Origin of the sequence: Frankia sp. CcI49 (assembly GCF_001983215.1) — a bacterium.
In the GTDB taxonomy this organism is placed as follows: domain Bacteria; phylum Actinomycetota; class Actinomycetes; order Frankiales; family Frankiaceae; genus Parafrankia; species Parafrankia irregularis.
Map to the genome: position 1 here is coordinate 1 of NZ_MOWP01000032.1, position 57,671 is coordinate 57,671.

At 67.6% G+C, this 57,671-nt stretch carries 40 protein-coding genes and 8 pseudogenes (1 of these 48 running past the window's edge); 23 read left to right on the forward strand and 25 right to left on the reverse strand.

Annotation, left to right across the window (positions count from 1 at the left end):
• Positions 1 to 311, reverse strand: a pseudogene (locus CcI49_RS28435) (transposase); the annotation flags it as partial.
• Between the two features lie 268 nt (positions 312 to 579).
• On the opposite strand from CcI49_RS28435, the gene CcI49_RS28440 reads away from it, so the two are divergent.
• Genes CcI49_RS28440 through CcI49_RS28445 form a run of 3 tightly spaced genes read left to right on the forward strand, consistent with a single transcriptional unit; the run spans position 580 to position 2,164 of the window.
• Positions 580 to 1,356: a transposase gene (locus CcI49_RS28440; RefSeq protein WP_198955649.1), complete on the forward strand. Its 777-nt coding sequence runs from the start codon at positions 580 to 582 to the stop codon at positions 1,354 to 1,356.
• Positions 1,257 to 1,493 (forward strand): transposase, encoded by a 237-nt coding sequence (locus tag CcI49_RS42710; RefSeq protein WP_198955650.1) that lies wholly within the window; start codon positions 1,257 to 1,259, stop codon positions 1,491 to 1,493. The genes CcI49_RS28440 and CcI49_RS42710 overlap by 100 nt, the downstream gene beginning before the upstream one ends.
• Positions 1,451 to 2,164: an NYN domain-containing protein gene (locus CcI49_RS28445; RefSeq protein ID WP_076831206.1), complete on the forward strand. Its 714-nt coding sequence runs from the start codon at positions 1,451 to 1,453 to the stop codon at positions 2,162 to 2,164. The genes CcI49_RS42710 and CcI49_RS28445 overlap by 43 nt, the downstream gene beginning before the upstream one ends.
• A gap of 5 nt (positions 2,165 to 2,169) precedes the next feature.
• Here the strand turns inward: CcI49_RS28445 and CcI49_RS28450 are convergent.
• Positions 2,170 to 2,288: pseudogene (locus CcI49_RS28450) on the reverse strand (IS6 family transposase); the annotation flags it as partial.
• A gap of 1,301 nt (positions 2,289 to 3,589) precedes the next feature.
• Positions 3,590 to 4,831, reverse strand: coding sequence for an IS701 family transposase (locus CcI49_RS28460; RefSeq protein ID WP_076831786.1), 1,242 nt, complete (start codon positions 4,829 to 4,831; stop codon positions 3,590 to 3,592).
• Positions 4,832 to 4,839: 8 nt separating this feature from the next.
• Between CcI49_RS28460 and CcI49_RS41715 the strand changes: the two genes are divergently transcribed.
• Complete coding sequence (locus tag CcI49_RS41715) at positions 4,840 to 5,079, forward strand: hypothetical protein (protein ID WP_131831218.1); 240 nt, start codon at positions 4,840 to 4,842, stop codon at positions 5,077 to 5,079.
• A 180-nt stretch (positions 5,080 to 5,259) separates the two neighbouring features.
• On the opposite strand, the gene CcI49_RS44250 is transcribed toward CcI49_RS41715, so the two are convergent.
• Positions 5,260 to 11,397, reverse strand: coding sequence for a DNRLRE domain-containing protein (locus CcI49_RS44250; RefSeq protein ID WP_277872761.1), 6,138 nt, complete (start codon positions 11,395 to 11,397; stop codon positions 5,260 to 5,262).
• Positions 11,398 to 12,111: 714 nt separating this feature from the next.
• Between CcI49_RS44250 and CcI49_RS43640 the strand changes: the two are divergent.
• Both CcI49_RS43640 and CcI49_RS28470 read left to right on the forward strand, forming a co-directional pair.
• Positions 12,112 to 12,267 (forward strand): annotated as a pseudogene (locus tag CcI49_RS43640) (transposase); the annotation flags it as partial.
• Between the two features lie 673 nt (positions 12,268 to 12,940).
• Entirely contained in the window at positions 12,941 to 13,954 is a 1,014-nt protein-coding gene (locus CcI49_RS28470) for a lytic murein transglycosylase (RefSeq protein WP_083749799.1), read from the forward strand.
• Positions 13,955 to 14,618: 664 nt separating this feature from the next.
• Here the strand turns inward: CcI49_RS28470 and nhaA are convergent.
• The 5 genes from nhaA to CcI49_RS28495 all read right to left on the reverse strand — a co-directional run bounded on the left by nhaA (position 14,619) and on the right by CcI49_RS28495 (position 20,198).
• Positions 14,619 to 15,983: a Na+/H+ antiporter NhaA gene (nhaA, locus tag CcI49_RS28475; protein ID WP_076831218.1), complete on the reverse strand. Its 1,365-nt coding sequence runs from the start codon at positions 15,981 to 15,983 to the stop codon at positions 14,619 to 14,621.
• Positions 15,984 to 16,285: 302 nt separating this feature from the next.
• The gene (locus tag CcI49_RS28480) at positions 16,286 to 16,624 is read right to left on the reverse strand and encodes a TfoX/Sxy family protein (RefSeq protein ID WP_076831221.1); all 339 of its coding nucleotides are present in this window, start codon (positions 16,622 to 16,624) and stop codon (positions 16,286 to 16,288) included.
• Entirely contained in the window at positions 16,621 to 17,331 is a 711-nt protein-coding gene (locus tag CcI49_RS28485) for a type 1 glutamine amidotransferase domain-containing protein (RefSeq protein ID WP_198955651.1), read from the reverse strand. The genes CcI49_RS28480 and CcI49_RS28485 overlap by 4 nt, the downstream gene beginning before the upstream one ends.
• A 176-nt stretch (positions 17,332 to 17,507) precedes the next feature.
• Positions 17,508 to 18,098 (reverse strand): TetR/AcrR family transcriptional regulator, encoded by a 591-nt coding sequence (locus CcI49_RS28490; RefSeq protein WP_076831793.1) that lies wholly within the window; start codon positions 18,096 to 18,098, stop codon positions 17,508 to 17,510.
• 327 nt (positions 18,099 to 18,425) lie between these two features.
• Entirely contained in the window at positions 18,426 to 20,198 is a 1,773-nt protein-coding gene (locus tag CcI49_RS28495) for a chloride channel protein (protein WP_241840303.1), read from the reverse strand.
• Between the two features lie 197 nt (positions 20,199 to 20,395).
• On the opposite strand from CcI49_RS28495, the gene CcI49_RS28500 reads away from it, so the two are divergent.
• From CcI49_RS28500 to CcI49_RS28520, 4 genes are all read left to right on the forward strand, one after another.
• Entirely contained in the window at positions 20,396 to 20,899 is a 504-nt protein-coding gene (locus CcI49_RS28500; RefSeq protein ID WP_076831224.1) for a MarR family transcriptional regulator, read from the forward strand.
• Positions 20,900 to 21,124: 225 nt separating this feature from the next.
• On the forward strand, positions 21,125 to 22,099 hold the full coding sequence (locus CcI49_RS28505) for a class I SAM-dependent methyltransferase (protein WP_198955652.1): 975 nt from the start codon (positions 21,125 to 21,127) through the stop codon (positions 22,097 to 22,099).
• Positions 22,100 to 22,783: 684 nt separating this feature from the next.
• Positions 22,784 to 23,467, forward strand: a complete 684-nt coding sequence (locus CcI49_RS28515) for a response regulator transcription factor (RefSeq protein WP_076831232.1) — start codon at positions 22,784 to 22,786, stop codon at positions 23,465 to 23,467.
• A gap of 119 nt (positions 23,468 to 23,586) precedes the next feature.
• The gene (locus CcI49_RS28520; protein ID WP_076831236.1) at positions 23,587 to 24,912 is read left to right on the forward strand and encodes a HAMP domain-containing sensor histidine kinase; all 1,326 of its coding nucleotides are present in this window, start codon (positions 23,587 to 23,589) and stop codon (positions 24,910 to 24,912) included.
• Between the two features lie 97 nt (positions 24,913 to 25,009).
• Here the strand turns inward: CcI49_RS28520 and CcI49_RS28525 are convergent, their stop codons facing one another.
• The 4 genes from CcI49_RS28525 to CcI49_RS28540 form a co-directional block, all read right to left on the reverse strand.
• Positions 25,010 to 25,375, reverse strand: coding sequence for a hypothetical protein (locus tag CcI49_RS28525; RefSeq protein WP_131831219.1), 366 nt, complete (start codon positions 25,373 to 25,375; stop codon positions 25,010 to 25,012).
• A 332-nt stretch (positions 25,376 to 25,707) separates the two neighbouring features.
• Positions 25,708 to 26,151 (reverse strand): response regulator, encoded by a 444-nt coding sequence (locus CcI49_RS28530; RefSeq protein WP_083749766.1) that lies wholly within the window; start codon positions 26,149 to 26,151, stop codon positions 25,708 to 25,710.
• 615 nt (positions 26,152 to 26,766) lie between these two features.
• A complete protein-coding gene (locus tag CcI49_RS28535) occupies positions 26,767 to 27,600 on the reverse strand; it encodes an HAD-IA family hydrolase (RefSeq protein WP_083749767.1) in 834 nt (277 codons plus the stop codon).
• Positions 27,597 to 29,033, reverse strand: coding sequence for a mannitol dehydrogenase family protein (locus CcI49_RS28540; RefSeq protein ID WP_076831804.1), 1,437 nt, complete (start codon positions 29,031 to 29,033; stop codon positions 27,597 to 27,599). Before CcI49_RS28540 ends, CcI49_RS28535 begins: the two co-directional genes overlap by 4 nt.
• Before the next feature lie 916 nt (positions 29,034 to 29,949).
• Here CcI49_RS28540 and CcI49_RS28545 point away from each other — a divergent pair.
• Entirely contained in the window at positions 29,950 to 30,819 is an 870-nt protein-coding gene (locus CcI49_RS28545) for a trypsin-like peptidase domain-containing protein (protein ID WP_076831807.1), read from the forward strand.
• Positions 30,820 to 30,886: 67 nt separating this feature from the next.
• Here the strand turns inward: CcI49_RS28545 and CcI49_RS44535 are convergent.
• Positions 30,887 to 31,054 (reverse strand): annotated as a pseudogene (locus tag CcI49_RS44535) (sodium:proton antiporter); the annotation flags it as partial.
• A 1,136-nt stretch (positions 31,055 to 32,190) separates the two neighbouring features.
• Here CcI49_RS44535 and CcI49_RS28560 point away from each other — a divergent pair.
• Together CcI49_RS28560 and CcI49_RS43645 are read left to right on the forward strand one after the other, a co-directional pair.
• Positions 32,191 to 33,639, forward strand: a complete 1,449-nt coding sequence (locus tag CcI49_RS28560; RefSeq protein ID WP_076831254.1) for a TIGR00341 family protein — start codon at positions 32,191 to 32,193, stop codon at positions 33,637 to 33,639.
• A 399-nt stretch (positions 33,640 to 34,038) separates the two neighbouring features.
• A pseudogene (locus CcI49_RS43645) lies at positions 34,039 to 34,381 on the forward strand (ISL3 family transposase); the annotation flags it as partial.
• Positions 34,382 to 34,769: 388 nt separating this feature from the next.
• On the opposite strand, the gene CcI49_RS44255 reads toward CcI49_RS43645, so the two are convergent.
• Both CcI49_RS44255 and CcI49_RS44260 read right to left on the reverse strand, forming a co-directional pair.
• The gene (locus tag CcI49_RS44255; protein WP_277872762.1) at positions 34,770 to 35,189 is read right to left on the reverse strand and encodes a Na+/H+ antiporter NhaA; all 420 of its coding nucleotides are present in this window, start codon (positions 35,187 to 35,189) and stop codon (positions 34,770 to 34,772) included.
• Between the two features lie 94 nt (positions 35,190 to 35,283).
• A pseudogene (locus tag CcI49_RS44260) lies at positions 35,284 to 35,661 on the reverse strand (Na+/H+ antiporter NhaA); the annotation flags it as partial.
• A gap of 509 nt (positions 35,662 to 36,170) precedes the next feature.
• On the opposite strand from CcI49_RS44260, the gene CcI49_RS28570 reads away from it, so the two are divergent.
• The 3 genes from CcI49_RS28570 to CcI49_RS42250 all read left to right on the forward strand — a co-directional run bounded on the left by CcI49_RS28570 (position 36,171) and on the right by CcI49_RS42250 (position 38,980).
• Positions 36,171 to 37,643, forward strand: coding sequence for a hypothetical protein (locus CcI49_RS28570; protein ID WP_131831220.1), 1,473 nt, complete (start codon positions 36,171 to 36,173; stop codon positions 37,641 to 37,643).
• Between the two features lie 33 nt (positions 37,644 to 37,676).
• Positions 37,677 to 38,609: a class I SAM-dependent methyltransferase gene (locus CcI49_RS28575; protein WP_076831258.1), complete on the forward strand. Its 933-nt coding sequence runs from the start codon at positions 37,677 to 37,679 to the stop codon at positions 38,607 to 38,609.
• A 224-nt stretch (positions 38,610 to 38,833) separates the two neighbouring features.
• On the forward strand, positions 38,834 to 38,980 hold the full coding sequence (locus tag CcI49_RS42250) for a hypothetical protein (protein WP_158230824.1): 147 nt from the start codon (positions 38,834 to 38,836) through the stop codon (positions 38,978 to 38,980).
• A 214-nt stretch (positions 38,981 to 39,194) separates the two neighbouring features.
• On the opposite strand, the gene CcI49_RS28580 is transcribed toward CcI49_RS42250, so the two are convergent.
• A complete protein-coding gene (locus tag CcI49_RS28580; protein WP_076831261.1) occupies positions 39,195 to 39,857 on the reverse strand; it encodes a glycosyl hydrolase in 663 nt (220 codons plus the stop codon).
• Between the two features lie 714 nt (positions 39,858 to 40,571).
• On the opposite strand from CcI49_RS28580, the gene CcI49_RS28585 reads away from it, so the two are divergent.
• The 7 genes from CcI49_RS28585 (at position 40,572) to CcI49_RS28615 (ending at position 48,185) form a co-directional block, all read left to right on the forward strand.
• Entirely contained in the window at positions 40,572 to 40,952 is a 381-nt protein-coding gene (locus tag CcI49_RS28585) for a metalloregulator ArsR/SmtB family transcription factor (RefSeq protein ID WP_083749771.1), read from the forward strand.
• The gene (locus tag CcI49_RS28590; RefSeq protein ID WP_076831267.1) at positions 40,949 to 42,604 is read left to right on the forward strand and encodes an NRAMP family divalent metal transporter; all 1,656 of its coding nucleotides are present in this window, start codon (positions 40,949 to 40,951) and stop codon (positions 42,602 to 42,604) included. Before CcI49_RS28585 ends, CcI49_RS28590 begins: the two co-directional genes overlap by 4 nt.
• Before the next feature lie 1,124 nt (positions 42,605 to 43,728).
• Positions 43,729 to 44,184 (forward strand): TerB family tellurite resistance protein, encoded by a 456-nt coding sequence (locus tag CcI49_RS28595; RefSeq protein ID WP_076831270.1) that lies wholly within the window; start codon positions 43,729 to 43,731, stop codon positions 44,182 to 44,184.
• Positions 44,185 to 44,213: 29 nt separating this feature from the next.
• A complete protein-coding gene (locus CcI49_RS28600; RefSeq protein ID WP_076831276.1) occupies positions 44,214 to 45,830 on the forward strand; it encodes a wax ester/triacylglycerol synthase domain-containing protein in 1,617 nt (538 codons plus the stop codon).
• 181 nt (positions 45,831 to 46,011) lie between these two features.
• A complete protein-coding gene (locus tag CcI49_RS28605) occupies positions 46,012 to 46,278 on the forward strand; it encodes a GlsB/YeaQ/YmgE family stress response membrane protein (protein ID WP_076831279.1) in 267 nt (88 codons plus the stop codon).
• Positions 46,279 to 46,719: 441 nt separating this feature from the next.
• Positions 46,720 to 47,628 carry a TerB family tellurite resistance protein gene (locus tag CcI49_RS28610; RefSeq protein ID WP_083749772.1) on the forward strand — a complete coding sequence of 303 codons (909 nt, stop codon included), beginning with the start codon at positions 46,720 to 46,722 and terminating at the stop codon, positions 47,626 to 47,628.
• Positions 47,629 to 47,765: 137 nt separating this feature from the next.
• The gene (locus tag CcI49_RS28615; RefSeq protein WP_241840283.1) at positions 47,766 to 48,185 is read left to right on the forward strand and encodes an NUDIX domain-containing protein; all 420 of its coding nucleotides are present in this window, start codon (positions 47,766 to 47,768) and stop codon (positions 48,183 to 48,185) included.
• A 239-nt stretch (positions 48,186 to 48,424) separates the two neighbouring features.
• On the opposite strand, the pseudogene CcI49_RS28620 reads toward CcI49_RS28615, so the two are convergent.
• The 8 genes and pseudogenes from CcI49_RS28620 to CcI49_RS39995 form a co-directional block, all read right to left on the reverse strand.
• Positions 48,425 to 48,910: pseudogene (locus tag CcI49_RS28620) on the reverse strand (YibE/F family protein).
• 35 nt (positions 48,911 to 48,945) lie between these two features.
• A pseudogene (locus tag CcI49_RS28625) lies at positions 48,946 to 49,414 on the reverse strand (Na+/H+ antiporter NhaA); the annotation flags it as partial.
• Positions 49,415 to 49,772: 358 nt separating this feature from the next.
• A complete protein-coding gene (locus CcI49_RS28630) occupies positions 49,773 to 51,284 on the reverse strand; it encodes a SulP family inorganic anion transporter (protein ID WP_076831288.1) in 1,512 nt (503 codons plus the stop codon).
• A 551-nt stretch (positions 51,285 to 51,835) separates the two neighbouring features.
• Entirely contained in the window at positions 51,836 to 52,873 is a 1,038-nt protein-coding gene (locus CcI49_RS28635; protein ID WP_241840285.1) for a glycosyl hydrolase, read from the reverse strand.
• A 226-nt stretch (positions 52,874 to 53,099) separates the two neighbouring features.
• A complete protein-coding gene (locus CcI49_RS28640) occupies positions 53,100 to 54,398 on the reverse strand; it encodes an acyltransferase (protein ID WP_116437529.1) in 1,299 nt (432 codons plus the stop codon).
• A 299-nt stretch (positions 54,399 to 54,697) separates the two neighbouring features.
• A complete protein-coding gene (locus CcI49_RS28645) occupies positions 54,698 to 55,459 on the reverse strand; it encodes an SDR family NAD(P)-dependent oxidoreductase (RefSeq protein WP_076831294.1) in 762 nt (253 codons plus the stop codon).
• Between the two features lie 204 nt (positions 55,460 to 55,663).
• A complete protein-coding gene (locus tag CcI49_RS28650; protein WP_076831298.1) occupies positions 55,664 to 57,487 on the reverse strand; it encodes an HAD-IIIC family phosphatase in 1,824 nt (607 codons plus the stop codon).
• On the reverse strand, positions 57,484 to 57,671 hold the 3' end of the coding sequence (locus CcI49_RS39995; RefSeq protein ID WP_083749774.1) for a hypothetical protein. It continues 505 nt past the right edge of the window; the window shows 188 of its 693 coding nt (coding positions 506–693); its start codon lies beyond the right edge, outside the window — the gene reads right to left on this strand; it ends in the stop codon at positions 57,484 to 57,486. Before CcI49_RS39995 ends, CcI49_RS28650 begins: the two co-directional genes overlap by 4 nt.

Sequence of the window (57,671 nt, forward strand, 5' to 3'; positions counted from 1 at the left end):
TCGAGCTCGGCCGCGAAGAAAGCCGACGCCGCTTTGAGGATCTCGTTCGCCCGCCGCAGTTCGGCGTTCTCCCGCCGCAGCCGCTTCAGCTCCTCGGATTCCTCGCCGCCCGTCTCCGCCCGCTGCCCGCCGACGGCTTCGGCCTGGGCCTGGCGGACCCAGATCCGCAGCGTCTCCGCGGTCCCGATCCCCAACTTGCCCGCGACCGCGTTGATCGCCGCCCACTCCGACGGRTAGTCCGCCGTGACCTCGAAGACCATCCGCACCGCGCGTTCACGCAGCTCAGCCGGGTAGCTCGACCGCCGTGTCATGACTCCATCTCCTCAGAAGATCGAGTCTCCGGACACGCCGGGGGGCTTCACACTGTGATGCCTTCCCGAGCTTGGGAGTCAGGATGGCGCGGGGACCGCTGACAGGCGCCGTTGATTGTTGCCATGAGCACGCGGGTCAGCCTCTTCCGAGGCCTGTGGTCCCTCCGGACGGCCGCGTCTGGTGGCCGTCCGGGGATCGGAGACGTCTGGTGGAGTTGCTGCACGACCGGTGCGCCGCGCTGGATATCGGTAAGAAGGACCTCAAGGCGTGCGTGCGCATACCGAAGGCGGGCCGGGGACGTTTCCGCCGGCAGGAGGTCCGCAGTTCGCCACGACGACGAACGCCCGGCTGGAGCTGCGGGACTGGCTGGTCGCGGAGAAGGTCACCCTGGTGGTGATGGAGGCAACCGGGGACTACTGGCGCGGGGCGTTCTACCTGCTGGAGGACTGCCTGCCGGTCATCCTGGTCCACGCCGCCCACGCCAAGGGCCTGCCCGGACGCAAGACCGACGTCTCCGACGCGGCGTGGCTGTGCCAGCTGGGCGAGTGCGGCCTGCTCAAGGCGTCGTTCGTGCCACCGGAGCCGATCCGCCACCTGCGTGACCTCACCCGCTACCGAGCCACCCTGACCGCCGACCGGACCCGGGAGGCCCAGCGGTTGGAGAAGGAACTCGAGGACGCCGGGATCAAGCTGTCCGCGGTGGCCACCGACATCCTCGGCCGCTCCGGACGGGACATACTCGCCGCGCTGATCGACGGCGAACGCGACCCCGACCTCCTGGCCGGGATGGCCAAGGGCAGGATGCGCTCCAAGATCAGCCAACTGGTCGRGGCACTGACCGGCAACTTCGGCGAGCACCACGCGTTCCTCTGCCGGCTGCACCTGGAGCGCACCGACCAGCTCACCGCCGCGATCGAGGAGCTGTCGACGCGGATCGAGACGAGATGCGCCCTTTTGCCCGCCAGCTTGACCACCTGGTCACGATCCCCGGGGTCGGCCGGACGGTCGCCGAGGTCATCATCGCCGAGACCGGCGGCGACATGACCCGCTTCCCGCCGGCCGGGCACCTGGCGTCCTGGGTCGGGGTCTGTCCCGGCCGAGCCCAAACAACAACGGCGCCCCGCACTGGCCCATCATCATGCCGAACGGCGGCGGAATCGTCGAGATCGGTACGAACCTAGGCGGTGTTGCGACCGCAGCTGGAAACCACCGCCATGCGGACAACATCCCGCAGTGGGCAGTCGAGCCGCTGCTCCTCGAGAGCGCCCAGTACGGGAAGGTCCGGATCCGGCGTGCCTTTGGTGACTGGTCGGGCTCGCTGAGAAGCTGGAAGAAGGCGCTGCAGGAGCTGTCCATCCGACCGGTGCAGGTCTTCGCCGCCGTCAAGGGGAAGAACGCGGCCGACCTGGCGTTGACGATCGACGCAATGGATCTGCTGCACCCCGGCTCCGTCGACGCGATCTGCATCGCCTCGTCGGACAGCGACTTCACCCGGCGGGCCGAACGGATCCGCGAAAGCGGCCTGACCGTCCACGGGTTCGGCGAGGAGACGAAGACGAACCCGGGCCTGCCCGCGGCCTGCGACACCTCCGTCTTCGTCGAGACCCTCATGGCGGACACGCCACCGACACGCGCCGCGAAATCCGACCAGGCGACCCCGCCGCCACCCCCGCCGGGAGCGAGCGACGTCACAGCGCGCGCCCTGCCGAGCGCGGAAACCGCCCGACGCAGGTCATCGCAGCCCTGCAGGCAGAGAAGAAGGCGCGGGCCTTGGCCGGGCCTTCTTCTCGGACGACGACCACTGAGCTGCGTGCGGACCTCGCGCTCATCGGTCGGCTCCGCGATGCGGTAACGACGCTCGAGGCCGCGTTCGACGAGCAACTCCTCGACATCCCGGTACGACAGGGGTATCGCAGATACCAGCGCACCGCCAGGACAATTACCTCGGGCGGGAACCGAAACCCCGCGAACTCCAACGCCAGAACCGGTGGACACGACGTCGACACATCGCCCGATCATCACCGATCGACAGCCACGGGACAGCGGACTCTGCCGATGCAATAGCGCATCTACAGGCTTCGATTACGCCCGCGTTTCCCCCCTACGAAATGGACGGCCAACGCAGCTCCAATAAAGGAGATACTTAGAAATGTTAGTGTAATAGTTGCAGGCTTGTTATCTTCGAAAATGTGGGCGATAAAGTTAAATGCGAATCCGGCGTATACAAGTGCGGCGACATATCGAGACTTCCCTTGCCGCAAAGATCCCTCTTTTATGGCCTTGGCCAGAGAGTAGGCCGATGCACCCAGAGCTGCGACCGTCGGAATCAAGAGATAATGCATTTTCTGAGTCTCTCACGAAATCCCAAAATTCGTCAATATGTAACTGCATGTCATCGACCCAACTCGAATAGTCGTCGCGGCTCGACTGTCGCCTTTCGAGAAGCGAGGGGGCAGCGGGGTGCGCCCCCTTACAGGAAGAAGCGGCCGGCATCGTGATGATCTAATCGAGTCTCAAACGAAATACTCATGCGATCGCCTTGTTCGGGTGGGCCGTCATCCCAGCGGGGTGATCGCGTAATGGTTGAGCCGGCGTCGCAGCCACCAAGCGCCCGCCCGTCATTCCCTACTTCCGAAGCCAGATCCGAGCCGTCCTTAGGATCCTCGTAGAGAGCCTGGTGCATGCACTTCTGCGACTATATCGGCTTCGTCCTGAAAATAGAATATAGATCCAAACTGGTCGGGCACCGCGAAACGCTGTGGATCCGTCGGTTTTTACCAGCCTACCCGACCAAACGTAGCAGCCCTGAGATCGTCCGCGGTATTCCGTGCTATCTTGACAGGGATAATCTGCACCCTGTCCAGTCTGTACACCTGCTCGGCGGTCGGGTTATCGTACTAATCATCAATGCTTCCGACATCTCCGCGGACCGAACTTCCAGCGGCGGGCCACCTCAGGCTTCCGCCAAAATACCCCTCGCACTATTTTCCAGTGAAGGCGATGAGCTCCTGACATACCCCGTTCAAAAAAAGTCAACGCCAGATTCGGGATTAGGCGCTCCATTTCTTCCGGACAGGCCCCTACTGGAATAGGAACTGTCCGGAAGGATACCAGTTTCCTCAGAGGCGCAGAACCTTTTCGCTCGAGTTCTAGTAGGACTTTGTTAGGTGACTCCGATCGGTTTGACTTGTAACGGTTCGTAGGATTGCTGGGGTGCGGCAGGCGCCGCTCCAGACGTTGAGCAGGGTCTGGAGCGTGCGGAGGACTCCGTAAAGGGTCAGGCCGGCGCAGGGGCTTTTGGGGTGCGGCGCAGCTGGGTGTAGATGGCCTGGGCGAGACAAGCAAGGGTGACATGGCGGTGCCATCCGTCGAACGAGCGTCCTTCGTAGTGGTCGAGCCCGAGGCCGTCCTTGAGCTCGCGGTAGTCGTGCTCGATCCGCCAGCGTAGTTTCGCGAGCCGGACCAGGCGGCGTAGCGGGATGTCCGGGGGCAGGGTGGACAGCCAGTAGTCGGTGGGTTCGGGCTGGCCGGGAGGCCATTCGGCGAGCAGCCAGCATTCCGGCACGACACGGTCGGTGTCGCGGGTGACGCCCCGGGCCGCGGGGCGGACCCGCAGCGCGAGGAACCGTGAGCGCATGAGCGCGGCCGGGTTGTCCGGGTGGTGGTGGGTGCCGCGCCGCCAGGTGACCCACCGTGACTGGCTCCGGCCCGCGGCCAGGACCAGGGCTTTCAACGTCGCGGGCGGGTCCGGGTAGGTGGGCACCGGTGGCCGGCCGTTCCCGGAGTACGGCGCGCACACGGGTGCGGCGATGGCTGGGTGCGCGGTCGAGGTCGGGGTGACCCCGACGACGTAGACCAGGCCGCGGTCGGTCAGGCCCTGACGGAACAGGGCCGAGTCGCCGTAGCCGGCGTCGGCGAGCACGGGGCGGGCAGGAGCACCCCAGCCGATGACCTCGTCGAGCATGTCCAACGCCAGGCGCCACTTCTCCCGGTGCCGCGCGACGTCGGGGATCTGCGCCCGGGCACGGCGGGCCCGTACCGCGGCGGCCTCGTCCGGATCGTCGAGCCCGGTGTCGTCCCAGCCGGCGGGTAGGAACAGCCGCCAGTCCAACGCTGCGGACGCCCAGTCCGTGGCCGCGTGCAGCGACACCCCGACCTGGCAGTTCCCGACCTTCCCTAGCGTGCCGGAGTACATCCGCGCGACCCCGGGCGAGGCCGGGCCGGCCTTGGCGAAGCCGGCGTCGTCGAAGACCAGCGCCTCGGGCCGGACGAACTCGACCGCCCAGCCGGTCAGCCGGCGGCGGACCTCGCTGTACTCCCAGGTCGAGTTCCGTAGGAACTGCTGCAACCCCTGATGATCGACCCCGAGTCGCTCCGCCATGGGCTGCAGGCTTTTACGCTTCCCGTCGAGCATCAGCCCACGGACGTAGAGCTCGCCCTTCGCCCGCTGGTCCTTGCGCGGTAGATCGGCCAGCATCCGTGCCGCGAACTCCTCCACGACCGGCCCCACCGCCGCCATCTCCTCGGGTGTCACAGCAGGCAGCCAACCAGATCGAGATCCGCACCCCGAAACTAGTCGATCAACAACCTGCCAAAGTCCTACTAGGACAAACCATGAAAATTTTGATCGAGGCTTCCCGTCCGATCTTCGATGTCGCGCGCGAACTCGGCATCCTGGAAGGTTTCGCGGGATGCACATCCTGCCGCTTCGCGGCCCGCGAGATCGCATGCGATGCCTCCTTGGGGCTCCTCGCGACGTGCCTGTAGCGCGAGCTGGACAGAACGTTCACGGAGCTCGCCGGGGTACTTCCGGGGATCCGGCACGAATCGATCCTCTCAAACGGATCGGCCTATAGCGAACCCGGGAAGGTGCAATCTGCTGGCGCCGCAGGTTGTGCGGCGCCAGCAGATCTAAACCTGTTTCAGGTGATGACTATCGCGCAAAATCTAAAGCCACCAGGTCCAGACTGACTTCCGGTGCCACACGCTTCCTGGAACCTGAACCTTTTTTGAAAGCCATCCCCATCCGATGGTGAGGCGGACTTGCCCTTCATCGTAGTTCCAATCTACCCTCTGACTCCTACGGTTGAACGAGAAGTACCGCGTCTGGCGAACCTTCACATTCCGATTTCGATATTCCCTTTTGCTTACCCATGCCCGGGAAACATCGTTCCAGACAAAAGAGCCGAGTCTATCTTCTTTCCAATTACCCCATCCGCCGTATTCGACGACAAACCAAGTTAGCCTACATCCATATGGGCAGGTGTATACCTCGAATGGGATATCCCCGTTGAAGTCAAAAGAATTGTAAGGATCTTGATTGCTGTAGTCGTAAGGATTAGCGGACCCTCCAAAGACGGGATCTTCTGAAAGGAATCGACCTGTGTACGAATTATAAAGGCGGACGCCCATGAGGGTGAGTCCACCAAAACTGTCACGGGACCGCTGCTGAGTGCCGAGCCAGCCATAGCGGGTGTAGGCGGTGCTGGGGAAGTATGGAGTGCCGAATTCGCCAGATTCGGAGTAGCTCGTGATGGCGGTAGCGCTGGTGTTGTCGTCAGCGGTGGCAACGATGTCGCCATGGAGGTTGGCGATCTGCAGGGTGACGGTGCCGGTGCTGTCCTGGGTGGCCGCGAGGTCCCCGCCGATTCCGAGGATGTTGCGGGTCCATGCGCCGCCGGTGATGCCGATCCAGGCGGGGCTGTCGCCGCTGGCGGTGGTGTAGTGGTTGGTGGATGTGGTGGAGCCGTCTGTCCAGGAACGGAAGCGGCGCGCGGGGTCGAGCGCGTAGGTGCGGGTGGCGGAGCCGACGGTCTGGGACGCGACTAGATCGTTGACGTAGTAGCCGACGGTCTGTGCGGTTCCGCCTGCGTCAGCTGCGGGAATGGCGGTGGTGCGGCCGAGCAGGTCGTAGGTGTAGCCGGTGTCGGTGAGCCGGTCGGCCTGGTCGTAGGTGTGAGAGTAGGTCTGGGGCGTGGTGGTGGTGGAGCAGTTCCCGGTGTCGGGTTGGCCGCCGGCGTCGGGGTAGCTGTTCAGCGCCGTGCGGTTGTAGTCGGCGTCGTAGGTGTAGGTGCGGGTGGTGCAGATTCGGGGTCCGCCGTAGCTGACGGCGTCGGTGACGCTGGTGAGTCGGCCGGCGAGGTCGTAGCTGAGGGTTTTGGTGGCGGGGGGTGTGGCGTCGAGGCGGACTTGGCCTTGTGCGGAGCTGGCCTGAGAGAACATGAGCCAGGGGGTTCCGGATTTGGTGTAGATGAGGCTACTCGGCTCGCCGCCATTGTCGTAGCGGGTAGTGCTCGCGAGACCATTCGGATAGGTGTAAAGGACGAGGCGCCCTTCTCCGTCGTAGGTCGCGGTGAAGGTGGAGGGGGCGGTGCCGGCGCCGACGCCGAGGCTGGTGACGAGGCCGCGGTGTTCGGTGGCGGTGTCGTAGACATAGGTGTAGGTGCCCTTGCCGTCGTTGACTGTGGACACTTGGCCGTCGATGTCGTAGCTGCTGGTGGTGGTGTTGCTGTCGGCGTCAGTCTGGGAGGTGATCTGGCCCCAGGTGTCGTACCCGGTCGTCAGCGTGATCGATGCTGCGGTGGTCGTGGTGGGTAGTCCGGTGGTGGTGCTGTACCCGTAGGTGGTGGTGGGGACGGCGGTGCCACCGTTCGCGGCGGGGCTGGCGGCGATGGCTTGCGAGGTCGGGCGACCGGCAGTGTCGTAGGTGTAGGTGGTGGTACGGGTCGTCGTGGATCCTGAGGTGACGGTGTCGACCTTGGTCAAGGGCTGGTTGAGGTCGTTGTAGGTGTAGCTGCTGACAGGCAGCGGGTTCCCGCTGGTCGGCTGGGCGGCAGGGCCGGTGGTGCAGGCCAGGCCGGTCCGGGAGGCGTTGACGCAGCTACCGGAGCCGGTGGCGGTGTAGTACGAGGTGACGGTGGTGTAGGCGTCGGTGCCGGTGCTGTTCGCCTTCGGTTGCCAGACCTCGACGGGGTTGCCGGCGGTGTTGTAGTAGGTGGTGCGGACGATGTTCGGGGTCGATCCACCCCCCATCCAGGTCGCGACGGTCGTCGGCTTACGCAGCGTCCACCCGGACGTGCCGGCGGCCGCGCCGCTCTTCACCTCATACCCGTTGATCGTCTTGCGGGGTTCGGTGTCCGAGCCGTTCGCGAGGCGGATGGTGGTGGTGATGGTGGTCGGGAGGCGGTAGGGGTCGGTGGCGCCGGGGGCGCCTTCGTCGTAGTCGGTGTGGACGTGCTGGCGGGCGGAGTACTGGGCACCGGTGTCGTCAACGATGCGGCGGGTCGGGCCGAACGTGTCCGTGACCGAGACGCCGTCAGCCGAGTAGACGGTGTCGGTGTCCAGCAGTTGGGCGCGGGCCGCGGAGTCGGTGAGTGCGGTGACGGTGGGGTCGGTGTCGGCGGTGGGGGTGAGGGCCTGGTTGCGGTTCTCCGCGCCCAGTTCCCGGGTCACGTTGCCGTTGGTGTCGTGTTCGGCGGTGGTGATCTGCCAGGCGCCGTTGCCGTAGGAGGCGGAGTTCACCTGGCGGCCGTCGACGTTGAGGTAAGTGATGTCGGCGTACGGCCAGTCGGCGGCGACCGGCGGGTTCGACGGCACCCGGCTGGCCGGGAAGACGGCGGCGGCCCAGGACGGCAGGTCGCGCTGTCCCCAGTCGTCGACGACGCCCGCGGCCATGTCGATCGGCGCACCTGATCCGGTCAGGGCCAGGCCGTAGACGATGGTCTGGGTGGCGGTGCCGGCGCCGGCGGGCCGGGCACGGGAGACGGTGGTGATCCGGCTGTAGGTGTCGTAGCCGAAGGTCCAGGTCTCCTGCCCCGGTGGGGTGTAGGAGGAGAGCTGTCCGGCGGCGTTGTAGGCGTAGGTGATGGACAGGTGCACACCACCGCTGTCCAGACGCGGGTCGTAGGTCTCGCGCAGGTGGCCGGTGTTGTCGTACCGGTACTGCGCCACGGTCACCGCGGACGCCCCGTTGAGCGACATGGAGATCGAGGCGAGCTGACCGGTGTAGTCACCCCAGGTGGCGGAGGTGGTGCCGGTAGCCGTGGTGGAGGTGGCGTAGGTGAACGTCAGCGCCCGGCAGCCGGCGACGAGCGTGGTGCAGGTGACCCCGTCGGGGACCGGTCCGAGGATGCGGGTGACGCGCCCGGCGCTGTCGGTGGTGTAGGTGGAGGTCGTGGCGGAGCCGGGCTGCTCGACCCGGTCGACGACCCAGATCGTGGCCGAGCTGACCGTCTTCGCGGCGAACACGGTCTTCGTGCCGTCGACGGTGGTGTGGGTGAACTGGGTCGCGGAGTCCTTGACCAGCTTCGACCCATCGACAGCGGTGTCACCGACACCGACGTAGCCGTACGGGTAGGAACCCGACCCGGTGCGGGTGTAGTTGGACGGCGTGCCCTCACTGGAGGTCAGGGTCACGGTGTTGGTGGTGGATGTGGCGTCGGTGAGGGTGCTGCCGGCGGTGCCGGTCTCCGGGCCCTGCAGGTCCGACGTCCAACCCGGACCGAAGACCCCGGCCGGGCCGCTGGTCGCCGCGGGCGGCGTCAGCGTGGTCGTCGACCGCCCCACGGTGAGGGAGCCGGTGTAGGTGGGCATCGACGCGTCGGTCGCCGACAGCGAGTAGTCACCGGTCAGCAGCGCCAGCGTGCCGGGGCCGACCTTGGTGTCGGCGTTGGAGTCACCGAAGGCGTTGCGGGTAAACTGGACCGTTCGCGCCCCGGTGCAGGACACGACGTTGGCTGAGGTGCGGAAGCAGGCACGGATCTGCACCGGGCCGTCTGCGCCACCGCCGAGCGGGCTGAGGGTGCCGGGCAGGTTCCAGTTCTGCCGGTCGAACACCCCCGAGCCGTTACGGGACGCCGGCCAGGTCGGATGCGTAGAGGTGCCCTCGATCACCGTCTCGCCCACGGGGACATCGAGCCAGGTGGCGCCGCTGCTGGTGCCCAGGTGGTACTGGTAGGTCACCGACACCTGCGTGCTCGGGGCCTGCCCTTCCAGGATGACGAACCGCTGCACCCGGGCGTTCTCCGCCGGGCTCGCGAGCGCGCCCGTCCCGATCCCGAAACCGTAGGACACGACCGGGGAGAGGTTACCCGACTTGTCCTTGGTCCGGACGTAGAGAGTGTGCAGCCCCGCACCCGGAGTCAGGGTCGCGGTGGTGGTGGCGGTGGTCTCGGTGCTGGGCGAGGGCTCGTCGAGACCGTAGAGGAAGCCCGCGGTGTCACCACCGGGCGACGTCCACGAGATCGTGCCCGACGTCGTGGCCGACCAGCCACCCGACGTCCACGCCGCCGAGGTCAGCGCGGTGGGTGCCGACGGTGCGGTGGTGTCGACGGTGAACGGGATCCAGCCTGACCAGGCCTGGGAGTAGTCGACGCCGTCGTAGGCGCGGGAGCGCCACTGGTAGCTCGTGCCGTTCGTCAGCACACCCGCGGGAACCGTCCACGACGCGGTCGCGTTCGGCGAGACGTCGGACACCGAACCATCAGTGATCTTCGTGGTGCCAGCCGAGTCCCACACCTCGAAGTCCAGCCGCAGCGGCGCGCCGTCTGCGTCGGTCGCCGCACCCGACAGCACCGGTCGCAGGCTGTTCGTCAGCACGGTGGCCGGGGTGCCGCCACACTGCGCCGAACACGGCGAGGTGGAGCGGTTCGCGACCGTGCCCGGGTAGGAGTTGTAGGTGGTGGAGATCTGCGGCTTGAGCAGCGTGTCCCCGGAGTAGAAGTACTTGAACTGGTTCGCGTCGGTCTCGCTGGCGGCCCGCAGGGTCAGCGTTTCCGGGGAGGGCTGGCTGTTCGAGGACCAGGCCTGGACCAAGCTGGTGACGTCGATTCCGATCGGCCCGGAGCCGCAGCTGTTGACGGCGCCCACGTTGAAGCTGGCCGTCGCCCAGGTCACCCCGTCAGAGGCGGGCTGGGTGTTCCAGGTGGTGCCCGAGGGCAGACTCGCGGAGCCCTGCACGATCGTCGGCTGCGCCGTGCAGGTGGCGGAACCGGCCTGCCACAAGTCCAGGCTCGCCGCGGTGACGTGCCGGCCCTCGATCGCGGTGGTGTCGAACTTCAGGAACGACCGGGTCACGGTGACACCCAGATAGTTCCCCACCCGCAGGTAGGAGTTGGTGTCATAGTTCGTCGTCGGATTCGCCGAGTCGACATCGGAGTCGAAGTTGTCCGGCAGCACGGCGGCCGGGTCGATCGTCACCGGGTACTGCCGGGCCGGATCGGTCAGCCACTCCTCGTCCGGAGCCAATGCCAGGGTCGGGGTGTCGCTGTCGGCGTCCTGGAGCGTCGCGTCGACGGTGCGGGTCCGGTCCGGCAGCCCGGTCGCCTCGTTGACGTGCGCGTCCCACATCAGCGGGGTCGGGGAACGTGCGGCCAGCTTCCCATCGCCGGACAGCCGCAGCTCACCACCGGCTGTGCGTTGCGCGGTCACGCCGTCCAACCGCATCGGCAACTCGAGCGCGGCCTGGGCCGCGGCCAGGGTGTGCGCGACGATCCGAATGTCGAATCCGGTCGGGGTGACCTCGACCTGCAGGTCGGTGTCCTCGGCCACCGCCTTGTAGGTGGCGATGTTCTTGTCCAGCTCGGGCGCAGGCAAGGCGTCGGGCCAGGCGAACGCCACTTCCTTGTCTCCGTCGACGAGCCGGGCGATCTCACCGCCGGCGTCCCCGCCCGCGGACAGCACGATGTCGGCCTTCGCCGCCTTCGGCGTCACCTTGCCGTCGACTAGGACCAGCGTCGGGTCGACCAGGACCCAGTCGTCACCGCGGCGGATCCGGTGCACTCCGGCGAACGACTCGACGGTGATCGTGCCGTCCGTGTTCACGAACGTGGACGTCGTCTCCGTCCGCTCGTCGGTGACCTCGATTCGCCGCTTCTCCGCATGCGCAGCGAGCTGCGCCGAGATGAAGTCCGGCCGCTCAGCCGGCCCTGTCGGGGCGGGGTTCTCCTCCTCGGTGGGCGAGGCCGAGGCACTACTGCGCAGTGCGGGCAGGAACTCGGTGACAGTGGCCGCGAGCGCGGCGACCAGCAGTACACAGAGGAAACGGAGGATGGGTCTTTGATGACGGGATGGGGATGCCCTTAACACGTGTGCTCCGATCCACGAGCGTTGTTGGGGGCACGGCATCGCCGCGGCCTCCGAGGGGAACGGAGACCACGGCGATCACAGAAAATGACAGCCAAACAACGGTTGGCGCAAGCCGCACAGGAAGTCCCGCATGTCAGAAAAAGTTACCCACGGTAAAAGTGGTCGCGAGGGCGCCGTTGCGGAGCGTGACCAACGCGTCGTATAGAGGGATAAAACACCCCGAAGTGGTGCACGGTGGCAGCGCCGCTCCTATCACCGCCGGGTCGATCCTTACGCTTCGCAGCAAAAGTGACGCGCAGCACACACATTAACGTTACATAGAGGAAATGTTAGGGCTGCTTCAATAGGCGTCCGCGCGCAGACCGAGGGGCCTGTGCGCGGAAAGTAACCACGTCGACTCCTGAAGTGTTTCCAGGACAGGATGCCTGAGTTGTGTCATAGTCCACCCTCGAATGGTTGACCCGCACGCGTGTCCACCGACCCGCATGGGTGTCCACACGACGCGGTTTTGATTTTCAGGTCGCCCGCCGCTCACTCGCCGTCGCGCGAGCGGTAGGCGAGGTTTCGTGGCGATGCAGGGCGCATCAATGATGGGCTGCGCTGTGCGGTCGAGAACCCGACTCGGTGTCTCGATCGACCATTGCCAAAATCCCGGATTCTCTGTCGCTCGGGTTCTGTCATGCCCGGGCGGCTCTTCTCTGCTACAGGAGCACCGTGGGCCGTTTGACGAGATACCCRCCACCTCTGCGAGCCCGCGCCGTCGCCCAGGTCGCCAGCATTCGCCCTCAGCATTCCTCGATCTGGCAGGCCATCAAGATCGTGGCGGCGGAGCTGGGAGTGAGCGCCGAGACACTCCGGAGATGGGTCCAGGACGACCACCGCGACAAACGATCGATCCGGTGAGGGCAGCGTCCAGCGGCAGCAGGCAGAACCTCCCCGCCCACGGAAGAGATCCTTCGCCATCGGCAGACCTCACCGCCAGAAGGAACCGCGGTGGCGACGACCCCTGCGCGGGACACCGACCGCGAGCCGACACCCCATGGTCCCTACCACGGGATCGTGCGCCCGCGACGGTCAGGCGTTGCCCGCCTCGACGGAGTGCCCGGTGAGCCGACATCGGCAGCTACCCCGAGTCTCCGCCGGGACGGGACGCGACCGGACAGCCACCCAGGCATCTGACCCACGGCCTCGCACGCCACCCTCCACCCCGCCCTCAGCAGTCCGTGCGGGGGCCACACTCGCCTACGCACAGCCGCTTTTCCCGACCGAACCCGACCGCGAGCGCCGCTCCTCGGCGGCGGGAAGCCGGGGGCGTCACCGCCGGCCGGCCCGGCCTGCGGCCCAGCACCGCCGCAGGAGCCGTCACCAGGGAACCCACCGCAGACGACACCGCCAGCGCGGCCTGATCCGAACCTCGCTGCTGCCGGCCTTGCTGGCCTCGGCGCTGCTTGTCCTCTGCACCGCAGGGACTCCCACCACGAGAGACGGCCAGTCCAGTCTCGTCGAGCCCGAATCGACACAGCTACGCCCCGGCACCTGGACGATGCCCACCCTGCAACCGACCACCACCGGCGCCACCAGCCCGGTCGTTCCCTCCACAGCGACCCTTGCCCACGACGCCACCGGCGCCGAAGGCACCCCTGTCCTCCTCAGCTCCGGGGACACGGGGATCCCCGCACGTATCCTCGTCGCCTACCACGAGGCAGCCGATATCATCGCCACCGAGAAACCGGCCTGTCGCCTGCCCTGGGAACTGCTCGCTGCCATCGGCAAAGTCGAATCCGGCCACGCCGCCGGCCACCCGATCAGCCCGGACGGCACCATCACCCGCCCCATCCTCGGCCCACCCCTCAACGGCACCGCCGGTGTCGCGCTCATCCACGACACCGACCACGGCGCCCTCGACCACGACACCACCTACGACCGTGCCGTCGGACCCATGCAGTTCATCCCCACGACCTGGACAGGCTCCGGACGGGACGGMAACGGCGACGGCCGCCGCGACCCGCACAACATCTACGACGCGACCCTCGCCGCCGCCTTTTACCTCTGCGGTCACGGCCGTGATCTGACCGATCCGGACCAGCTGCGCGCCGCGATCCGCGCCTACAACCCGTCCGACGCCTACGTCCGCACCGTCCTGGCCTGGATGCGCGGCTGCCAGAGCAGCACGACCGCCGACGCGACGGGCCTTAGCTCTGAGGGCGCCTCCGCCGACGACCCGACCCCGGCAGACGAGCCACCCATGTCTGTCGCACCGGTGCCGTCCGCCTCACCGAGCCCGACAGCCGCGCCCAGTGGGCAACCTGAGCCGTCGCCGGCATCCACCAGCCCGCCGATCATCGAGCCTGGGGTGGACATCCCCATCATTACGCTCACTCCACGTAGCCCGGACGCGAGTACGACGCCGCCGGTTCCGCAGACAGCCAGCCCGTCCGCATCACCGCAGCCAGCAGACCCGCTCCCGAGCACGGCCACCCCGGAGCCCTCGTCAACCGGACAGCCCTCCACAACACCGAGCTCCTCGCCCGCCGACGTGTCCCGCGACACCCGGTGAGGCAGCATCGAGGACGCCGTCTACGTGGAGCGGACACCCCTAGGACGGCCGGGTGCTGACGAATCCGCTGGTCAACGCCATCCGTCACACCCCCAGGACGGCACGGTCGAGGTGCGGGTCGAACGGGGCGCAAGCGCGCCGCAGGGCGACGGGATGCTACCTCCGGGGACGCCCAGGCGATCGTCGCGGTCGCCGACCAGTGGCGGTAGCGGGGACCCCCTCCGAGGACCTGCCCCGGGTGTGCGACCTCGGCTTCCGCGGGGAGACCGCCTGCACCCCCCAGCGACGGTGGCGATCACTCTCATCAGCCGCGGGTGCGGTCTGGCACCGGGCGGGCGATCGTCCGGGGCATCGTGGGGGCGCGCGGCAGCGATGTCACCGTCCATTACCAGCACGGGGGCCGCCGTTTCGTCGTCGCGCTGCCGGCTGCATGAGCCCAACGGCCGGCGTCCTCCCTTCCGGTTCTTCGGCTCCTCGGCCCTTCGACCGGGTATGTCGGAGCGAGGCCTCTGGCTTCTCCGGTTCGTACGATTCGGTCGGCGCCCGCGGCACAAGCGTCGCAGGCTGCGGGTTCTCGTCACCGGAGGCGCCGGATTCATCGGTTCCCGTCCCCGCCGCCGAGAGCGCCCCGCTGGACCCCAGGGACGTCTACGCGCCTCCCAGATCACCCTTGGTGGGCGATGTCGGGCGCGTCCCCGGCGGTGGGTTCTTGAAACACGTCTGGGACGCCGTCCCCGTCCCGGTCGACCGCGTCTTCCTCCTCGATCTTGCGATACACCCGGTTACGCGTGCGCAGTACCACCGCGGCGAGCACGGCGGAGGTCAGGGAGCCCACGAGGATCGCCGCCTTGGCATGCTCATCACGCTCGGTGCCGTCACCGAACGCCAGCTCACCGATCAGCAGCGACACAGTGAAGCCCACCCCGGCAAGGAGCGCGACGCCGAGAACGTCCCACCAGGACAGGTTCTCGTCCAGCTCGGCACGCGTGAAGCGGGCCAGCAGAAACGTCGAGCCCAGCACCCCGACCAGCTTGCCCACCACCAGCCCCAGCGCCACACCCAGGCCCACCGGATCACGCAGGGCCGCGCCGATCCCCCCGCCCCCTAGCGACACACCGGCCGACATCAGCGCGAAGACCGGGACAGCGACGCCGGCGGACACCGGCCGCCAGAGATGCTCGAACCGCTCCGACATCCCGTGCTGCTCCCCCGAAGCGGGCCGGGTCGGAACCGCGAACCCGAGCAGCACCCCGGCGATGGTGGCGTGCACGCCGGACGCATGCATGAGCGCCCACGCAACGACCGCGAGCGGCACCAACAGATACCAGCGGGTGACACCCCGGTTGACGACCAGCATGAACATGGCGATCGTCGCGAGCGAGCCTGCCAGCGAGACCAGGCTGAGCGAGTCCGTGAAGAACACCACGATGATCACGATGGCGAGGAGGTCGTCGACGACGGCCAGCGTCAGGAGGAACGAGCGGAGCGCCACCGGCAGATGTGTGCTGATCACCGCCAGCACGGCGACCGCGAACGCGATGTCCGTCGCCGTCGGTACAGCCCATCCCTGCGGCGCCCCTCCCGCGGAGACCGTGTTGACCAGGGTGTAGATCAGTGCGGGCAGTGCCATCCCGCCGACGGCCGCGATGACGGGCAGGGCCGCTCGGCTCGGCGATCTCAGCTCACCGAGGACGAACTCGCGCTTGAGCTCGAGGCCCACCACGAAGAAGAAGATCGCGAGCAGGCCGTCCGAGGCCCAGTGTGCCAGGGACAGGTGCAGGTGCAGTGCTTCCGGACCGAGGTGGGTGTCGGTCAGGGTCTCGTAACCGGCTCGCCAGGGTGAGTTGGCCCAGAGGAGCGCCACCACCGCGCCTGCCAGGAGGAGAAGGCCTCCGACCGTCTCGCTACGCAGTACGTTCGTGACCTGCTGAGCGCGTGACCAGGTCGGCCGCGCCAGCAGCCTGCGCGGGGACGGTCCGGACCGCTGCGGGCGCTTGCGTCCCTGGATGCCGCGCGAAGCCGCAGCCATATAGCCCCTTCCGAGAAGACCAGTCGCATGTGACATCTCCGCGTCCGTCACGACCACGTAGACCAGGTCACGAGACGGGACGGACGCGTCCCTCATGCCGACCAGACTTCCCGGCGCACCGCTGTCCACAATAGTGCCCGACAGCCCCAGCCGCGACGCAATTCGCCCCACTACGGCCGGAAGCCGTACACCACCGGCCCCCGCGAGTCCCACGAAGATCAGCGTTCACTCACCAGCGGCCGCGCCACTCACCGACGGAAGCTCGTTGCGAGAACCGCCGGGCGAGGGCAAGCGCCGCCGTCTCACGTCCGAGCATCCTGAGCGGACGTGGAGATCGCATGGCGGACCAGGTCAGCCAGGGCTTCGCGGTCGTCGAGGACCTCGTCGGGAACGCTGTAGTACGCGCGGACCGTCACGGTCCTTCCAGCCGACTGGTAGGTGAAAGGCCGCCGGCCCGCCGCCTCCCATGACAGCCGTTCGTCCTCGGCGACTTTGACGAAGAGGGTGTCCATGACCATCCCGACCTGGCGGCCACGGTGGCACAACGCCCAGCCGCCGAAGAACCGTCTGAGCGTCATCCCGCCCAGCGCGTCCTCCACCTGGTCGAGGACGTGCTGGGCGAGCTCCCGGTTTCCGCTCACGGCCGGGTCGGCGTGGTGGGGGCCTGCCGCATCGACTCGATGACGAGGGCGGCGACCTGCGCCGAGGAAGCCGGGTTCTGCCCGGTGACGAGCTGACCGTCCCGAATGACGTGAGGGGCGAAGGGCTGGCCCGCGGAGTACCTGGTGCCGAGGGCGCGCAGCCGCTGTTCGAGGGAGAACGGGACGAGACTGGTCGCGGCGACCAGTTCCTCCTCGGCGTCGCTGAAAGCGGTCAGCTGCCGGCCGCGAACGGCCGGGTGTTCCGCGACCTGGGTGTTCAGGAGCCCGGCGGCTCCGTGACAGACGGCGCCGACGGTCCCGTTCCGAGCGAGTACGGCCGTCAACAGCTCGGCCAGCGGCGGGCTGTCAGGAAAGTCCCACATTGTTCCGTGGCCACCCACCAGGATGACGCCGTCGAAGGCGTTCGCGGCCAGGCCGGCCACGGGTTCGGTCGCGGCCAGGCGGGCAAGCGCGTCGGAATCGGTACGGAACAAGTTCACCGCGTCGGTGACCGCGGGCGGCGCGAGGCTGGCGGGATCGGCCGGAGGTTGCCCGCCGGCGATCGAGGCCATGGTGACCCCGACGCCAGCGTCGGTCAGCGCGTAGTACGGGGCGGCGAGTTCCTCATACCAGAAGCCGGTCGGACGATCGGACTCGCCGAAGCGAGCAGTCGAGGTGAGAACGACTGCCACTCTGGGACAGGCCACAGCGAACCTCCAGTTGAACGTGAGCATGCTGAAACAGAGGTCGACGGAATCAACGACCGGCGAGGATGTGCCGGTCGTTGCCATGGGTTGAGCGGATGCGGCTACCGCGCCGCTCCGGGTGCATCGATCGATTGCTCTGGGGGCGTCGATCGCTCCGGGTGTGTGGGGTGCGTCGGTCAGCCGGGCGCTTCCCGCAGCGAGGCCACGATGTCCTCGGTGACCTGCCGTAGCCGCGGCCGCTCGGCGCCGGACCGCACCAGGACCAGCACACCCTGGTAGTCGACCAGCAGTCGCAGGCCGAGACGGTCCGCAGGCAGGCCCGTGGGAACCTGGCCGGCCGCGCGGGCACGTGCCACCGCGCCCGCGAAGCCCCGTTCGATCTCCTCCAGCCCCCGCCGCACACCGCGGGTGGTCAGCTCGTCGAGCGCGTAGGACTCCACCGCGCTGTTCGTCACCAGGCAGCCCGGATCATGGTCCAGCCCGGTCTCGAACGTCGAGGTGAAGTAACTTCGGATGCCGGACAGCGGGTCGTCGACCCGCTGGAGGTGCTCGGCTACCCGTCGGCGGACCACCCGCTCGACGTAGGCGTCCAAAGCCGAACGGAAGATTTCGTCCTTGTTCCCGAACGAGCGGTGCAGACTGCCCGGATGCAGCCCGGTCGCAGCCTCCAGATCCCGTAGCGACGTGGCGTGAAATCCCTGACGGCGGAACAGCTGCATCATCGTCAGCAGAACCTCGTCCGAGTCGAACAGCTGCCGCCGCCCCACCGACACCCCCAGTAGTTGGTCGATCGACCACAAATGTAGCGGGCAGATCGGACCTGTCAACCCATTGCCGTGACGGCCTCCCTTGGAAGGCGCGGACGGCACAGATCCCCCGCGCCAGGCCGGCCGTACGCGGGCATCGCCTACGGCAAGGTCCGCGCCGCCACGTGTCGATCGCGCTCGTCACAGACCACAACACCGGCGTTGACGCCGGGCCGCCGGCGGCCTAGCGACGTCTTCGTACGTTCCGTCGATTTCGTGCGGACTGTTCTCACCGGCCCCGGCACCGCAGGCGGTCGTCGCGAGGGTTCGACTCGGTCGAGGCCGGCGTCAGTCCGCTCCCGCCTCGGGCACCACGACGGCCGCCTGTCGTGCGGGTGAGGGTTGATCGCCGACCTGCGGCCCATCTCCCGGGAGGGTTGCCGCCGCCTGCCGAGAGGCGGGCGGCGGGTGCATCGCGGCGAGGATCGACTGGTGAGTGATCCAGCCGACGATGTGGCCCTGCCGGGGGTCGAGGACGACGATGCCCCCACTGGACGCGCCTTCGAAGGCGTCGAGGGCATCGGCGAGGCTGGATGCAGTGGTGACACTCGGACGCTGAACGGCGAGGTGGCCCGCGCTCCGAGTGGCACGGCTGGGAACGTCGAGAGCGTCGGCGACTGCCTTCACGGTGATCACTCCCTGGTAGCGGCCGGCGTCGTCGACGAGCGGCAGGCAACCGTGTGGGGCACGGGCGAGCGCCACCGCCGCGCTCCTGAGCGGCACCGCGGCCGGCAGGGCCTCTGGTGGCGGACCCAGCGCGGCGGTGATCGGCTGGTTGCGCAACCGACGGGACTGGTGGGACGCGTCAAGGTCGACGCCTCGTCGAGTGAGCTTGAGCGTGTAGATCGTTTCGTGGGACAGCAGGGCGCTGGTCAGGGTCGCGATCACGACCGCGGCCATCAGCGGCAGGATGATCGTGTACTCACCGGTGAGTTCGAACAGGATCAGCACGGCGGTGATGGGCGCACGGGCCGCACCGGCGAAGACCGCGCCCATGCCGACCAGCGCGTAGGCCCCGACCGGCGCGACCAGCTGCCCTGCGGCGTCGTGCGCGACCAGACCGAACGCGGCGCCGGTGACCGCGCCGACGAACAGGGAGGGTGCGAAGACCCCACCGGACCCCCCGATGCCGATGGTCAGACTCGTGGCGACGATCTTGCCGACCAGGAGCAGCGCGAGCAGCCCCAGCCCGTACCGCCCACCGACCGCCCGTTCGAGGACGGGATAACCGACGCCGTACATCTGCGGGAGAGCGATCAGGACGGCTCCGAGCAGCAGGCCTCCCACCGCGGGCCGCAGCCACTCCGGGCCTCGCCAGACCCGGTCGCAGCCGTCCTCCACGGCGTAGAGCACACGGGTGAACGCCACTCCGGTGACCCCGCCGAACACGCCGAGCAGGGCGAAGAGCGGGTAGTCCGCCGCGCTGCGGACGGCGAACGGTGGCAGCGTCAGAAACGGGTTCGAGCCCAGCACCGCCCGCCCGACCACGCTGGCGGACACGGCGGCCAGGACCACAACGCCGAACGCCTCGGCGGTGAACGACGCGAGGATCACCTCACAGGCGAACATCACGCCGGCGAGCGGTGCGTTGAAGGTCGCCGCGATCCCGCCGCCGGCTCCGCAGGCGACGAGGACGGGCAGCCGTTCGGCGCCGACCCGGGCGACCTGACCGAGCGCGGAACCGAGCGCGGAACCGATCTGCACGATCGGCCCCTCCCGGCCCACCGAGCCACCCGCACCGATGCACAGCGCGGACGCGAACGACTTGACCGCCGACACCCGCGGCGCGATGCGGCCGTCATGTTCGGCGACGGCGTACATCACCTCCGGAACGCCGTGCCCGCGGGCTTCCCGGGCGAACCGGTTGATCAGCGGACCGTAGAGAACGCCACCCGCGACCGGAGCCAGCAGCAGAAACCAGAGGCCAAGAGCAGGCACATGCGGATTGGCCGTGTGGCCGGCGACCGAGCAGTCCTCCCGGCCACAGAACACCTCGGTGCACAGCACGATCAGCCAACGGAAACCGACCGCCGCCAGTCCCACTCCCGCGCCGACCATCATGGCCAATGCGATCAACCCCGCCCCGCTTCGCGCCGTGCCGGAACCAGCCCCGGCAGGCCACCGGGACCTCACCCACCGGACCGCCGTGTTCTGATCCGCCACCGCACGCATATTTGCATAGTACAAAAGTTGTACTGAGCACCGGAGGGGTGGGCGCTGTTTCACGTACCGGCTGCCCTGGGCGGTAGAACAGTGCCATGAGCAACACGCCGGACGCCTCCGCGCCACCTGGCGCGCCCGACGAAGGCGTGGACGAGCTCACCGACGCCGTCCTCACCGCATCCCGCCTACTGGTGGCCGTGTCCGCCCGCTCGCTGACCGCCGTCGGCGAGGACGTCACGCTCCCCCAGTTCCGCATGCTCGTCGTCCTCGCCAGCCGCGGCGCCCTCCGGGCCGGCGACCTCGCCGACCTCCTCGCCGTCCACCCCTCGACCGCCACCCGTATGGCCGACCGCCTTGTCGCCGCCGGCCTGATCGACCGTCTCGGCAACCCGGACAACCGCCGCGAGGTCAACGTCGCGCTCACCGTGAACGGCAGACAGCTCGTCGAGGACGTCACCCGCCGCCGCCGAATCGAGATCACGGCGATCGTCGCGAGGATGGACCCCCGCCTGCGCGGCAGCCTGGTCGCGGCGCTACGCGCCTTCGCGGCCGCCGGCGGGGAACCGGGCGTCGACGCCAACGCGCTGGGCTGGAGCTGAACGGCGCGCACCAGCCCTCACCCCACCGCGGCACCGGATCCCACCCTCCCGATCATTCGCATCCTTCGACGCGAACAGGTTGCTCCGCCGTCAGGAAGTGAACAGAAAGCAACAGCCACATGGCGAAATCGTAAGGTTCACTTCGCGTAAACCACTGCAAGGTCCACATACCGGGCCATACGGTGATGGTGTGCGCCGCACACCCAGAGCCGACGGAAAATCGTCATGCGTTGGCGGCGGGACGGAAAGGACTTCCAGCAGCCACGCGCCCGCAACCTGAACGGCCACCCACCGAAGCGGGACACCATCATGCCTTTGGACGCAACCGGAAAAATTTCCCTCGCTCACGTCTATACCGCACCGGATCCCCGCGAGTACTTCTCGACACTGGGGCAGCTCGACTATCAGATTCCCCAGCTCGCGAAACCCTACTTCGAAAACCTTCTTCTTCGATACCGGGAAGCCAGTGGCTCCCCGTCACCGACGGTTCTCGACGTCGGATGCTCATACGGGGTGAACGCCGCGCTGCTCAAGTTCGACTTGTCCCTGGCAGAACTCTACGATCACTACGGGGCGGCAGCCAGTGATCCGCGGGAGCGGAGCGATCTACTGGACCGCGATCGGGCTCTCGCTGCCACCCGGCGCGCTCCCGCCGGCCCCCACATCGTAGGCCTCGACAGCTCGGCGCCGGCCCTCGCCTACGCGACCGCGGCCGGCTTCCTCGACGGCGCCGTCCACGCCGACCTCGAGAAGGACGATCCCGATGCCACCCAGCGAACGGTTCTCTCAGCCGCCGAAATCGTGATCTCCACCGGATGCATCGGCTATGTCACCAATCGCACGATCACCCGACTGGTCCAGGCCACCGACGGGAGAATGCCGTGGATGGCACATTTTGTGCTGCGCATGTTCCCCTTCGAGGCGATCAGCGCCAGCCTGGCCGATCTCGGATACAAGACGGTCCGGCTTGACCGGCTGTTCCGACAACGCCGCTTCGCCTCTCAGGAGGAACAGCACGTCGTTCTCGACACCCTGTCGGACATCGGCATCGACCCGACCACGGCGGAGGGCCGTGGCTGGCTCTACGCGGAGTTGTTCGTCTCCCGGCCCCCGGCCGGCGCAGCCCGGTACCTCGCGGACCTCGGATCAGCGGCTGTACCGGTGCGGGCATGCAGCGCATCCGACGCCGGTTCCGTGTGAATCCGAACCGGTCGGGATCGATCCGGCGATGGCACGGGTGACGCATGACCCGCTCGCCCCATGCCTGCCTTACGAACACCTGACACCGCCGGCACGGCGCCCGCGGCAACGCCATGCGGCGGGTAGACAGGTGACAGCGATCCGGCTCGTGCGTCGACCTCGCGACGTCGGAGGGGCGTCGAGGGCACCCCCGCGTGCGGGCCGGATCGACTCCGAAGGCGTCGGCATCGGGAGGTGAGAAGAGCGCGATTCAGTGGCCGAACGACGACCAGTATCATGCGCCGGCAAGCCGATGGCGGTCGAAGGCATTACTCGCCGTTCCCGCACCACGGTCTCAGGCTGTGGCGGATGGTGGCCGTCCTCGGATGCGTCGTGCTCATGCTCGCCACGGTGGGCTGCGGTGTCCGGATCAGCGACGACGTCCGTCCGCTCGAGGAACCCAGCCCACTGCCGGCCACACCGCCCCCGGTCGTGATCAGTGGGACGATGACCGCGCCGGCCATATCGGAACCGGGCGGCACTCTCTGCCCGAGTGCCCCGAGCCCGACCAGTTCTGACCCACCGACGTCGCCGATGTCACCAACCCGGGGCTCCTTCGGGCCGGCCCACCCATGCTGACGGGCAGGGCGGCCCCGCCCGGGTGGTGAGGCCGACAGCTGGCGTGACTGAGGACGAGGTGATGTGGTGTCGGCAGAGGTGCTTCTTGTCGAGGACGACAGCCGTATACGCCAGGCGCTGCGCCTGGCGCTGGCTGACGAGGGCTACCGGGTCCGTGAGGCCACTGGCGGCAAACACGCCCTCAGGGAGATCACGGCCCGGCCGGTCGACGTCGTCCTGCTCGATCTGATGCTGCCCGACGTCGACGGCCTCGAGGTCTGTCGGCTGCTCCGCCACGGCAGCGATCTGCCGATCATCATTGTCAGTGCCCGGACCGGCTCGGACGAGATCATCGCCGGTCTCGAGGCCGGCGCCGACGACTATGTGACGAAACCGCTGGTGGCGGCCGAGCTGTCGGCACGGATCCGCGCCCTGCTGCGGCGCGCCCGCGCCCCGCACGGCGGTGCGCCGCGGGTGCTGGCTGTGGGCGACCTCGAGATCTTCGCCGAGGAGGGCCTGGCTCGACGCCATGGGTTGGAGATCGCCCTGACCAGGACCGAGTTCCGTCTGCTCGCCGAGCTCGCGATGGCCGAAGGTCGGGTGGTCACGCGCGAGCAGCTCCTGGAACGGGTCTGGGGTTACGGCTACTTCGGCGACACCCGCCTCCTCGACGTCCACATCCGGCGACTACGGCAGAAGATCGAACCCAATCCGGGGGCTCCCTGCCGTGTCCTGACCGTACGAGGAGTCGGCTACCGGGCCGGAGTATGAGCCTCCGGCCGCGCGCCAGAACACGGCAGCGTCTCACTACTCGGGCCCCAACAGGCCTCCGTCTGTCGCCCCGGTTCTCCGCGTGGCGACCGGCCCGGTACCGGCTGCGGACAAGACTGATGGTCACCTTCAGCCTCATCTCCCTGGCGGTCACGGCCGCGGGCGCCGCCGCAACCTGGTACTTCGCCACCGACTACATGCTCGGCCAACGCGAGCGCAGCGCGAGCAGACAGGCCACTGTCAACGCCCGCTACGTCGAAGGATCGCTGCGGGCCGGGTCGGACGGTCTGGCCCAGCTGGTCACCGGGCTGAGCGCCACCTCGGATTCAGCCGTACTGGTGCTGCGCGACGACGCCTGGTTGACCAGCGGCACGGGCGTCAGCCCCGGGCGCATCCCGGAGGGGATCCTGCGGGAGGTCGAAGCGGGACGAGCCGCCACGCAGCACGCCCACCTCAACGGTGCCCCCGTCCTGATCGCGACCCGGCCGCTGCCATCGGTCCAGGCAAGCTACATGGAGGTGTTCCCGCTACGCGAACTCGACCGCTCGGTCCGCTTCCTGTCACTGACCCTGATCGCCACGACGATCATCAGCTGCCTGTTCGGCGCCGTGCTCGGGCTGCGGGCCAGCAGACGCGCGCTCAGACCGCTCGCCGAGCTGAACGCCGCGGTTCACCGGGTGGCTCAGGGCGCGCCGGATGTTCGGTTCGCACCCACTCACGATCCCGATCTCGCGGCCCTGGCGACGGCGTTCACAGCTACCGCCGCGGAGCTGCGACGGCGGGAGGAACGCGACGCACGCTTCGCCGGCGATGTCAGCCATGAACTCCGCTCCCCTCTGACCACCATGGTCAACGCGATGGCCGTTCTCAGCCGCCGCAAGGCGGACATGCCCCCCGGTGCGGGCGAAGCGCTGGAACTTCTCGCCGGCGAGATCCACCGCTTCGAGCACCTCGTCGCCGACCTGCTGGAAATCTCCCGAAGTGACCACAAGGATGACCCCTGGGAACCGGTAGATCTCACCGAGCTGATCAAGCATGCGGTTCCCAGCGCGAGGCAAGCGATGGGGCCTGCCGACGACTCACCCGGGCTGGTGATTCACGGCGACCGGCGACGGCTCGAACGGGTCATCGTCAACGTCACCGACAATGCTCGGCGGCACGGCGGTGGGCTTGTCCGGCTCGCCGTCGCCGGTTCGGACGAGAAGACAGTACGAGTCGAGATCGACGACGCGGGGCCTGGAGTGCCTGCGAACGACCGCACACGCGTGTTCGAACGGTTCGCCCGGGGGGCGGCGGTCTGCCGGGACACCGACGACAGTGGCACCGGTCTCGGGCTCGCCCTCGCCGCGGAGCACATCCGCCGTCACAACGGGCGCATCTGGGTGGAGGACCGGCCCGGGGGCGGCGCACGTTTCGTTATCGAGCTGCCCAGAGCCAAAAGCTGAGCCGCGACCGTCATCGATGTCACGACCGTCCGGATCAGCGGAGTTCAGCACGTGAGGCCGACCTGGACTCCCGCCGCCCCAAGGCCCCCCAATGCCCCTACCAGCCATTCCCCGACGAAACGCCGGCGCGAAGGTGGATGCGGCCGCCCCCCTTCGCCCCCTTGCCGATTCCGCGGAACACGAGCGATCGACCACGACAGAGAACGGCGCTGCACATCTCCTCCAAGGAGACCAACCCATGAGAATCGAAGAGCCGGGCCCGCTCGAGATCCACTTCCACGGCGGGGACGTCGACCCCCATTGCCGTCTCGAAGACGCTACGGAGCAAGGGGTCGGTGCCCATCACCACGTCACCGACGATTCGCACCGTGACGATCGGGTGCACCTGCACGATCATCACCTCCAGCTCGCCCACGGCCGCTTCGCCATCATTCACGGCCGCCCCTGCCGCACTGTCAGACACGAAAACTCCTCTCCGAGGACGCCGATACGCTCGGTTCGAGCATCCCCCGCCCCTTCGGCGGCGACCAGAGAATCTCCTGACGATTCCCTTACCGTTCCGTCGATCACCTCGCGGCGACAAACGCCCACAAATGCTCCGGATCGCCGGATCCTTCAGTAACCACGTCGAAGTCACCGAAGGGGGTGGCAATCGAATTCGACCTTCCTGTGCGGGTTGCCTGCTGCTACACCGGACGGCTTACCTGACAGCAAGCCCTGCGGAATGCGACACGAGAGCCGAACAAATGCCACGAAGAACGACACAAATGTGACCGCATCGCCGAATGCGCCCACCTACCCGGGAGATGGGTCTCGGAGAGATTTTTCGATCTTCTGGACCAGTCCGATGAAGGCCTCGTAGTCGACGGGTTTGGCGACGTGCACGCCAGGTGCCCCGGCCAGGCCGGGAATGTTTCTCGTCGCCCCGTCGTCAGCGAGGACAATCAGAGGGACCCGCCGTAGATCGCGATCTATCCGCAGGAAGTGCAGCAGAGGAATAACGTCCATACGCGGCACGAAAGGATCAAGAAGAATGAGATCGGGTTTCGGCTCGGCAGCGTCGCACAGATACCGAGACACCTGGTCGCCATCTGCCGCCAAATGAACATCAATATCAAGGCCGCGCTCACGCAAAGCCTCACCGAGAAGCGTCGCGTCCGCAGCGTCATCGTCGACGAGAAGCAAGAGCCGACGACAGGGCGACACGCCGGGGCCGCCTCCGCCGGTCGAGTCGTTCACTAGCTACATCGGCAGATAGGCGTGCCACGGACCGGTCGCCGCGAGTGTGCCGGGAACGGCGCCGGACCCCGCCGAAAAGCGATGGTCGTGCGCCTCTTCCCAGGCGCGCACACTTCTCAATCCTGTCAACCTCGCATCTCTCGGATCCAGACCGGGAGCGCTGAGCGGGAGCGACCCGAACCTCCCCCCTCAGCGTTTCAGCCCCTCGTATGACGTTGAAGCTCCGCCTCGAGGAACGGAGGGGCCATACCGCACCCATTCGAGGCACTCCATGTCACAACCAGGGCCGACCGGGTCGGGTCGCCGAATCAAGTTTTACCAGACTTCCCGCGCGCGACAAATCGGAGGACCGATCCGTTAGATGAACGTAAGGCTGGACTGCCACCAGTGCACAGGCAGTCGCGGCGGCACGTCCTGACACCGCCAGTAGCCGCGGACGAAGTGGGTGCCACGCTCGGTCACGCGCGCAACACTAGATCGGAGACGACCCGGCGAGGCCCAGTCAAGATCTTCCTAGGCCTTCCGGCGCAGGTTATGTCGACTGGTCGCGGAACCTGACCGCGGGCACCCCCCGGATCGCGGCTTCCGCGGGCGCGGACTCATGCGCCAACCGCGTCACCCCAGCAGCAGCGACGCCAGCTGCTGCCAGTTCTCCACGACGGCCGTCACACCGGCCTCGTGGAAAGCCGCGATCCGGGCCTCACGCTCGCCCGGTAGGACGAAATGGAGATTGCCTACGGTGGGAATGCCCGCCCGGACAGCCGCCGTCGCCCCCGTCAAGGAATCTTCGACAGCGAGTGCCTCCGCCGGTGCCACACCCTCGCGTTCGCAGGCGATCCGGTAGATGGTCGGATCAGGCTTGCTGGTCGGAACCGGTGGTGTGTCTTCGGCGCTGTACCGCACGCGAGGTGGCAGCAGGCTGGTGAGGCCAGCCGCCGTGAAACACGCCTCCAGGCGACTCAGCGCACTCGAGCTCACCGCCGCCAAAGGATACTTCTCGCGCATGCTGGCAAGCGGACCCAGCACTTCGGGGTCCGGTCGCAGCACCGCGCACAGCCACTCGCTCACACGGCGCTTCTCCTCGGCGACCCACCATTCCATCTCAGCGGCCGACACACGCCCCGCGATTCCCGCGGACGGTTCCGTCGGCTCGACGGGATCCGTCGAGGTCTCCACCGGCACGCCGGCGTCGGCCGCCGCCTGCAGGGCCACGGAGCGGAAATTGCGTCCCATCGCGGCACGACGCAAATCCTCGGGTATCCAGCGGTAGTCGACTCCCATGCGTTCCAGGAAGTCATTGGTGACCTCGGTCGACGCGGTGAACGCGGGCGCCTCCGAGGGGAACAGGTTGTCGTCCGCGTCGCAGAGCACGATCCTGAGCCCAGATGGATCCAAGCCGCCCCGAACGGCGGTGCCTGAGGTCGTGATGTTCCTGGGAATTGTTGTCACCGGTCCTCCTCGTTGGAGTGGAGTACAGCCGCGAGCATGCCGCGGACCCCGTCGCGGGACACGCGGGTGAGCAGTTCGCCAAGTTCCTCGACCAGATCAACATCGTCCGCCAGGTCACCGAAAATGTCGCGGTGCTCCAGCAGCGCCCTCGGATCATCGCCGCCGGCCTGCGCCGCGCGTCGAAGCTCCTCGGCTCGCGAGTCCTCGATGGGCAGCGGACGACCGTCCAAGCCCTCACCCCGCAGGAACCACAACCACCCTGCCAGCGCTGCCAGCAGCATCCGGTGCGTCCTGCCCGACGCGCGTGCCTCTCCCAGCGAGGAGAGCACATGGTGGGGAACCTTCGTTGAGCCGCGGCGGCAAAGCCGCAGCAGACTGTCGCCGATGGCGGGGTTCGCGATGCGCTCGAGGGTCATCGTCACGTACTCGTCGGTGTCCTGGCCGGGCACCTCCGGCAGCAGTGGGGCGATGTCCTCGCGCAGCAGACGCGACAGATACTCCGACATCACAGGCTCGGCCATGGCCTGATCGGTGGTTTCGAACGCCGCGAGGGCACCCAGATACCCGAGCGCGCAGTGCCCGCCGTTGAGCAGCCGGCCCTTCACGACCTTCCATGGGGTGACGTCGTCGACCATCTGCACACCGACCCGCTCCAGCGGCGGTTTCTCGGCGCAGAAGTCATCTTCGACAACCCATTGCCGGAAGGTTTCCGTGACCACCGGCCAGCGGTCGGGCACTCCGAACTCGTCCTCGATCTGGTCACGCAGTTGGGGGTTGGTGGCCGGCGTGATGCGGTCCACCATGCCGCTGGGGAAGGTCACGTTCTCCCGGACCCAGGAGGCGAGGTCTCCACCGGTCTGGGTGTCGAGCAACCCGGCGAACTCGAGAACAGCAAGCCGAATCGCCGCACCCGAGTCGTCGAGGTTGTCACAGGACAGCACAGTGAACGGGCCTGTGCCCTCCGCTCGACGGCGACGCAGGGCGGCGACGAGGAGCCCCGTCACGGTCACCGGATCATCTGGAGTCGCCAGATCGTGACGGACGGCTGGAATGTCCGGACGCACCTGGTAGCCCTCGCTGGTCACGGTCATGGTGACCAGCTGGGTGCTCGGGGACGCAAGCAGGTCGGCGACCTGCTGGGGCTGCTCTGGGAGGTACAGGTACTCAACCAGGGCACCGACGAGTCTGGCATGGGCGCTGTCACGGCCGCGCTCGACGACTGTGTAGAGCCCATTCTGGCTGCGGAGTACCTCACCGATCTCCGGACTGCGCATTCCGACCCCGACTACGCCCCAGCCGGTCTCGCCTGCGGCAGCAAGGTCGTCAAAATACAGGATGGGGTGCGCACGCGCGAAGCTTCCAACGCCGAGGTGAACGACGGACGGGGTCAGCGCATGCCGGTCATAAGTAGGCTTCTCTACCCGGCCCCCCAGCTTTTCGACCGTGCCCTCTGAAAGTACAGATGGTACTTCTCGTCGAGACTTCCGAAAGCACCGATCCGTCGATGGGGTCGCGCCTGGATTCCGATCCCCTATTACGCCACCGGCACCACGATGATACTTTTTCGCCGTTTCCATATCGCGCAGAATCGAGACCTTCCGAAATCGCCGATGGCCGCCGTCCGGCCACTTCTCCGCCTAACGCGCATTGATATTCGCACCAATCCGCGATAGGGCACCATTTCTCGCTTGAACCTTTCAGTCACCTTTCGGGGACTGGAGAGCGCGTCAAGTACGGGGCCGCCCGTACCAGGTTTTCCCCGATCATCTCTAGCGAGGCCACCCAGATCGGGAGACTGTCCCAGGTTTACCAGTCCCCCCAGCGCGTGACGAACGTGCGGTCCGGTTCGTAAGACGAACGCAAGGCCAGACCACCACTCAGGCACCGGTGGCTTGCAACCCGGCATCGTCGCTGATCAGGGACCCGGAGTCGCGCTAGGTCCGCATGCTGCTCCCCCACCTCCTTGCTCGCTCTCCTCCATCCGAGGTATGCAGTTCGGGCACCATCGCGACATGTTCTGAATTCTCGGAGGCCCCGGGTTCGCCTTCCCTCGGGCAGGCTTCCGCGGGCAACAGCCGGGTATTCCGTCGGCGGCAGTCCACCGAACCAGCGGGATCGGAAGGTGACCCCATGAGCACCCTGACTCGGCGGGTTCGCAGGCGAGCACCGGCAGTCGTTCTCGCGACCGCCGCCACCCTCGGCACCTTCGCGATCTTCTTCGTCCCGGGAAAGGACACCGGCCCGCCGGACGAGAAACACAACGGGGCTGCAGCCGCGGCTGCGCCCACCAGCAGCCCGGCCGGCCTTCCCGCGGTTCCCGGAATCGTTCGCAGAGTGGAGCCGTCCGTCGTGACGATCCTGGTCGACGGTCACCTCGGCAGCGGAGTCATCTACAAACGGGATGGGATCATCATCACGAACGAGCATGTCGTACGCTCAGCCAAGGACAAGAAAGTGAAGGTCGCCTTCGCTGACGGCCAGCAGACGGCCGGGCAGGTACAGGCGGCCGATGCCGTCAGTGACATAGCCATCGTCAAGGTCGAACGCAGTGATCTACCAGCCGCCGACTTCCAGCACGAGCTTCCCGCCGTGGGGAGCATGGCTATCGCCATCGGCAGTCCGCTGGGATTCGAGAACAGCATCACTGTAGGGGTAATTTCCGGACTGAACCGGGTACTTCCAGCCCCCGGTGAGCAGAAGGAAAGCGAGAAGAAATACCCGGCGGTGGATGTGATCCAGACGGACGCCGCTATCAACCCGGGCAACTCCGGAGGCGCACTGCTCGACGGTCAGGGGCGGGTGGTGGGTATCAACGAGGCGTATGTACCACCGACCGAGGGCGCGGTCTCCATCGGCTTCGCGATACCGTCCGCGACAGCGACCGACGCCGCCGACCAACTTCTGCGGACCGGCAAGGTACAGCATGCGTACCTCGGCCTCCAGGTGACCACGCTCACCCCAGAGATCGCCGAGCAACTCAACGCACAGATCACAAGCGGTGTCCTGGTTCTGCAGGCAGCGCCGGACAGTCCGGCGGAGAAGGCCGGGATCTCGCCTGGTGACATCATCCGCACCTTCGACGGAACCCCGATCGCCTCAGACCAGACCTACCTGAGCCGACTGCGGAAGGTCTCGCCGGGCGACGAGGTGACACTGACTGTCAGACGTGGTCCGCGGGACATCACGGTGAAAGTCACAACGACTGACAGGCCAGGATGAACCCGCGCGTCAGGGGGCGCCGGATCACCCCCAGCGCCCCCCTGGCGCGTCGCCCGGTCGGCCAGTGGGCGATGGGTACGTCGGTCGACGAGTGCAGCAGGATCGACAGTGCCACCACGACCGTGACCAGATGAAAGATCTGGTCACCCGCCGGGATGCCACTGTGCAGCACGAGCAGCGCATAGACGACAGAGGCGGAGCCCTTCGGTCCGAACCAGGCGGCGACCGCCCGCTCCGGGGCCACGGGATCTGGCAGCCACGGCCGACCACGTGAACGCCCTGATGGTCGAACACTCCAACCCGGAGACGTGGTCGAAGGTTCCAGCCAGCCGGCGATCGTGGCCTGCGCGCTTTCACAGGTGAACGAGTCCGGCAGCATAGCCCCTTATTTGAACATCCAGGGACATGTCGCGCAATGCCGCGAAATCCCAGGTCAGAGCTTGCCAATACTGGGAAGTAAGCTCTGAAAGATRYCAGACTGGCACCCCAGCACCGACCTCGCCGATTTCCAGGATTGACACTAAGTCGGCGGAATCAGACCAGAAGGCGATTCCCTACCCCTTTTTCCATGGCCACCTACGCGCCCATACTCTTATCGCAATCCCCAACACTGCGGCAGACCCCGAGACGAAGGGCGCTGGGACGCCCAGAAGAGCCGCACAGACCAACCCGCCAGCCGCAACTATATAGAGCGCCACCACCGCTGGACGACACCATTCCGGCCCACCTTCAACTCTGAGAGAAAAGATCCGCGCACTCGTCATGGAAGTATCCTAGTCGAACCCTTTCGGCGGCTAGGGGGAGCCGCAGTACCAGGCGCAGATTATTGCATAGACGCCCATGAAGGTCGGGAATGAGAGACCCACAAAGACGCTGGCAATGATAACGTAATATTTAGCGCAAACCCAGCGTTCAGTTACTTGCGGAAGGGTTTTAGTGAACACCCATGCACGAAGCCCCCAATTCCAGAACCGCGGCTTCCTGAAGACCGACCAGAAGCCGTCAAGATCGAACGAGTTGTAGGGGTCTCGGTACGCGTAGTCGTAGGGGTTGGCGCTACCGCCCAAGCTGGGATCGGTGGAGAGGAATCGGCTGGTGTAGGGGTTGTAGAGGCGGACGCCCATGAGGGTGCGGCCTGCGATGCGTCGTGGGTGCGTTGTATTGCCGGCAGAGACAGTCTGTCAGAGTACTCTCATGGCCACGAATCCCAGCGCGGAAGCGGTGACCTCCCCGGAACCATCCGGAGGAACCGGGAGCCCACGCGGTGGGTCGGTCGGGCCCGGGTGGAACCGGTGGATCGGTCCTGCCAGTTTCCGGCTGCGGCGGCTGCATGTGCCGGCGGATGATCGTCGCGCGGCGATGGACGCATTGATGCTGCGACCCTCGCGGGCGGCGCTCTGGCGGTTCGCGGTCCTGATGTTCCTGTCCGTCGTGGTCGCCTCGGTCGGCCTACTGCAGGATTCGGCGGCTGTCGTGGTCGGCGCGATGGTCATCGCACCGCTGATGGCACCGATCATGGGCATGGCAGTCTCGTTGATCATGGGCTGGGAGCGCCGTCTGCTCCTGGGGGCCGCCACGGTGGCAGCGGGCGTGGTCGGCGCCGTCGGCCTCGCCGTCGCGATCGCCATGTTCCTGCCCGACGCCAGCGCGAGTCTTCCGTCCGAGGTGCTGGCCCGAACCGATCCCGACATCCGGGATCTGCTGGTCGCGTTGGCCGCCGGTGCCGCGGGCGCGTACGCGATCGTCCGCCGAGACGTCTCCGGTGCCCTGCCCGGTGTCGCGGTCGCCGTCGCCCTGGTACCTCCGCTGGCCTGCGTCGGAATCCTGCTCGGACGCGGCCAGATCGAGCTTGCCCGCGGTGCGGCTCTGCTGTTCGCCGCCAACCTTTTCGGGATCGTGCTGGCCGCTGCCGTGGTGTTTCTGCTCACCGGCTTCGTTCCGCCCCGTCGGCTGCGTACCGAGCGGCCCAGGGCGCTGGGAGTCGTCGCCGCCGTCCTCGTTCCGACGCTGGTCCTGGGAGCCACGCTTACCGGCCGGTTCGTCCACGCCGCAGATGACGCCCGTGAGCTTCGGCTGGCGACGGAGGCCGTGCAGAGCTGGCTGGACCCGCGCGACGATCTGGACCGCATCATGCTGACCGGCGGGGGCGTGCGGGTGGAGGTCCGCGGCGAGGGCGCAGCGCCGTCGGTCACTGCCCTGACCGGCTTGTTGCGCCAGCGCCTAGGCCACGATACGACCGTGGACCTGCGGTGGACTCCGACTAGCAACGGCGAGACTGCCTCGCGGGCGGACTCCGCGCCGCTTCCACTCGATCGCATTCGGCCGGTCATTGAGAAGTGGCTGGCAGACCAGTCACTGATCCTCGACGGACTGTCGTACGACGGGTCAACCCTCGTCGTTCAGACATCCGGATCCAGTGCTCCCGGCGACGCCGCCGAGTTGGACGCCCTGCTCGACGACCGGTTCTCCTCCCACCCTCCGATCAGCTTCGCCTGGACCGAGACCTCCACGAACGCATCACCCACCGCTGAGCCGGACACCACCGCGCAGGCCGCCCGAGCCGCCGCCGAGTCCTGGGCCGAGGACCATCCCGAGATCGGTGTCCTCGCCGTCGACCAGACTGGCCTCACCGTGACCGTGACCATCATCGGGGCCGCCCAGCCTCCGATCGGCGACCTACGGGCCGCGTTGAGCGCGGCGCTCCCGCAGGCCCAGATCACCGTTCAGTGGGTCGCCGGCGCAATCCTTGGTCATCTGGCACCGTCTCCCGTTCCCTCGCTTTCGCCCGACACCGAACTCCGCTCCTCCCCCGGGCGCTGAGAGACGTCGGTTCCACCGGTCGCCGGCTGGCGCGGCGCCGGCCAACGCTCCCGCGACGCCCTCGGGGGCCTCATCTTCATGGGCGGCCGCCTCCATAATCCAGCCGCGGGACGTTTCCTGCAGGCGGGCCCGGTCTTCGGTGGCAGCGGAAGTCCTTACGACTACGCGCACCAGGCCGCTGCAATGACCTGCACCTTAACGAGCAGTGGAGCGGGAGAATGATCCTCGCCGCCGCCCCGCCTTTCCGTCGGGCCCTCACTTTCTTCGCTCCGCTAGGAGCAAGCGGGACTGTGTCACCAACGGCTCTGGCTCACTTTCGGCGGCGACAGGATGCGGTCTTCACCCAGTCTTGATCTCGAAAGGCCGTGACCGGCGGGACGCTGATCGACACAATGTGTCATGGGCGAAGCGGTTCATCTGGTTGAGCTGGCTTTTTCGGGTTTGTCGCCGCTGGTCATCGAGGACGTAGCCGACGACGGCGAGCTGGTCCGGTTACGGGCGCGGACGCCCGAGACACCGGTGGCCTGCGCGGGTTTTGGGGTCGGGGTCGCGGGTGCACAGCTATCACGGGCGGACACTGGCGGATGTCGCGGTCGATGCCAGCCGGGTGCTGGTGATTGTGCGGGCCCACCGGCTGGTCGGCCCGACTCGTGGTTGCCGGCAGACCTTTCGTGAACAACTCCCGGGGGTGGTGGAGCGTTACCAGCGGCGCATGGGCAGACTTACCGCTCAGATCGCCAGCCAGCGTCCGCCGGCCGAGAGTCATCGCCCGGCACGCCCATCTCGCCGAGATGACCTATTAGACGCCCGTTCAAGGATCCATGCAATCGAAGCAAACAGCGCACCGACCCAGAAGTGTGGCGCCCCGTATCCACGGCCAAAGATTATCGACATCGGCACACCGATTATGGCATTCAAAGCTCCGAGCGAGAAAAATGTAAGAGATCCCGCATGCAGCCGCCGGTTCAACGAGTACATCGACACAAATCCATTCCACGACCTTTGCGAAGCTACTTGAGCGCCTTTAGAAATATGACCACGATCTCAAACAGGACACCGAATGCAGGACGTGATATGCCTTCAATCATGGCCCCCGAATCCGACCTTCAGGAGTTGAGGACCAGCCGCCATCAACGCGAAGATCGGCACGGCGACGCCGGCCGCCAGAGATGTTCGAGTCTCTCCGCCGTGCCCCTGCGTTCCCCTGGCCCCGGGCGGGCGGGCACCGCGAATCCCAGGAGCACCCCGGCGATGGTCGTGTGCACCCCCGAGGCGTGCATGGGTGCCCACGCCACGGCGGCGAGCGGCAGCAGCAGCCAGCGGCCGACATCCCGGTCCATCAGCACCGCGAACAAGACGATCGTGGCGACCGAGCCGGCCAGCGGCGCCGGGCTGAGCGAGTCGGTGAAGGACACCGCGATGATCGTGATGGCGAGGAGATCGTCGACAACAGCCAAGGTCAGCAGGAAGGAGCGGAGCGCCACCGGTAGATGGGTACTGAAAATGGCCAGCACGGCGACCGCGAACGCGATGTCGGTCGCCGTCGGCACCGCCCATCCCTGCGGCGCCCCCTTCCACACACAGGCCGTTGACCAGGGTGTAGATCAGGGCGGGCATCGCCATCCCGCCGACCGCCGCGACGATCGGCAGGGCCGCGCGGATGGGTGATCTCAGATCGCCGAGGACGAACTCGCGTTTCAGTTCGAGGCCCACCACGAAGAAGAAGATCGCGAGTGGACCGTCGGATGCCCAGTGCGGCAGGCTCAGGCGCAGATGCAACGCCTCCGGCCCGACATGGATGCCGGTCAGCGACGTGCAGGCCGCATGCCAGGGCGAGTTCGCCCAGACCAGTGCCACCGCTGCGCCCGCCAACAGCAGGAGACCTCCGACGGTCTCGCTGCGCAGCACACCGGTGAGCTGCTGGGGGCGGGACCAGCCAGGCCGTGCCAGGAGCCGGGCGCGGGGGGAAACGGACCGCTCCGGACCTTCCGGTCTCGGGGTGCCAGACGGCGCGGCGGACATGCACAACCCTTCGACAAGCCCAGTCGTATGCCGTGTCCCCTACACCCGCCCATGACCCCCTCGGGGCCACGCAACGCACGCAGAAGCACACCTTCATGCCGACCAGACTTCCCGGCGCACCATCGCCATCATATCGGGCCCCGCCGGTCTCAGAGGCCGTTCCCCCAGCGACAGGGACCCCGCCGCTCCCACCGGGGGCTCCGTGCGATCTGGACCCGGGCCGGCCTCAACGGCTCACAGCCGCGACCCTGTCTGTTCCGCTTGTGGCACCCGAACGACACGGGTATTCTGTTCCCTCTAGGTGTGCCGGGAAGTCTGGTCGGCGAACGTGCTACGCCGTTCTCAGCCATGCTGCTCTCGGTTGTTGCTGTCTGGTCCTTCGGGTCCTGGCTGTCGCCGCTGTATCAGCCGCGCTGAGCCGACCTGCCCGGAGGCTCCTTGTGCCCGATCGTCCGCCGCTATCCCCCGTTGTCGGTCCCGTCGGCGTGGGGGCGGACGACGGCGCTGGCATGGCTTCCGAACGCCGTAAACATCCGCGCCGCTGCTCCGCCGTGCACGACGGGCTGCTTGTCGCCGCCATGACGGGGCTCCTGGCTGCCGGCCCGGTCACCTGCAGTCTCGCCGTCCTCGGGGTGGGCGTCGCCCTGGACGACCTGACGCTGTCGATTGCGCTGGCGGCGGGAATCATGGTGTGGTCCGCGGCCCGGTTCTTCCTGCAGTCCCGGCTTCCTGGCAGGCCGCTGTCGTTGGACGACGAACCCGACCTTGCCGTCCTGATCGGCCAGGTCGCCGTGCAGGTGGACGTGCAGGTGCCCTTCGCCGTCCGCATCGTCCCCACGCCGGAGGCAGCTCTCTATCCGGCGGTGCGCCGTGGCCAGCCGAGCACCCTGGTCCTCGGCTGGCCGCTGTTGCGTACGTTGACCGCCGCGCAGCTCACCTCCGTTGTCGCACACGAGATCGCCCATCACCGGCCGTTCACCAACCGGCGGGATCTGGCCCTGATCGCGGTCCGCGGCGCGGTCGTCGGACTCCTCGACAGCCGATTCCCGCGGCGGGCGACTGCTCTGGCGCTGCTGCGCGCAACCCAACCGCGGCGATGGGAGCTGGAGACGGCCGCCGATGCCCACGCCGCCCACGTCGCCGGCACGGCCGCGACCCGCGCCGCGTTGACCCAGGTCGCGGTCACCGCGTCAGTCTTCTACCACTTCGGGGAACACTGGGCCAGAGCTCTCGCGGCCCGCGAGCAGTTCCCGGCCGATCTCTACGACGCCCTCCACACCGCGATGGCCGACCCGCACGTGGTGCGCCAGGCCCTCGCGGCTCTCGGGGAGCGCGGTGCTGCGGACCCCTGGCCGGCCGCGGACCATCCCCCGCTACGGAGCCGCATCGCAGCCCTCCCGGATGTGCCGACACCGCCCGGGCCGAGGACACGGATCGTCGCCGGCCGCCCGGTACCGATCCACCAGCACGGCTCGCTGAACCGCTGGGCCGCTCGGGAAGTGCTGACCACTCGAGCCGCCCGCCACGCCCCGCACCCGGCCCACGTTCTCGACTGCCCCCCGGAGCTGTTCGACACCCCGTTTCAGGCCGCCCAGGCGGAGCTGATGGCGCTCACGGGTCGGGCGACGCCAGCGGACGCGATCGCCGTTGCTTTGGACAGGCTGACCAGCGACAGGACCATCGCCATGGCGGGCGGCCGGCGATGGCCGGGCCGCACCCCCGATCCGGCGGGTTCTGTCACCGCGTCCATGCCGTGGACCGTGCCCAGCCGCAGCGCGCTGACCGACCCACTCAGCGCCGTGATCAGCAAAGCCCTCCTCGACGCGGGATGGAGCCGAGCCAGCCGGTGGACCTCCACCGTCGTCACATGCCCTCAGGGCAGGACCATCGATATCCGCGAGCTGATCGAACAGGCCGTCGCAACCGGCGACACCGCCGCCGTGCGCGCCCTGCACACCCGAGGCGCGGCAACAGCGTTGTGAACCGGCCACATCCATCAAAAGGAGATTCGACCGATGCGGTCTTCATTCAGAGAACCTGAACCCACCCCTCGCATACCATACAAGGAGCCAAACAGCATAGTTTCGGATCCGCGTGGAATTTACCCCACCCGCACCCGGAAGCCGCTTCAGACTGTCCTCGCAGGCCCGAGAAAACACTACGGGAACTGGAAACACGAGCTTCCCTTCGCCGCTGGCAAGAAAGACGTCGACGCCGCACTCAGGGTCCTCGCCCGGTTCGGCGGGACACCGAGAATGCATACGGTGGCGCTCGACTTCGGCTGCGGAACAGGGCAGTTCAGCCAGGCCCTCGCCACCTACTACGACGCGGTTGTCGGTGTCGACAGCTCCCTGCCCACRCTGCGCTTCGCTCGACGTCTCGACCGTACCTGTGGACGTTGCACCTTCCTACACAACGACGCACCGAACCTCTCCGTCATCCCGAACGAAAGAGTCGACCTGGTCTTCGCCGGCCTCGCACTGCAGCACGTCCCCCCCAGCCTCTCGGAGATATACCTCAACGAGTTCGGGCGGATAATCCGCCCCGGCGGCGCCCTCGTCGCCCTTCTACCCACCGGCACCCGACCCAGCATCCAGGGGGCCGTTCTCCGTCGGGTACCAGCGAAGCGCATCCCCGCCCTGCCGCGTACCAGTCCATCGCAATCAACAACCCTGCAAACGTACACCCAGCACGCACACCACGTGTGCCACACTCTGCTCTCCGCCGGACTCACCGTCATCGGCGCCACCAACGAACCCACCTTCAGCCGCCACCACTGGAAATACACCCGCTTCTACGCCATAAAGCCACCGCACGTCCGACAGCAGCCGGATGCGATAATCATGAGCGATGCAGAACGATACGCAGCCCCGACCGGCGCCCGATCCGCGGATACACGAACCCTTCGTCGCCCTTCAATTCTCACGTCCGAACAGCCATCGAGATGACCGGCGGCAGCGGTAGCCGAGGTGCGAGCCGAAGGAAACGGGATGGAGCACACGACCGTAAGCCTTCCCAGCGCGGCCCTGACGCCGACCATGCTGCCGACCGGTTACGCGCTGAACGGAGCAAGCCGCAGGCAGTTCTCCTGGCCACAGGTCTGTCCGAAGGACCCGGGCGACTCGCCCCGGCGGGCCGACTGCCCCTTCGTTCCGTCTGAATGGGAGCTGTCATGATGTCCCTCGTCTGGTTGCCTCATGCAGGCATCGTCGCCGTGGCCTGGGCCCTGGCTGCCGGGCACTTCCTGATTGAGGCCGTGCGTCAGCTGCCCTTCGTCGACGGTGCGCAACACGGTCGCCATGTGCCGTCCGGTTTCTGACCTCCTAGCTGGTTCGGCAGCGGCTCTCCGTCTCCCGCATATCAGGAGACGAGACCGCGCCGACATGGCGCCCACCCCACTGCGTCTCGCTGGCCCCTACTGCCGAGCAGTGTCCTTCACCGGCGCCGGACCCCCTCTATCGGAGGGCAGTAGGCGGCTGATCGATGCCACTGTGAGGCCAGGCGGCCAAGGTGTGAGGTGCCACCATGGCGCGCTATTGACCCCGCTGAAGTAGATCATTAGGTGACGGCGGGGGCTCGGGTGTTCCGAACAGTTCGAGGTAGCGTCGGGCGGCGTTGGGGTTGAGGTCGGCTACGAGGGCCGACTGCACGTTTTCCGCCTCTTGGGCGCCAGCGCTGTAGTAGGCCTCGTAGGCGAGGATGTCCCGGTTGACGACGAACAGGTCGTACATCTTCTCGATGTAGTACGGGTTGTCTCCACCGCCGCCTTTTCTGTGATCCATTCCCCATTCCGGCACCGCGAACTGCTTGCCGTGCTCCCGGGCGAACCTGGCGACGGTGCATGCGCCGGAGTCACTGGTGCAATTCCGATCGAAGGCCTCCTGGGTGGTGGACGCCGGATACGAGTCGTAGGCGTCGATGCTGACGATGTCGACGACGTCGTCGCCGGGGTAGGCCCCCCATACACCGTCGCCGTTGCGCAAGCGGTTCTGGTGTCCGGTCATGTTCCAGTCGATCCGCACGTCCGGTGCCGTGCTTCTGATCGCCGTGACGACCTGTCGGAAGCACTGCTTCCATACGGCGGTGTCGTGTGGCGTCCACCAGAACCAGGTGCCGTTGAACTCCCAGCCAGGCCGGACGATCGCGTCCGGTCTGGCGTTGCGCACCAGTGTCTGACCGACCAGGTAAGCCGACACCTGTCAATATTCGACCGGGCGCAGTCTACCGCACTCGAATGGTCGCCAGTAAGCAAACAGGAGCACGGGACCCAGGGCGTGAACGGAGCCGAAGATGCCGCGGCGGACCGCCTGACGGGGATGATCCGACGCCGCGACCAGCACCGCGCACAGCAGCCCTGTCAGCGAGGGCACCCCGTCGGCCCTGTCCGCCCAGCGTCATCTGCCCGCCGTACATCAGATCCACACCACGTGCGGCGAGATCATCCGCTCCAGAGCCACCGGCACCGGCATGGTGATAACGGGCGGGCGAAGTGGACATCGCGAAGGCCACATGCAGACAGAACTGCGCCGCCATCACAAGACGCTGCGCGGTCACGCGCACCCGGCCAGCTCCCATCCCGCCCGCCAGATCACAGGAACCCGACAGTGGTGACCAGGAATGATGGCAGAGGGCGGTCGACACGGGGTGCGGCAACCGCACCGGACCGCGCGGCGCGGCGGGGAGGCGACCCATACCGGAGGCCGCGTCGACGGCGCCAGTCAGGCATCACCTGGCGACCAAGGCACCGCGACGCCCACAGACAGCGGTGTCGAAGCAGGAAAGCCAGGCTCGCCAGGACCACCCGGTCAAGGGTGGACGTGCGGTCAAAGTCCCCGCACCGCAACGTCACACGGCATGGACCGCCCGGCAGGGCTGTCCAGACCTCTCATCCACTCGTTTAGGCTGGCGAGGTGTCTCACCCGGATTCGGGAGCCCACCCGGCCCGCTCCCGGCTCGTGTTGGACGACGCCGCGGCGGAGCAGGTCGCCGATGTCATGTTCGCGTTGTCGACCCCGAGCAGGGTGCAGATCCTGGCCTGTCTGACACAGGGCCGGCGTTCGGTGAGCGAGCTGGTGGACGAGCTCGGGTTGGAGCAGTCCGCTGTTTCGCATCAGCTTCGGGTCCTGCGTGAGCATGAGCTCGTCCGGGTGGAGCGGGTGGGGCGCCAGCGGGTGTACACGTTGGCGGACACCGAGGTGAACACACTGCTGGAATGTGCGGTCCGACGGGTCTCGGGGACGGGTGAGGCGGGGCACGGACGGGGCAGGTCGTCCGGGCACGCGGTGGGATGACCGCCGCTCCGGAGGGAGGACGGTCACCGCAGGGCGTCGTCGTCCGCGGATCCTTCGGTGCGCACGTCGAGCGGCGGTCGGTGCTGGACCGGGCGCACCGGGGAGACATCCAGGGCGCCTGGGGAACCCTCCGGGTGGTCGAGACCGGCCACCCGGTGCCGGCTCGACGGCGGTTGGCGGCACTCGCCGCGGTGATGGGCCCCGGACTGATCGTCATGGTGAACGACGCGGGTGGTCTGTCCCTGTTCGCCCAGGCCGGGCACGATCACGGTCTCCAACTGCTGTGGCTGGTGGCCCCGTTGGCGCTGGTGCTGTTCGTCAACCAGGAGATGGTCGCCCGGTTGGGTGCGGTCACCGGCGCGGGCCACGCTCGACTGATCTTCGAACGGTTCGGTCGCCGGTGGGGCTGGTTCGCCGTGGCGGACCTATTGGCACTGAACGCCCTCACCATCATCACCGAGTTCATCGGTATCGCCCTGGCCTGCGGTTACTTCGGCATCCCGCGCTATGTCTCGGTTCCCGTCGCGGCGGTGGGCCTGGTCGCCGTGACGGTGCGGGGAAGCTTCCGCGGCTGGGAACGCGCCATGTTCGCCGCTGTCGCGGGGAGCATGCTCGTGGTCCCGCTCGCGGTCGTCACGCTGCTCCGGACGCGCGTGGACTCCCCTGGTCCCGCGGCTGCCGCCGTCACGGCGCCGCTGTCCACGCAGGGTGTTCTCTTCGTCATCGCCCTGGTCGGGACGACGGTGACCCCCTGGCAGCTGTTCTTCCAACAGTCGAATGTGGTGGACAAGAGGATCACGAGCCGCTGGGTGCGCTACGAGCGCGTGGACACAGCCCTCGGCACGGGACTGTTCGCGCTGGGCGCGTGCGCGGTTCTCGTGACCTGCTCCCATGTTCTGCACCAGCGTGCCGGTGGCCCGTTCGTCGACGCGGGTCAGGTGGCGTTCGGCCTGGGCTCCGCGCTGGGGGCGTGGGCCGGCGCCCTGTTCGCGCTGGCCCTGCTCAGTGGCTCCGTGGCCGGGGCGGCGGCGGTCTGCCTCTCGACGTCGTACGCGGTCGGAGACGCGACTGGCCTACGGCAGTCCCTGCACCGGCCCTGGCGGCAGGCACGGACGTTTCACGGCACCTTTGCGGGCCTGATCGTCGTGGCGGCGCTGGTCGTCCTCCTGCCGGCCACACCGCTGGGGTTGGTGACCGTGCTGGCGAACGTGCTCGCCGGTGTCCTCCTGCCGAGCGCATCGGTCTTCCTGATCCTGCTGTGCAACGATCGGGAGGTACTCGGGCCCTGGGTCAACCCGCCGTGGCTGAACGTCCTGGCCACCGTCGTGGCCAGCGCTCTCGTCGTCCTATCCGCGCTCCTCGTTATGACCACCCTCTTTCCCGACGCACCGGTTGGCACGATGGCTCTCGTCCTGAGCGTCGTCGCCGCCGCCTGCGCCATGGCCACGCTCCCCAGCGCCCGGCGATCCTGGGCCCGGGCCGACACCTCCCTCGACGTTCACCGGTCGAGTTGGACGATGCCCCCCGTGGAGTCGCTCGACCCACCGCTCCCGTCACGGGCCCGCGCGCTCTGCCTGACCCTCATGCGCGCCTATCTCCTGCTTGTCGGCGCCGTGATCGTGGCGAAGGCCGCCCAACTCCTCGGCGCCTGAACGGGGAGTAGCACCCGACCCTCCCATCGTTACATGAACGATCCTTCATGCTACGATGACGGCACGAGCCCGGGGAGACCTGGCGTCCAGCGCGGCCAGGGAATGCACCCACGCCACCACTACCCGGCGCCTATGCCCGGGTCGCCATCGGGGCTTCCCGCCGAGCGCCCCGGCCGGCGCGACGGCCCGCAGAAGGAGTTCAGCTTGCCTGGTCAGCGTGAAYGACAGCCCGGCAGAGGCCCACGCCGTCGACCTGCCCGCACTGGGATCATGCGTTGGGGCGGCTCCGGCCAGCAGGACGGACGCAACAGCCTGCGCGGGAATGACACTGTGGATCGGGGCCTTTCGCACGAATGACGGGCGACGCCACCCCGGCACTCTTGCGTGTTCTCGCCACCGTCACCTCCTCACCGATCCACACCTGTTCCTTCCGGAGTAGCCGACGCTGTCGGCCATAGTCAGCGCCGGCCCACCTACCGCGGCGAGCGGGCGTACACGACCCGGGGCCGCCAGATGAACGCGGTTCCGCGTCGACCTCCCGAGGTCGCCCCATGGCCAGAAACGGCACCGATCAGGGATCGGTCAGGGCGTGGCAGCCGCAGCCTGCGGGACTCCACGGCAACGATGTCGGACAGTCGACACGACCAGGTGGCCGAGGGGATCACCGACGCGAACATATGAACAATCGTTCATGGTACGGTGACGGCGTTTCCACAGTGTGATGTTGCTGCGGGCACCGAGGGTGACCCTGGCCCACGAGCGCCAGTCAACCGCGGCACGTCGCTCCACCCGCCTGCGCGGTCCAGGCCGCCGAAAGGAGACCGACAGTGGCGCCGCCTCACGGGCTCCGCTTCCCTGAGGTGGGTCGACGTTGTCACTCCTGCGACCGGACCTCCGCCGTCCACGCGGCGACACGGGCCGAGCCGACCGCAGATCCGCCGCTCGACACTCAGCCCGCCAGCACCGCCGTCCTGACTGCTGGGGCGGGCGGACAGCGAGATGACCGCGGGTGTTCCCTCCCGACCGGCGTCTCAGGAGTTCCCATGGGACACGGCTGGTGACGGTCCGCGGCTCGCACACAAGTACTCCGCACCCGACGTCGAGAGAAAGGCCAGGGCAGCACGATGCCGATCTGGGACCGCCTGCGCACCTCCACGCAGACGATGCAGGGCCAGCTCACCGCGAAGAAGAACGAGCTCAAAAGCGGTGCCTTCCGGGACGCCAGCATGGCCATGTGCGCACTCGTAGCCGCCGCCGACGGGACCATCGACCCCGCCGAACGACAGCGCGTCGCCTCCCTGATCGCGACGAACGAGGTGCTGACCAACTTCCCGTCGGATGACCTGCACCGCCGGTTCGACGGCTACCTGGCCAAGCTCCAGCAGGACTTCGCTCTCGGGAAGGTCTCCGTCCTCCAGGAGGTCGGGAAGGTCAAGAAAAAGCCGACCGAGGCCCGCGCCGTCATCCAGATCGGCATTGTCATCGGCGGCGCCGACGGCAACTTCGACAAGACCGAGCAGGCCGTCGTCCGTGAGGCGTGCTTCGCGGTCGGCATCAGCCCCGACGAGTTCGACCTGTAACGACACGTCGCCGAGTCGGCGAGGCACTCATGGTGAACCACGCAGCCTGCACGGCGACGCCTGCCGCGTCCATCCCGCCTGCGGCGTGGCCCGCCGCGCGGGGCCAGCGACACAGGTCGGCAGTCGCCCGCGGCGGTCCGCTGCTCGGCGCGGTTCTGGTCGTACTCGTCGTGGTCGACCACGCGCTCGTCGACCTGGGCGAATGGGTCCTGTCCGGCGCGGTCTGGCCGGCCACAGACCGCGCCCGACCGCGCCGCCGAAACCAGCGCCGTCTCGCCCCCGCGGACGAGTTCTTCCTGCACGTCGAGACACCCGCCTATCCCCAGCACATCGGCGGGGTCGCGGTCCTCGACAGCACCAGCGGACCGTCACCGCTCGATCTCGCCCGACTTCGCGGGCACGTCGCGGGCCTCCTGCCCGGTCTGACCCGGCTGACCCGGGGCGTCGAACCAGCCGGCCCGTGGCGGCACCACCGCTGGTCCGACCCCAGCGCGGTGGACCTCGACTGGCACATCCGCGGGACGACGCTGCCAGCAGATGCCGGCTGGCCCGCGCTGGCCGGCTTCGTCGCGGACCTCGCCTCCCGGCCGCTGAACCAGCGCCGTCCGCTCTGGCGGATATGGCTCGTGCACGGTCTCGCGCCCGGCCGATGCGTGGTGGTCGTCGTCGTCCACCACGCCGTCGCGGACGGATTCGGCCTCATCGCTCTCCTCCGGAACCTGCTGACCCCACCCGCCGGCCCCGCACCCCCGCAGCGGCCCACGCCGGGCCGGCTCGCCAGAACCGCGACCGCAGTGGCCGGACTGACATCGCTGGCAACCGACCTCACCGCCGCGAGATCACGTCCCTTCCCCGCACCGTGCGCCGACGACGAGCCCCTGCGCCGTTTCCAGGCCTACACCTGGCCGCTGCCAGCCGTCCGCGCGGCGGCACGCCAGCTGAACCTGCGGGTCACCGACCTTCTCCTGGCGGCAGTGGGTGAGGCGGTCCGCGCCTGCCTCGACGCACAGGGACGGCCACCGCGGAACGCGACGCTACGGACGGCCGTGCCCGCAACACTGCGGGCGCCCAGCCCTGCCGGCTACCTCGGACCGCCTGGCAACCTGACCGCCGGTCTGCTCGTCGACGTGCCGCTCGGCCGGATGACCACCCGTGAACGCGCCCAGCGCATCGCTGAACAGACCGGCCCGCACGCCACCGCACGAGCCCTCGCGGGCGCGACAGTCGTCCGCGCCGCCGGCGCGCTGCCCACCGCGGCGCACCGCATGACCGCCCGGCAGATGTACCGATCTCCCCACTTCGACGCGATCGTCACCAACATGCCCGGACCCGCGGAAGCACTGCGACTGCTCGACTTCCCGCTGTGTACCGTCCACCCGATCGTCCCCCTCGCCGACGGCGTCCCGCTGGCTGTCGGCGCCATGGGATGGAACGGCCACTACTGCCTGAGCACCACCATCGACACGACCCGGCTCGACCCCACCGCCGTCGGCACMGGCCTCAGCAATGCGTTCCAGGACCTCCTGCACAGATCATCTATCGCCCTGCCCGTGCCTGGCCAACGCCTACCGGCGCCCCCACCGCACCTTCCCGCCCTCACGTCTGGACAGCGACCCCACCCATCACCGCCAGACGGACCAGCGTGAGTTCGGCCCTGGTCCTCACCACTGCGCCGCCGGACAGTCGTACGCCCGACGCGACGCGGCGCCCGAGGGCTGGGCCAGCCGAAGCGGAACGCCTCCCTCGCGGCGGGCCTCCGGAGCGCCAGGCCAGCATCACCTCGTCACGCCCCACGCCCATCTCGCCTCACAGAGCAGAGAGGTCACCATGTTCCAACTCATCTGGATCGTCATCGCCGGCCTGGTCATCGGCGCGCTGGCACGGCTGGTCCTGCGCGGCAGGCAGAACATCCCGATCTGGCTGACCATCGTCGTCGGGATCGTCGGCGCGCTCGTGGGAAACATCCTCGCCAGCGCGATCGGTGTCCGCCATACCTCGGGCGTCGACTGGATACGCCACTTCCTCCAGATCGGTGCCGCCGCCGCACTGATCGTTGCGCTCACACCCGCCTGGACCGCCTACCAGCGCCGTTGATGATCCCGGGAACGGGCTCATCAGGCCTCGTTCCCAGCGGCCACGATCTACCTGATTCATGCGCGACCGCGCAGGTGACAGGGCTCACCGCCACCAGTCGACCAGGCGTTCGGCGGCGGGCCGATCCTTGTCCTCCCCATGGGATCACGAACGAACGACCGGCGTGCGTGCGGTGCGACTGCCTCCTTCGAGTCACATGCCTTCGCGGCAGGACAGCTCCAGCGACGCACAGAATCCCGTCAAGTAACCGAAATTCCTCGCGCTTGGGCACGGCAGCTTTGCGATCAGCCACGGCTTTTCCGCCAGCCGTTGCCGCACCTCGGCGACCATTCCAGGAGCCGCCCGGATTCTTTGATCGATCGCCAGATTTCATCACAGGAAGGCTGAATCGCCGACAATGGCCGTGGTACGCGCAGCGTTACGTCGGGAGGATTGACCGACATGGCATCCGTGAAGGACCCGCACAGGGTCGACGTCCGGCTCGTAGCACTGCGAGACGATCGGATGCTGCTGGTCAGCAGACCCGGTCATCGATGGAACGTGCTACCCGGCGGGCTCGTGACCAGCGGGGAAAGAGTCGAGTCAGCCCTGGCCCGCCACGTCCGTGTCGACCACCGCTCCCTCGTCGAACGCTGTCACTTCGTCGCAGCGGTCGAACACGACGACGCCAAAGCGAGCGGATCGCCACATTCCGGCAACGTGCTGTCCCTGGTCTTCGCGACAGAATGGCCGGCGACCTCCAGGCCCCTGCACGTGGAGGGCGAGCTCGTCGAAGTCCACACCGACGCATTGCTCGCGGTACGGCTGGCGCCACGCCCAGTCGGCTGGGCGGTTCGACGATGGCTGACGGAGAGCTGGCCGATCTGGCGCGGCCTGCGGTCATCCGCTTCTGACCCGGATCTACATCCATCCGTGACGTCACTACGCGCACAGCTGGCCGCGCGGCGTGAGCAGCTGCGGAGCCGGCGGTTCCGCGATGCCGCGGTCGCCGTCTCCGCGCTGGTCACCGCGGCCGACGGCTATATCGACCCGGCCGAGATCGACGGCTTTGAGGCGTTCGTGGCCACCGACCCCGTGATGTCGTATTTTTCGACCGACGATCTCCGGACGGCGTTCCAGGCGTTGCTGGCGGATCTGATGCGAGACTTCAACGCAGGGAAACAATCGGCGCTCGCCGAGATTGCGAAGGTGCGCGGCAGGAGCGTGCAGGCCGCCGCCGTCGTACGCCTCGGCATCGTGCTGGGCGGCATCGACGGAGAATTCGTCTCCCAGGAACAGGCCGTGGTGGCCGAGGTCGCACAACATCTCGGCTTCGACCCCGCCGATTTCGGACTGCCGGCCTCGCCCTAGAAACTCAGCGGCTCGCATCGAGCGCGCCAACCCGGCACTGGCCCAGGCGTCATCTGCACACGCAGACCCGCCATATCGGAGGATACCGCGCAAACCACCGCATCTATGCCCGCCCTATCTCTCGACCGGCCGACATCGTGATCGAGGTCAGCGCCCGCCTCGTAGCCTTCACCGAGGACCGGCTGCTGCTCGCGAACCACCGGGGACAGAACTGGTATTTCCTGCCAGGAGGGAACGTCGAACCAGGCGAGTCTATTGAGACGGCGCTTCGCCGGGAGACCGACGAAGAGACCGGACTACGGGTCCGGAACATCGAGTTTCTCGGCTGCGTCGAGCATCTCTACGACGAAGGCGGTACCATCTTCCACGAAATCAACCTTCTCTTCGCGGCGCAGGTGCCCTGGGGCGCCGACATCGGCAGTCGCGAGGACGGGATCGACATCGTGTCGGTCGCCTTCGACCGCCTACCCGCACTCGACATACGCCCCGCTGCGACCACCGCCGCGATAACGGACTGGGTCAACAGCAGACGTCCCAGCTGGAGGCCAGCCCCGTAGAGCAATCCGCGTGGCGGCTACCTCGCGAGCGGCCTGACGGTTCCTTCTCAACCTCAACAACGTCACCGGGGACTGTGTTCGGTCCCGCGTGGTCACGAGGAGCGCTGTGGGAGCGAGCGCCACTATCGATGATCATTCGCTCAGCATCTCCGGGATGGCGGAGTCTCGTGTTCCGGGACGACCGGACCGGCAGGGTTGAGCCACGCCCCCGATTCACCGACGCTCCCGCACGGCGGACGCTACCTGGGCCGGTAGGTGAGAGCTTGAGTGTCTGCATCGACGTGACGGTCCGGAGCCGGGTCGGCCTTGCCGGTACCGGTCGGAGGTGTTTTCGGGCTTGGGGGGTGCCGTCGTGAGGCCGCGAGGGCGGCGATGGCGGTGGTGAGGGGTACCGAGGCGACCAGGGCGACGGTGCCGGCGGCGGTTCGTACGATCTCGGYCCCGACGAGATCGGTGCCGGCCAGGTCGGCGCTGTTGCGGTCGGCGCTGTTGCGGTCGGCGAGGGTGAACAGGAGCAGGGTCGGGAGGGCGGCGCCGGCGTAGGCGAGCACCAGGGTGTAGACGCTGGAGGCGATGTGGTCGCGTCCGACCCGCATCCCGGAGCGGTACAGATATCACAACGAGACGTCCGGGGCGGCGCCTGCGACCTCCCATAATGCGGCGGCCTGCGTGATCGTCATGTCGTTGATCAGGCCGAGTGAGCCGATGATGACACTGGCGAGCACGAGGCCGGGGAGGCTCAGCTGCCCGGCGAACGCGGGCTGAGCGAGTCGGTGAAGAACACCGCGATGATCGTGATGGCGAGCAGGTCGTCGACGACGGCCAGGGTCAGCAGAAACGAGCGGAGCGCCACCGGAAGATGGGTACTGATCATGGCCAGCACCGCGACGGCGAACGCGATGTCGGTCGCTGTCGGCACCGCCCACCCCTGAGGCGCGCCGTCCGAGGACAGACCGTTGATCAATGTGTAGATCAGGGCGGGCAACGCCATCCCGCCAATCGCCGCGACAATCGGTAGGGCAGCCCGGCTAGGTGATCTCAGCTCACCAAGGACAAACTCGCGTTTCAGTTCGAGGCCCACGACAAAGAAGAAGATCGCCAGTAGGCCGTCGGGACGCCCAGCGCGAGAGGTTCAGGCGCAGATGCAACGCTTCCGGCCCCACGTAGGTCCCCGTCAGCGTCGTATAGGCCTCACGCCAGGGTGAGTTCGCCCAGACCAGCGCTACCATCGCTCCAGCCAGGAGCAGGAGGCCACCCACCGTCTCGCTGCGCTGTGCACCGGTGACCTGCTGGGCACGGGGCCAGCTCGGTCGGGCCAGGAGACGAGCGGGGGGAACCGGACCGCTCCGAGCCTTCTGGCGTCGGGGTACCGGACGGCGCGGCAGGCATGCATATCCCTTCGACAAGCCCAGTCATATGCGACGTCCTGACGCCCCGCCCCATGACCGCCTCGAACGGGTAGGGAACGCAGGCAGAACAGACGCATCATCATGCCGACCAGACTTCCCGGCGCACCAATCTCACCATATCGCCCCAGCCCGCCGGCCGGGCGCAGCGGCCCATCCCACGACCCGACAGACGTCCAGGTCAATGACTGGTGACCAGGCTGCCGCTGAGCCTGTCGTGGAGCTGGGCGCTGGGATCGTTGAGGCCGGTGATCTCGACGGCCTTGCCGCGCTGGGCGTACTTCGTCTCGATCGCGTCGAGTGCGGCGACGGAGGATGCATCCCAGATATGCGCCGCGGACAGGTCGATGACGATCCTGTCGGGGTCGCCTACGTAGTTGAACTGGCCGACGAGGTCGTTGGACGAGGCGAAGAACAGTTCACCGGTGACCTGGTAGACCACGCTGGTGCCGTCGGGGTCGGTGACGGAGGTGACCTCGGCGAGGTGGGCGACCCGCCTGGCGAAGATGACCATCGCGGTGACGGAGCCAACGACGACACCGATCGCGAGGTTGTCGGTGGCGACCACGACCGCAACCGTGATCACCATGACGGCGATCTCCCCGGCGGGCATCCGTTTCAGGGTCTTCGGGGCGATGGAGTGCCAGTCGAAGGTCGCGAATGACACCATGATCATGACCGCGACCAGTGCGGCCATGGGGATGTCCGAGACGACGGGGCCGAGAGTGACGCAGAGCAGCATCAGGAAGACCCCGGCGAGAAAGGTGGACAGTCGGGTACGAGCGCCGGAGACCTTCACGTTGATCATCGTCTGCCCGATCATGGCGCAGCCACCCATGCCACCGAAGAAGCCGGTGACGATGTTGGCGATACCCTGCCCGATCGATTCGCGGGTCTTGTTGGACGGGGTGTCGGTGATGTCGTCGACGAGCTTGGCCGTCATCAGCGACTCCATCAGTCCGACCAGCGCTATCGCGAGGGCGTACGGGGCGATGGTCGTCAGCGTGTCCAGGGCAAACGGGACGTCCGGCACCGCGGGTAGGGGCAGCGAGGACGGCAGAGTCCCTTTGTCGCCGACAGCCGGCACGGCGATCCCGGCCGAGACAGTGATGACGGTCAGGACCACGATGGACAGCAGCGGCGCCGGCACCACAGTGGTGATCTTCGGGAATAGCGCCATCAGGAGCAGAGCACCGATCATCATCGGGTACACGACCCAGGGCACGTCCCGCATCTCGGGGACCTGCGCCAGGAAGATCAGGATAGCCAGGGCGTTGACGAAGCCGACCATGACCGAGCGGGGAATGAACCGCGTGAGTCGCGCGATCCCCAGAGCGCCCAGGACGACCTGGAAGACGCCGGCGAGGACGACAGCGGCGGTGAGGTAGCCGAGTCCATGCTCGCGAGTCAGAGGCGCGATGACCAGGGCGACGGCGCCGGTGGCGGCAGAGATCATCGCGGGTCGGCCACCGGCGACCGAGATGACGACGGCCATGGTGAAGGATGCGAACAGGCCAACCTCGGGGTCGACCCCGGCGATGATCGAGAACGAGATCGCTTCGGGGATCAGCGCGAGCGCGACGACGAGGCCCGCGAGGACCTCGGTCCGCCAGACCTTCGGGTCAGACACCCAGACAGGGGTCAGAAGGCGCAGGCGTAGCGCCCTGGACCCAGCGGTAACAGCAGAAGACACGACGAACCACGGACCTGTCCTATTCGGGCACACCCGTCAGGCAGGTCAGGGCATGCGGAAAGCAGAGATGCGACCGAGCCTGCCCACCGCGAACCGCGGTGCGGGGCGTGGAGCTGGAGCAACGAGACGGTTGACGTGGCAGCACTCCGCCCGATGGTGCGGGGGACTGTTATCAAGGGCCATCAGGATCTGCCCGGTGACAGTCACGGTGGGCGGGCGACGGCGAGGAACGTCACGCGTTCACGCAGAAGCGTCTCGCGTGGGGACCGGGGTCACCACTGAGATGACGGCCCCCATCGGCGCGCGGCAGTACGGCAGCGACACCGGGTCTCGTCACACCCGAAACTCTACCCTAACGTAAGGGTAGAGTTTCAGATCTTCGGCGTCAGACCTTGACGAGAGTTGGACAACCGCCAGACGTCCTCGCCGCGGGCACGCAGACTCGTCAACCGCCACCGGAGAGTCCCGCCAGCACTTCTCCATCCGCGTGTCTCACCGTCGGGTCACCGTCAGTGAGACCGGGAGCTTGCCCGCCCAGCGGGATCGCACCGTCATTTTCTGACCACCGAGGACGGCAGGGTCGCGGGTTCGCCGAACAGTTCGAGGTAGCGCCGGGCGGCGTTGGGGTTGAGGTCGACTACGAGGGCCGACTGCACGTTTTCCGCCTCTTGGGCACCAGCGCTGTAGTAGGCCTCATAGGCGAGGATGTCCCGGTTGACCACGAACAGGTCGTACATCTTCTCGATGTAGTACGKGTTGTCTCCACCACCACCTTTTCTGTGATCCATTCCCCATTCCGGCACCGCGAACTGCTTGCCGTGCTCCCGGGCGAACCTGGCGACGGTGCATGCGCCGGAGTCACTGGTGCAATTCCGATCGAAGGCCTCCTGGGTGGTGGACGCCGGATACGAGTCGTAGGCGTCGATGCTGACGATGTCGACGACGTCGTCGCCGGGGTAGGCCCCCCATACACCGTCGCCGTTGCGCAAGCGGTTCTGGTGTCCGGTCATGTTCCAGTCGATCCGCACGTCCGGTGCCGTGCTTCTGATCGCCGTGACGACCTGTCGGAAGCACTGCTTCCATACAGCGGTGTCGTGTGGCGTCCACCAGAACCAGGTGCCGTTGAACTCCCAGCCAGGCCGGACGATCGCGTCCGGTCTGGCGTTGCGCACCAGTGTCTGACCGAACACCGCCCACTGCTGGTCGTAGTCGCCTCGGGCGCACGCCGCCTCGTTGCCGTCCTGGGGAAACAGAGGTTGGGCCACCGAGAGCATCCCCGGGTAGGCGTCGGGACGGAAGATGCTCATCGGCCAGTCGTCGCGTGTGATCGTCTGCCAGTTACTCCGGGCGGTGAACACGACGGCCACGTCGGTTGGGCGGCCGAGCCATGCTTCCCAGGCGCGGATGTCCTGCGGGGGGTTCGCGTTCGCACCGGACGGCCAAGCCCTGCCGGTGCTTCCCATGGTGGCCGCTGGTGTTGGCAGCGGGCCCGTCGCCGCAGGCGGCGCGGGCCGTTCGTCGGTTCCGCTCACCACGACGAGGAGGACGATGACGAGGATCCCGGCCATGACGGCTGCGCCGGCACCCATCAGCCACATCGCCCGCCGATGGGATACACCGGGAGTGCGGCGATGCTCCATGTCCTAGCCTCGCCGGTTCCGCAGCTTCATAGACCGACTCTACCGTTACGTGAGGGTTGCCCGAAAAGCTTGTTGGCCCGGGAGTGCCGTCGGGGGCGCAAGAATGCGCATGGTGATGGCGATGTCGCGGCCTGGATCAGGTGCGTCCCCGCATTCCGCTGGGGGCGCGAGTGGCCTAGAAAGTCGGCCGTCCCGCAGACCCGAGGTTATGCGCCTCGCTCTGCGCTCGGATGAGGCGCCGGGTCGTGGTAGCCGGGGCCGTTGCCCATCGAGGTCGGTGTCGCTGAACCGGCCGCTCGACGAGGTAATAGGAAGCGGCGGCGAGTCCCGTGCTCAGGACGATGGCGACCCCGACTGAGGGCCACTGGCCGATACGTTCTCCGGCCCTGTCGCGCACGATGCCAGTGACCGGATAGTGCCACAGGTAGAAGCCGTAGGAGATACGACCAAGCCAGGACAGCGGCGCACTTCCGAGCAGGCGGCCCAACGTGTTCGCCGGCTGCCGGTCAAGGGAGAGGATCAGCACCGCGGCCAGCAATGCAATCGTGGTGTAACCACCGTGATCGAGCATGGTGATCCGCGTGCTGACGTCAGGGGCGATCACCACTGCCCCGACCAGCAGCGCCAGGGCGGTCCAGCCCGCCAGCGCGAGTGGTCGCGCGCCCGCTGTGAACCGTGACCCCGGCCCGTTCCCGCGGACGCGTGGGCCGTGCCGCAGCCATGCGGCGAGGGCGCATCCGATGAGAAGGGCGTCCGCGCGGGTGTCGAGGCCCCAGTAGATCCGCAGGCCACTCACGCCGACGGCGATGAGGACCTCCCGCCAGACAACGACGAGCACCACCAGGCAGAGGATGATCAACGGGAGTCGCCGGCGAGCCGCTGGATGTCGGCACAGGAGGATGAGGCCGAGCGGCCAGAGCAGGTAGAACTGTTCTTCCACTGACAGCGACCAGACATGACCAAGCCAGTTACTGTCCGAGTCGATGCTCAGAACACGGAAGTAGTTGTTGATGTTCCCGAACGCGGTGACCGCGTTCATGATGAAGTTGTCGCGCTCCTCTCGATCCGCGAAGGCCACGAGGACCGAGCCGGCCGCGACGAAGACGGCGAATGCCGGAAGCAGTCGGAAGGCACGGCGGACGTAGAACCCGGCCAGGGATATTCCTCCCGTGCGTTCCCGTTCGGCAAGCAGAAGGCTGGTGATGAGAAAGCCGCTGAGCACGAAGAAGACGTCCACGCCGAGATAGCCGCCGCTGAGCGCCTCCATGTGGAAGCCGAGCACCGCCAGCACGGCGAGGGCGCGCAGTCCGTCCAGCGCCGGGTTGTAGGGGATGGCTCCTGGCCGCGGTGCGGCGACGGACCGGGGCACGCCGGAATCAAAGGGTTCCGGTGTCGGGGAGCTGGCGGCGAGACCAGCTCGTCCGAGACGGATGGTGTCCGCACTTGCCGCCTCTGTCTGGTGCTGCTCAGTCATGCCGGGGATCCTTTGTCGCACCATGCTCGATGTGAGCGTTGATTTCTGAGACTCCTGATGGCAATGCACGGCGGTCGCGCTGCTGCGAAACCAGCGCGCCACCTCGCTGCGTCGGTGCTCTGGCAGGTTTCGCAACCCGGCCGGGCGCCTCCGGCCGGAGGGGTGGTCGAGGTTCGGTCGTGCGTGGCGAGTTGTCCGTCCGGTCGACGGCAGCCATGTCTGATGTCACCGAGCCGGGCGGCAGGATCGGGTGCCGCGGTGCAGCGGCTCGTCAGCTGGACAGGGCACCTCAGGTGCGATCACAGCTTGCATGCGGGTCTTATCACGACCTCCGAGAGCTCAGCTCGGGCCGGTAATGCCACCGCGGTCACGACCAGGCTGGCGATGTCGTGAGGCTGCACGAGCAGGTCGGGGTTCCACTGCCGGCCCTCGTTCCGGAAGATCTGTTCCTGCATCGGCGTCGCCGTACGGCCAGGAAAAATGGTGGACACCCGCACTCCTGTGCCCGCCGCCTCAGCGCGCAGAGCATCAGCCACCGCCCGGAGGGCATGCTTTGTCGCTGCGTACTGGCTGACCCCGGCGCTTGCGGATATTCCCTGGGTCGAGTTGATGAAGACGATGTCGCCGCAGGCCGCGGTGAGTTCGGGAAGGAGCCGCTGAGTCAGCGCGTAGGGGGCGTGGACGTTCACCGCGAACTGTTCGTCGAAGCGAGCGAGGGACGCATAGGCGAGCGGGTCGCTTCGGTGGACTCCAGCTGAATGCACCAAAATGGACACTCGGCCTGTTGCGCGTCGGGCGATGTCCGCCAGTCGAGCACGTTCGTCACCGTCGGTGAGATCAGCACGATGGGGGTGCACGACGCCCCCACCGCGCCGGGCCTCAGTGGCCAGGGAGGCCAGGGCCCGCTCGTCGCGTCCGGTCGCGACCACCACGGCGCCTTCCAGCGCGAGAAGCAGTGCTGTCGCGCGACCGATTCCGTGGGAAGCGCCGGTCACGAGCGCCGCGCGGCCGTGGAGACGATGCGTCGCGAGGTTCTCGGCGGCTGGTGGTGTAGATGTCATCAGGTCGGCACGTTTCCCTCGCCGTGCAGCGACGACGGCCCGCTCTGACCGCCGCCTTCCGATGACGACTGGCTGGGGCGAAGGCGCTGTGACGGTCGAGTGGTCAGATGTGGGTGTTTCCGGCGGACGATCTGTGCCTTTTCAGGGCGTTCGAGCGATCCGGATGAAGCCCGGGGGTGGTTTCGCCTGGTCAAGAGCGAGGTGTCAGGTGGTGGTCGGTGCGTCGTTGTCACCGGATCGTTCGAAGCCGAGCCGCGGGTAGAGGTCTGCGACATGACCGTTCTTCGGCGAGGGATGATAGGTGCCACGCAGGATGTGGGCGCCCCGCCGGCGGCCGGTCTCGATCAGAAGGCCCAGCATCTCGTCTTCGAGGGTGCGTCCGATGACGCGGCAGCTGAGCAGCCAGGTGTCGATGTCGAGGACAGGTCCGCTGATACGGGCGATGAGCACCCCGACCAGGCCATGGTCACCGAAGCGATCGGCAAGCCGGACGCAGAGGGCGAGGACGTCGGGATCAGCGGCGAGGGCCCGAACCTCCGCCTCACCCCGGCGGCGCGTGGTGACGTTGAACTGATTGGTCTTGTTGATCAGTTGGGTGACCCGCGGGAGGGTGAGCTCGTCGACCGACACGACGGTCGCGGTCATGTCAAGGTCGCGTAGGAACGCGGACAGGTCGTCGCCGGCGTCGCGACGGAGGTCGGCGGCCCGTGCGCGGGCCTGGTACTGGGCGGTTCGTTCCCGGTCGGCAGCAGTAATCGCCCTGGTCTCGAAGTAGGGGTAGGACGCCAGGGTCCGGACGTAGTCGTGCGGGTCCTCGGGAAGGTCCACGACGTCCACCTCGGGCAGCGCCTGCCGGACAAGGGCACGCTCGGCGGAGTTGTCATCGACGAAGACGAGAGCGTCAAGCCCGATCGCCAGGGTGTCGGCGATCGCCCGGATCTGGTGTGCCTTGTCGTCCCATCCCACCGACAGGACGGCGATGTCCTCGACGCGCAGCCGCATGTCAGGGTGGCGGGTGAACGCCTCCAGGACGTCGGAGCGGTTGTTCTTGGAACAGACCGCGAGGATCACCCCACGTTCTTTCAGCTCCAGGACGTAGTTCTGGAAGGCGGTGAAGGCCTCCCCGGTCGGTCCGGCGCCGAGCGCGATGCCGGTGAGGCCGTCCTCTCCGAGGAGCCCGCCCCACAGGGTGTTGTCCAGGTCGAGGACCAGACACTTACGGCTGCGGCCGAGCGTCCCTGCGATCACCGCAGCGGTGTGGCGCGCAAGCAGGGGGATGCAGCTCAGGGAGACCGCCTGCTTGGCGCGGTGCCAGTAGCGGGCATCGAACCAGGTGTCGGTGCCGACCGCGGCGGCGAGGCGTTCGCAGTCGACGACGGCCACTGTGTCACCGGCTGCCTGGCTCAGTGCGGCGTTGAACCTGCGCAGCATCGTCAGCCGCGAGGTGGGGAGCCGGGCAGCCAGATGCCCGAGAGCCACCTCGGCCGGTATCGCGATGGTGTGTTGGACGATCCGTGCGTGGCACCGCGACGTCACCGTGTCCCACATGCCGCGGAAACGTGCCACCTCCGCGTCGACCGCGGCCTCCGCGTCGGCCAGGTCCCCCGGCCAGGTGGGCAGGGACACTGCGCCGTCGTGAACCGCCAGCACGACAAGGTCAGGGCGGAACCGGTACAGGCCGCTGTCGGAATCAAGGATCTCGCGCTGGTACTGGTCGTAGCCGGCCTCGTAGACCGCGACCGCGATGCCCGCGCGCGCGGCTGCCAGGGGGAGCAGGCCGCTGAATTGCGCGGTCGTGTAGCTGCCCAGCACGGCGACGCGGGCGGAGCGAGGCAGTTCGGCGGATGCAAGGCAGCGCCGGGCCACACCCGCTGCCGCCAGCCAGGTGGTGAAGGTGCTGTCCGCGTCGATCATGCGGAAGAGCTCGCGCAGCGCCCCCGTGGCATCCCCGGCGTCCGTCAGGACGCGGGCGCGTCCCAGCGAAGCCTGGACGACTTCGTCAGGCGAGGGAGCCGTCGGTGCCGTCATGATTCCTGTCCGTCGTCGAGGCGGCTGGCGTGCGGTCGGCTGTCGCGGTCGGAGCGTGGCTCGGGTGCGGTGGCCGGCTGGCATGGGCGCATGACGCGGGCGGGCTGCGCGAACGCGGTCGAGTCGGCGGGAAGGTCGACCGTGACGAGCGCGCTGGGTCCGATTTTCGCCCGGTCGCCGACGG

What these genes read in the sequence shown, in the direction of transcription:
- CcI49_RS42710 (WP_198955650.1), top strand. Translation starts at nt 1,257, where the DNA reads ATGCGCCCTTTTGCCCGCCAGCTTGACCACCTGGTCACGATCCCCGGG.
- CcI49_RS28445 (WP_076831206.1), top strand. Translation starts at nt 1,451, where the DNA reads ATGCCGAACGGCGGCGGAATCGTCGAGATCGGTACGAACCTAGGCGGT.
- CcI49_RS28460 (WP_076831786.1), bottom strand. Translation starts at nt 4,831, where the DNA reads ATGGCGGCGGTGGGGCCGGTCGTGGAGGAGTTCGCGGCACGGATGCTG.
- nhaA (WP_076831218.1), bottom strand. Translation starts at nt 15,983, where the DNA reads ATGGCTGCGGCTTCGCGCGGCATCCAGGGACGCAAGCGCCCGCAGCGG.
- CcI49_RS28495 (WP_241840303.1), bottom strand. Translation starts at nt 20,198, where the DNA reads ATGATGGTCGGCGCGGGAGTGGGACTGGCGGCGGTCGGTTTCCGTTGG.
- CcI49_RS28500 (WP_076831224.1), top strand. Translation starts at nt 20,396, where the DNA reads ATGAGCAACACGCCGGACGCCTCCGCGCCACCTGGCGCGCCCGACGAA.
- CcI49_RS28505 (WP_198955652.1), top strand. Translation starts at nt 21,125, where the DNA reads ATGCGTTGGCGGCGGGACGGAAAGGACTTCCAGCAGCCACGCGCCCGC.
- CcI49_RS28520 (WP_076831236.1), top strand. Translation starts at nt 23,587, where the DNA reads ATGGTCACCTTCAGCCTCATCTCCCTGGCGGTCACGGCCGCGGGCGCC.
- CcI49_RS28560 (WP_076831254.1), top strand. Translation starts at nt 32,191, where the DNA reads ATGCTGCGACCCTCGCGGGCGGCGCTCTGGCGGTTCGCGGTCCTGATG.
- CcI49_RS28570 (WP_131831220.1), top strand. Translation starts at nt 36,171, where the DNA reads ATGGCTTCCGAACGCCGTAAACATCCGCGCCGCTGCTCCGCCGTGCAC.
- CcI49_RS42250 (WP_158230824.1), top strand. Translation starts at nt 38,834, where the DNA reads ATGATGTCCCTCGTCTGGTTGCCTCATGCAGGCATCGTCGCCGTGGCC.
- CcI49_RS28590 (WP_076831267.1), top strand. Translation starts at nt 40,949, where the DNA reads ATGACCGCCGCTCCGGAGGGAGGACGGTCACCGCAGGGCGTCGTCGTC.
- CcI49_RS28595 (WP_076831270.1), top strand. Translation starts at nt 43,729, where the DNA reads ATGCCGATCTGGGACCGCCTGCGCACCTCCACGCAGACGATGCAGGGC.
- CcI49_RS28605 (WP_076831279.1), top strand. Translation starts at nt 46,012, where the DNA reads ATGTTCCAACTCATCTGGATCGTCATCGCCGGCCTGGTCATCGGCGCG.
- CcI49_RS28610 (WP_083749772.1), top strand. Translation starts at nt 46,720, where the DNA reads ATGGCATCCGTGAAGGACCCGCACAGGGTCGACGTCCGGCTCGTAGCA.
- CcI49_RS28640 (WP_116437529.1), bottom strand. Translation starts at nt 54,398, where the DNA reads ATGACTGAGCAGCACCAGACAGAGGCGGCAAGTGCGGACACCATCCGT.
- CcI49_RS28645 (WP_076831294.1), bottom strand. Translation starts at nt 55,459, where the DNA reads ATGACATCTACACCACCAGCCGCCGAGAACCTCGCGACGCATCGTCTC.
- CcI49_RS28650 (WP_076831298.1), bottom strand. Translation starts at nt 57,487, where the DNA reads ATGACGGCACCGACGGCTCCCTCGCCTGACGAAGTCGTCCAGGCTTCG.